The sequence below is a fragment of the Aquabacterium sp. genome (assembly GCF_044226965.1).
Taxonomy (GTDB): domain Bacteria; phylum Pseudomonadota; class Gammaproteobacteria; order Burkholderiales; family Burkholderiaceae_C; genus Pseudaquabacterium.
The window spans coordinates 1-55888 of the sequence record NZ_JBGAGA010000026.1 but is presented as its reverse complement, the minus strand read 5'-3'; the positions used below and the strand labels follow the sequence as shown (position 1 = coordinate 55888).

The following is a 55888-nucleotide window of genomic DNA, read 5'->3' as shown; positions in this document are numbered from 1 at the left end:
TGCGCGTGGCGTGAAGACCGGACGCCGAAGGGAGGGAGGGACAGGAGGAGTGGGGCGCCCGATGTCCTGCAGTGTGCCGGCCGCAGGTGTCGGGCTGTTGTCCGGTCGCTGTCAGGCTCGACACATCGTGAGGCGCTCAGGCCGCCAGCCGGTGCTCGTAGTACGGCCGCTCGCGGTCGTCGAGGATGGCCTGCAGGCGCTGCGGCGTGCTGGCCTGCGGGTTCAGCCACTCGTCCAGGTGCTCGGGCTTGATCGGGATGATGCAGCGGTCATGGCCCGCGGCGGCCACCTCGGGCGGCGGCTCGTCGGTGATGGCCGCGAACGACAGCAGCTCGCGCTCGCCCGGCGCGGACCAGCGCGACCACAGGCAGGCCACCAGCATCTCCTGCGTCGGGCGCGGGCGGAACTCCAGCACCTGGTTTTCCGGCGCCTCGCCCGGTGCCAGCTCGCGCCCCTCGACCTTGTGGCGCGGCACGTTCTCGTAGAACGCGTTGGCCACCATCACCGCATGGGTGTGGCCGAACTGCTTGCGCCAGAAACCCTGCAGGTTGTCGCGCCGGGCGTTGTAGGTGCCGGGAAACCTGGTGTCGTAGAACGCCGGCACGCCGGCGGGCCGGCAGCCATAGCGCATCGGCTTGATCACCCGCTGGCCGTCTTCCCACACCATCACCGGCGCGTAGTGCAGCGGGAAGATGCGGGCATCGCGTTCCAGCGCCTCGGTGCGGCCCAGGTCGGCCAGCCAGCCCAGGATGCGGCGCACCTTGTCGCCGGCGATGCGCTGGTCCTCGGCGGCCTTCTTCGTCGGCCTGCCCTGCAGCGCGCGCTCGGCGTCGGCCAGGCGCTTGCGCTGCTTGAACAGCTCGGCCTGCAGCGCCAGCGCCTCGCGCGCATTGGCTTCGTCGATGTAGCGCTTGATCAACCGCTCGTCGTCGGTCTGCGGGTCGACGAACGCCAGCTCCATCGCCTTCGGGATCTTCGGCTTGGCGCCGCGGCCCTGCGTGCCGCCGTCTTCCCATTTCCACCAGAACAGCTCGACGAACTCGCGCAGGCTGATGCGGGCCTGCCACTCGCGCACGTAGCGGCGGTAGTCGGCACGGATCTGGGCGGAATAGCACATCGCGGCCGATTGTCGACGGGCGCGACGCGGCCGCGCAATCACACCTCGCCCGCGGCCTCGATGTCCTTCAGGTGCTGCCGGAAGCCGTAACCGGAATCGGCCGCGCGCCGGGCCAGGTAGTCGGCGAAGCGGACCTGCTCGCGGTACGAGCGGCCCGCGCGCATCGCCGCCAGCTGCCGCGCCTCGGTGGCCTTGTAGTGCGCGGCCGCGGCGACGATCTCGGCAAGCCGCGCCCGCGGCAGGAACAGCACGCCATTGGCATCGGCGACGACCACGTCGTCCTGCGTCAGCCCGTGCGGCCCGACCTGTGCGCGCTCGAAGGTGTCCGGCGGCCGCGGGTGCAGCCGCTGCGGGCCGGTAGGCAGCGCGCCCAGGCTGAACACCGGAAAGCCGATGTCGCGCAGTTCCTGGCTGTCGCGGTGCAGGCCCCAGATGACGATGCCGGCCAGGCCCGCGGCCTGTGCCTCCAGCAGGACGATGTCGCCGATGCAGGCCTCGTCGTGCCGCCCGGCGTTGTCGATCACCAGCACTTCGCCGGGATGTGCGCGTTCCAGCGCCTCGAGGAACACGTCGATGCTGCCCGCGTGCCGGACCGGTCGTACCGGGCCGCGGCAGGCCATGCCCGGCGCCAGCGCCTGCAGCGCGGTGGGCGCCACGCGGACGGGCACGCCAACGCGCAGGCAGCCATCGCAAAGGTGCGGTGTGGTCAGGCCCTCGAGTCGGGCGGTGTCGTCGGCTGGATGCGTCATGGCGGTCTCGTCGGGTGGATGCAGGCCATTGTTCGATTCCCCCGCGTGCCGATTCGGACATCTGGGCGCGCTGCGCGCGACGAAAAATCATTCGTGAGAATCGATGCACGACCCACCGAAAGCGCCCCATGTCCGTCCCGCTCGTCCGCATGCCTTCGCTCGACCTGATCAAGGGCTTCGTGGCCGTCGGTCGGCGCATGAGCGTCAGCCAGGCCGGCGACGACCTGTGCGTCACGCAGTCGGCCGTCAGCAAGCAGCTGCGAGCGCTGGAGGAGGCGCTGGACGTGCGGCTGCTGCAGCGCGGGCACCGCAAGGTCTCGTTCACCGTCGAGGGCGAGCGGCTGTTCCGCGCGGCGGACGCGGCGATCCGGCAGCTGCAGGAGGTCGTGGCCAGCCTGCGGGACCCGGGCCGCCGCCCCGTCACCCTGACCGCGAGCCTGGGCGTGAGCGGCGTGTGGCTGCTGCCCAGGCTGGCGCAGCTGCGGCAGGTGCATCCCGGCATCGACCTGCGCGTGGTCGCCAGCAATGCGGTGATGGACCTGGCCGGCAGCAACGTGGACCTGGCCATCCGCTATTGCGCCGACAGCCAGGCCCCGCGCGGGGCCATCCGCCTGTTCGGCGAGACCATCGCGCCGGTGGCCAGCCCCGCCCTCGCATTGCACCCGACGGGTTGGAGCCAGCAGCTTCAGCAGCACGTGCTGCTCGAATTCGAGGACCGCCGGCCGTGGCTGCAATGGGCCGACTGGCTGGCCCCGCAAGGGCAGCAGCCGATGCAGGCACGCGGCCTGCTGCGCTTCAACCACTACGACCAGGTGATCCAGGCCGCCGTCAGCGCACAGGGCATCGCGATCGGCCGGCTCGAGCTGGTGCGCGATCTGGTCGAGGCAGGTCAGCTGGTGGTGCTGGCCGGGGACGGACCGGCGCGCCAGACCTCGCACGGCTTCTGGCTGATCCAGGCCGACGAGCATGCGCGCAGCGACGTGGCCTGCGTGGTCGACTGGCTGCTCGCGCAGTCAGGGCCGGGCGCCGCCGCGGCCTAAAGCAGGCGGTAGTAGACGGCGAACGCGGGGTCCTCGCGCCAGCCATTCGCCTCGTACACCTTGCGGGCCTGGGTGTTGGTGGCTTGCGCCGTCAGCACCATGCGGAGCGCACCGATGCGCCGCGCGTGGGCGGTGGCCTGCTCGAGCAGTGCCCGGCCCACACCCTGCCCCCGCACCTGCTCGTCCACGTACATATCGTTCAAGATGAGCGTGCGCTTCAAGGCCAGCGACGAGAAGGCGGGGAACAGCTGTGTGAACCCCACCGCCTGCCGGTCCCGCCGCGCCACGAAGATCACCGATTCCAGATGATCGAAGCGCGCCAGCAGGAACGCGTGGGCGGCCGCCGGATCGCTGTGCTGCCCGTGGAAGACGCGATACGCGTCGAACAGCGGGACCAGGTCGTCCAGGTCCTCGAGGACCGCCTGCCTGACGACAACGGACATGAACTCCCCCTTCGCGCCGCCCGGCCGGCCTGTTCCCGATGAACGACAGCTTAGCGTCGACGGGGCGTGGCACCAGGGCATCGCCGGACAGGGGCGATGCGCAATCCGACAGTCATCGGCCAGTCAGGAACATGGCGTGACCAGCACGGACGGGATAAGGGTTTCACTGAGTCTGTGTTGATTTGAACAACTCGATTCCCCACTCCTAGGATCAGTCGGCCATCGCGATTCCGCCTGCGGTCTGCGGGCGCTGCGTCGACCCAGACAAGCGCGGGCGCGGGACGGTGAAACCATCCATATCTCTGAAGGAGCACTCCGTGAAGCTCAGGTTCTTGTCAAGGTGCGCCTTGGCCGTACAGGCCGCTGCGGCCGTCGCCGTTGGGATGTCTGGATGCGGGGGGAACGACGACCCGCCATTCGAACCGGGAAAGCCCGCCGCCTTCACGCCGCTGGCGACGCTGGTGCCGGCGAATGCCAGCGAGCTTGACAAGCACATGCAGATCGCACGAACGGCATGGGCCAACAACAGCGACATCACGGCTCCTTACTGGTGTTCGAACGCTGGCCAGGGCAGCAATCCCCTTCTGGCGGACCGTTCCGTCATTCCCATCACGGAGCTCTTCGATGGCTTCTACTTCGTGGGAACCGTGTCCGTCGGTCAGTACGTGATGAAGACACCGGATGGCGGATACGTTTTGTTCGACACGATGAACAATGCTGCCGATGTCCAGAACATCACGATTCCGCAACTGCAAAGCGCAGGAATCGACCCGGCCAAGCTGCGTGCCCTGATCGTCACGCACGGCCATGGTGACCACGACGGTGGCGTGCTGGAACTCCAGTCCCGGTACAGCCCCGCGACCACTGTCGTGGGATCGGCGGACTACGGCGCGAACAAGCCGTATCAGGCGACCGTCCAGGTCAACAGCAGCGATCTGAATCCGCACACGCTCAACGTCGCGGGACTCACGATGACGGCCTTGGCGACACCAGGCCACACCCCCGGTACCACGAGCTTCATCCTGCCGGTCACCTACAAGGGTGAGCAGCACAAGATCGCCTACCTGGGCGGTTCTGCATTCCCCGGCACGGCCGCAGCAGCCTTGCAGTACATGCGCGCCGCGGAAACGATGTATCAACAGGCCAAGGCGCAGAAGGCGGACTCGAGCATCAACTCGCACTCCTTCGAAGACAAGACCGCGGACCGGATCAAGGCGATTCGTGCGCAAGGTGGCATTGCAAGCAGCAACCCGATGATCATGGGAACCGAGAAAGTTCAGCTCGCCTTCGCTACCCTGCGTGCCTGCTCCGCCGCCCAGCTGTCGGTGCGGGACGGCACCGCCAAGAATCCGGTGTGGCGTCCGACCAAGGTCGAGTTCTATTCCGGGGGCTTCGGCGGAACCGGCCTGGTGGTGGCCGCCCGGGTCTCGAACTTCTTCAATGTCATTTCCGGCGGAGAGGTGAAGTTCACGGCTACCGATGGCCCGACGTGCACCGCGAAGACGGATGCGGACGGGGTGGCCATCTGCACCATGCAGGCGGCTCCTGGGCCGGTCACCGCCGAGTTCGCGGGGCTCACCGGGCCGGACGCCATCGAGCTGTCGAGTGCGGCCACTCGAACGGTGCGCTGACGCTACCGCGTCACGGCCAGACACTCGCCCCGCGCCCGCCTCAAGAGGGGCGGGCTTCAGGGGGCATTTCTGGCGCTCGCCCTTGTGAGCATGGGCTCATCGGCGGTGGACATGCCGTCACGATGGGACAGTCCAAGGCTCACCGATTCCGGCCGCTAGCGCGTCCAGGCGCTCCCACAAGCTTGGTCGTCGGCAGCAGGATCTGCTCCTCGCCCAGGTGCCCCGAATAGGTGGCGATCGTCGGCCCGTCGTGGTCGTCATGCGCATCGCCATCGTGACTTCCATGCGTGTCGAAGAGCTTGCACGTCGCCAGGCCACTGGCCTCGATGCGAGCCGTGCACGCCAGGTGTGCACCGCGCGCAATGGTCACTGAACCGTGGCGAATCAGTCGGCCGTGCTCATCCGTTGTCCGAACAGCCACCCTGGTCGCCGGGGGCTTCGCGCCGGCATCGAATGTCATCTGGACCGATGCCCAGCGGCGCAGGTTCGAACCGCGCACTTCACGTTCAAAGGCGGCGACCGCACAGCCACGCAGACCGGCGAGGGTCCGCAGGGCGCCGCCCTGCGTATCAGCGCGGGTGCGCGTTCGCAGCGACGCCTCGTCGTGACGACGAAGCCAGAAGCGTTGATCCGGCCGTTCCTGGAACGCGAGTTGGTACAAACGCTCCAAGGCCTGCAGCTGCGCCTTGGGTCCCGCGGTGGAGGGCGATGCAAACCAGACGAGATCGCTGTTCCGCTCACCGTCGCTGGCCACCGCAGCGAGCGGGAGCACCTGCGTGCCGAGGACGCTGGCGACGATCTGCACCTGCACGCCGTTGAGCTGAACTGCAGCGTACCGAACGTCCTCCGAGGGAAAGGAGAAAAGTGCGGAGCTGCCCGGCACCTTCGTGACCACGACATCCAGCACACCAGCGGAAATCCCCGATGACAAGGACGCCGCACCGGCCGGCGCACCAGGTTCCGCGAGCAGGCGGATTGCGCCGGTCGCACCGAAGTGCCTGATCGCGTCGCGAAGCCGATCGTTCGGAACCGAAGCGTCGGCGAGAAGAATCCTGTCCTTGCCAATCGTCAGCTGGTTGGCGGCTCGGGGCGCCGAGCCGACGCGCGCGCACCCCTCATGCGCGGGCGCCGCGGCAAACACGGGGCCGGCCGCGAATGACGCGGTCAATGCCATGCCGGCAATCCACTTCTCGTGCCCCTTTGCGCAGGCGGGTGCAGTGCGCCTTTTCACTACGGCGATCGTGGCGAGCAGCTTCATGGAGCAAGGAGCCTACACGCTGAATCCATTGGCAGCCGCGCTGAACCACCGGCGTGCACCGCGTCACGGACAGCGTCACGTCCGCTGCGATCGCCTTCAACAACGGCAGACCGGACCGCGTGCATGGTGTGACTGTCAGAAGACTGCCGGAAACGACCCTGCACAAACAAGAACGGCGACCTCATCGGAGGTCGCCGTCTTGGCGAAGTCGTTGATGCTCAACGACTTTGTCTTGGTGGCCTGGGGCGGAATCGAACCACCGACACGCGGATTTTCAATCCGCTGCTCTACCAACTGAGCTACCAGGCCGTGAATCTGGTCGAGCCCAGCAGTATAGCGGCATTTTCAGAGCACCCCGCCGCGCTTGTTGCGGTTCAGGTCCACGCCCAGCTGCTTGAGCTTGCGGTACAGGTGGGTGCGTTCCAGGCCGGTCTTCTCGGCCACGCGCGTCATCGAGCCGTTTTCCTTCGCCAGGTGGAACTCGAAGTAGCTCTTCTCGAACGCATCGCGCGCTTCGCGCAGCGGGCGGTCCAGGTCGAACATCTGCTCGGGCTGCGGGCCCAGCGGCACCGCGGGTGCGCTGGGCTGGCCGCCGGCGGGCAGCAGCAGGCCGGGGTCGCCGGTCAGCAGGCCGTCGGCGCGGTAGCCGTTGCCGGGCAGTGCGCCGGCGGGGCGCGGTGTCGGCTTGGCCAGCGCCTGTTCCACCGCGCGCAGCAGCTTCTGCAGCGTGATGGGCTTTTCGAGGAAGGCGCTCGCGCCGTACTTGGTGGCCTCGACCGCGGTGTCGATGGTGCCGTGGCCGCTCATCATGATGACCGGCATGCTCAGCATCGAGGCGGCACCCCATTCCTTGAGCAGGCTGATGCCGTCGACGTCGGGCATCCAGATGTCCAGCAGCACCAGGTCGGGCCGCAGGCGCTCGCGCACCGCACGGGCTTCGGCGGCGTTTTCGGCCAGCTCGACGGTGTGGCCCTCGTCCGACAGGATTTCCGAGAGCAGGCCACGGATGCCCAGCTCGTCGTCAACTACAAGAATCGTTGCCATGCGTGCTCACTGCCCCTGCGCGGCCTTGGCGCCAGCATCAGGTGACTTGTCGGAGGCCATGCCAGGAGACGGCATGGACGGAGAGTGGGGGGTCGGCGCGGGGGCAAAACCGGAAAATGATAGCGAAACTTGCGCACCGATGGCCGGACCCTCGCCGGCCGTGCCGGCGCCACCGGCCAGGGCCGCCGGATCCGCGTCGGCCTGCAGGTTGACGATGCGCACCCGCGCATGGTGCTCGTCGGCGATCTTCTTGACCACGGCCAGGCCGAGGCCGGTGCCCTTGACCTTGGTGGTGACATACGGCTCGAAGGCGCGCTTGAGCACCTTGTCGCTGAAGCCGCTGCCGTTGTCGCTGACCTTCAGGCGCACCGCGCGCAGCTCGCCGTTCTCGTTGCGAGCGATCTCGGTGGCCACGGTGACATGGCCATCGGGTTTGTCGGCCACCGCATCGAGCCCGTTCTGCACCAGGTTGTGGATCACCTGGCGCAGCTGCGTCGCATCGCCCAGGATGGCCGGCAGCGGCTCGGCCAGCCGCGCATCGAGCCGGCCACTTTCATGCGCCTCGGCGTACAGCGCCAGCACCTCGGTGACCAGCGCATTGAGGTCCAGCGGCAGCAGCTGCGCCGCCGGCAGGCGGGCATAGTCGCGGAACTCGTTGACCAGCTGCTTCATCGACTGCACCTGGGCCACGATGGTGGCCACCGAGCGCTGCAGCATCGATTGGTCGGCGCCTTCGAGCTTGGCCTCGAGCTTGTGCTGCATGCGCTCGGCCGAGAGCTGGATCGGCGTCAGCGGGTTCTTGATCTCGTGCGCCAGCCGGCGCGCCACTTCGCCCCAGGCCACCGAACGCTGCGCCGACACCACTTCGGTGATGTCGTCGAACACCAGCAGCCGCGCGCCATTGGGCAGCGGCGCACCGCGCAGCAGCAGGTTCACGGTCTCCTGCGGGCCGACCTTCAGCTCGTGTGCGTCCTGCCAGTGGTCGCGCTCGCCGGCCTCGGGGCTGGTGCGGTGCAGCTCGCTGCGCTGCCACACGGCCTGCGCGAACTCGGCCAGGCCTGGCACCTCGTCGAGGCGGCGGCCGCGGTAGGCCGACAAGGGCTGGCGCAGGATGCGCGTGGCCCCCGGGTTCACGGTGTCGATGTGCTGGTGGCGGTCGAACACGATCACGCCGGCGGTCAGGCTGTCCAGGATGGTCTGCAGCCGCGTGCGCGCGCCTTCGAGCTGCTTGACGCCACGCTGCACCTGCTCGCGCGCTTCGGCCAGCTGCTCGGTCATGCGCGCGAACGAGCGGGTCAGGCCGCCGAGCTCGTCGCGCGAGGCGAACACCGGCTTGGCGGTGAGGTCGCCGTCGGCCACCTGCTGCACGCCGTCGGCCAGCAGCAGCATCGGCCGCACGATCTGGTTGCCCAGCATCACCGCCAGCAGCAGCGCGCCGAACACCGAGAGCACCAGCGACAGCGTGAGCGTGCCGATGTACATGCGACGCAGCCCGTCGCGCGCGATGCCGCGCTGCTGGTACTCGCGGTACGCCGCCTGCACCGCCAGCGCATTGGCCAGCAGCTGCTGCGGCACGGGCTGCACCACCATCAGGTAGCGGTCTTCGGCGCTGACCAGGCTGAGCTCGCTGCTGGGCACCAGCGCCAGCGCGCGCACGCGCGCCGAGGGCCGCGCACCGGGCAGCGGTTCGTCATCCAGGCCTTCGAGCTGGCTGGCGCTGCGGGCCGACCTGGCCTGGCGCAGCAGCGCCGGCGGCGCCCGCTCGGGCATGATGGCCCCGGCAATCGCGCCGCCGGCGCTGGCCAGTGGCTGCCCGCCGGCACCGACCAGCACCGCCTCGCTGGCGCCCAACTGCTCGCGCACCCGCTCCAGTGCCAGCGGGCCGACGGCGGCACGGCTGTCGGCCAGGCGCTCGGCCGCATTACGGGTCTTGGTGGACAGGTCGGAGGCCAGCGCGTCCAGCGTGCCACGGCCCAGCGAGAGGCCCGCGTCCAGCGCGCCGGCCACCTGCACGTCGAACCAGCTGTCGATCGAGCGGGCGACGAACTGGTAGCTGACGGTGTAGATCAACAGCCCCGGCAGCACGCCGACCATCGCGAAGATGCCGGCCAGCTTGGCCAGCAGCCGGCTGCCGAACTTGCGCTGGCGCAGCCGCACCAGCAGGCGCGCGGCGGCCAGCAGGATGGTCAGCAGCAGCAGGCCGCCGACCGCGACGTTGACCCAGAACAGCCAGACGAAATGCCGCTCCAGCGCCCGCCCGGCGTTGCCGAGCGACAGCAGGTAGATCAGCAGCAGCGAGATGCCGAGCACCGCGATCAGCGAGACCAGCAGGGCCCAGCGCGTGGACTTTCTCATTCCAGCTTCAGCGTACGCTCGAAACCGAGCTTCCAGTCCTGCCCCAGGTCCAGCTGCATCGGGCGCGGCAGCTGGCTGTTGTCGAGCTGGAAGCTGAATTCGACGTAGTAGCGTTCGCCGGGCTCGAGCTTGTCAGCCTCCAGCAGGCGCCAGCCCGAGACGCGCGAGATCGGCGCCAGCGCCTCGGCCAGCGTGGGATAGCTCTGCGACAGGCCGCCCAGGCTGACGCGCCAGGACGCGGTGAGCGGCTGGTACGACAGGCGCCAGCTGCGCGTGATGCGGGCCACCCGCTCGTCGCGCCAGTACCAGCGGCTGCGCAGCACGATGGCCTGGGCGCTGAAGTACACCGGCACGCCGCGCTGCAGCGCGTCTTCCACGGCGCGCGACAGGCTGAGCCGGCCGCTGTAGTCCAGCGTGAGCCCACCGTCGGCGCGCGAGAGCTCGATGGTGGAGAACTCCACACCCTGCGCGCGGGCCCCCGCCGCCAGCAACAGGGCCGGCAGCAGGATCCGCAGGAAGATGCGCAGCAGGAGGTACGGCAGGTGGCGGCGCATCGGCAGCGCGGGCGCTAGGGTTGGTGGATCAACGCGTAGAAGAAGCCGTCACCGCTGGTTTCGGTCGCAGATCCGGGACGACTCGCATTGTCCGGCAGCCCCAGCAGATGGCCCGGCGAGGCAGGGTCGAGCCGGGGTTTGTCCGCCGCGTGCCGTTGCAAAAAAGCGTCGATCTGTTGCTGACCTTCCAGCCGGAAGATCGAGCAGGTGGCATACAGCAGCCGGCCGCCGGGCTTCAGCAGCGGCCACAGCGCGTCCAGCAGCTCGGCCTGGATGCGCGACAGCGCCAGCACGTCGTCGATGCGGCGCAGCCAGCGCACGTCCGGGTGGCGGCGCACGATGCCGGAGGCGGTGCACGGCGCGTCGAGCAGGATGGCGTCGAACGGCCGGCCATCCCACCAGCGCGCCACGTCGCGCGCGTCGGCGGCCTGCAGCCGGGCCTTCAGTTGCAGGCGGTTGAGCGTGTCCTGCACGCGGGCCAGCCGCAGCGGGTCGCTGTCCAGCGCCAGCAGGTCGAGCGCGGGGTCCAGCTCGAGCAGGTGCGCGGTCTTGCCGCCCGGCGCGGCGCAGGCGTCCAGCACATGCGCGCCGGGGGGCAGGCCGCTGCCCAGCAGCAGCGGCGCGGCGCGCTGCGCCGACAGGTCCTGCACCGAGACCTCGCCCTCGGCAAAGCCGGGCAGCTGCTGCACCGGCATCGGCTTGTGCAGCAGCACCGCCTGTGCGTCCAGCGCGGTGGCGGCAAAGCCCAGGCTCGCCAGGCGCTGCACATAGCCGGCCGCCGTGCCGCGCCGGGCATTCACGCGCAACACCATCGGCGGATGGCGGTTGGCCGCCAGCAGCAGCGCCTGCCAGTGCTGCGGCCAATCCTGCTTGACCCGCTCGATCCACCACAGCGGGTGGTTGAAGGCCGCCACCGGCTGGTGGCGCGCGGCCTCGACCAGCGCGGCCGATTCGCGCACGAAGCGCCGCAGCACCGCGTTGACGAAGTTGGCCGCGGCCGGGGCGCGCTGGCGGGCCGCGGTGACGGCCTGGTCGACCAGCGTGTGCTCGGCATACGGCGGATCGCTGCCGGGCCACAGCAGCGCCAGCGCGCTGACCAGCAGCGCATCCACGTTGGGCGGCGGCGACTTGGGCGCCAGCATCGCGCGCACCGCCTGCGCGCCGCCCAGCCAGCGCAGCACGTGGAAGCTCAGCGCCTGCGTGCCGGCGCGCAGCTCGGCCGGGCAGCGCGCCAGCACGTCGGTGAGCGAGCGGCCCTCGCGCACGGCGGCCACCGCGTCGGCGGTGGCGTCGAGCAGGCGGGCCAGCGGTGGCGCGGCGGCGACGTTCATCGCGGTCAGTCTAGCGGCTGGCTTGCCCCTGCCCGGCACGGGTTTGAACGCGCCAGCGCACAATCGGCGCCCCTCCCTTCAGCGCACCTGCAGCACACCATGGCGGCTTCCGACACCTTGCCGATTTTCCGCAGCGAAGCCGAGCTGGCCGCGCTGCCGGCCTCGCAGCGCATCCGCTACCGGCTGGTGGGCGCCGATTGCCGCTACCACGCCAACGACAACATCGCGGAGCACATCCGCGAGGGCGAGCTCGAAGAGCTGCGCGCCGAGGTGCAGGCCAAGATGCAGGGCGTGCTCGAGGCGCTGGTGATCGACACCGACAGCGACCACAACACCAACGAGACCGCCAAGCGCGTGGCCAAGATGTTCATCGAGGAGGTGTTCCGCGGCCGCTACGTGCCGCCGCCCGCGGTGACCGAGTTCCCGAACTTCTCGCGCCTGAACGAGCTGATGATCGTGGGGCCGATCACCGTGCGCAGCGCCTGCTCGCACCACCTGTGTCCCATCCTCGGCAAGGTGTGGATCGGCCTGCTGCCGAACGAGCATTCCAACCTGATCGGCCTGTCGAAATACGTGCGGCTGTGCGACTGGGTGATGTCGCGTCCGCAGATCCAGGAGGAGGCGGTGGTGATGCTGGCCGACGCGCTGCAGGACCGCGTCAAGCCCGACGGCCTGGCCATCGTGATGGAGGCCGACCACTTCTGCATGCACTGGCGCGGCGTGAAGGACGACGATGCGGCGATGACCAACAGCGTGATGCGCGGCTCGTTCCTGAAGAATCCGAACCTGCGGCGCGAATTCCTCTCGCTGATGTCGAAGAAGAACGGCGGCTGACCATGCTGGTGCGACTGACCTACGCGAGCCGGGCGATCCCGAGCATCGACCACGACGAACTGCAGGCCATCCTGCGGCAGAGCAAGCAGAACAACCCGCAGCACGGCATCACCGGGTTGCTGTGCTACTCGGGCGGCATCTTCATGCAGACGCTCGAAGGCGGGCGCCTGGCGGTGAACCACCTGTACAACCGCATAGCGGCCGATCCGCGGCACCACGAGGTGGTGCTGCTGAACTACGAGGAAATCACCGAACGCCGCTTCGCCGGCTGGGCGATGGGCCAGGTCAACATGGCGCGGCTCAACCCGGCCTTGCTGCTGAAGTACTCGGCCACCGCGACGCTGGACCCTTACGCCGTCTCGGGCAGGGCCTCGATGGCCTTGTTCGACGAACTGGTCGCCACCGCGTCGGTGATGTGCTGAGTGCCGGCCCCCGGCGGCGGAGTACCGCAGCCGGGGCCGACTCACAGCGTGCCGGCGCGGCCGAAGCGGAACACGCCGGCCAGCAGGCGCGTGGGGAACTGCAGCACGGCGTCGTTGTAGGCGGACGATGCCTCGTTGAACACCTGGCGCGCGAACTGCCAGCGCGCCGGCAGCTCGCGCAGCGCCTGCAGCGGCCCCGCCAGTGCAGGCTCCTCGCGCCAGTCGGGCTGCTGCTCGATCAGCGAGCACAGCCGCGCCAGCACCGGCGCCAGCGCGGTTTCGGCCTGGGCCAGCGCGGCCACCCGCTCGGCATCGGCCGGCTTGCCGCGCAGCGCATCGGCGGCACGACCCACCTGGGCCTGCGCCTGCACCACGGCGTCGAGCGCGGCGCGTTCACCGGCCAGCCGCGGCTCGGCCGCCACCAGCAGCTCGGCCAGCGCCTGGCGCCGCGCGGCCAGCACCGCCTCCAGCTGCGCCCAGGCGGCGTTGATCGGGCTGCGCAAGGCCACCACGCGGTTGTGCGCCCCCAGCATCCAGAAGAACAGCACGGCCAGCGCGGCCAGCAGCCAGACCAGCGGGGCGTCCATCAGCGCGCCGCTCCCGGCGGCAGCGGCAGGGCCTGGCCGCTGCGCCACGCCGCATGGCCGGCGGCGCGCAGCTGGCAGGCCGGGCAGTGGCCGCAGCCATGGCCCCAGTCATGCCGCTGGCCGCGTTCACCCAGGTAGCAGGTGTGCGTGTGCTCGACGATCAGCGCGTTGAGCGCCGTCCCGCCCAGCGCCTCGGTCAGCGCCCAGGTCTGCGCCTTGTCCAGCCACATCAGCGGCGTCTCGATCGTCATCGGCCCGTCGAGCCCGAGCGAGAGCGCCAGCTGCATGGCCTTGATGGTGTTGTCGCGGCAGTCGGGGTAGCCGGAGTAGTCGGTCTCGCACATGCCGCCCACCAGCACGCTGGCGCCGCGCCGGTAGGCCAGTGCGGCCGCAAAGCCCAGGAACAGCAGGTTGCGGCCGGGCACGAAGGTGTTCGGCAGCCCGTTGGCCTGCAGCGCGATGGCGCGGGCGTCGGTCAGCGCGGTATCGGAGATCTGCCCCAGCAGCCGCAGGTCCAGCAGGTGATCGTCACCCAGCTTCGCGGCCCAGTGCGGATAGGCCGCCGCGAGCTCGCGCCGCACCACCGCGCGGCAATCGAGCTCGATGCGATGCCGCTGGCCGTAGTCGAAGCCCACGGTCTCGACACGCGGGTAGCGCGCCAGCGCCCAGGCCAGGCAGGCGGTGGAGTCCTGGCCGCCGGAAAACAGCACCAGCGCGGTGCTGTTCAGCGGCATGGCCGCCTCCCGGCGATCACGGGCGCCCCCTCAGGCACGGGTGTTGCACGGCAACATGTGCGCAATGCGCTTGACCGCCTCGGTTCCATCGCAGATAACTCCGGCGTTTGTTGCAAACCCTTGCAAGGCTGACCCATGTCGCTCTCGAAATCCATTCTGGCGCGTGTCTGTGCATTGTCGCTGGCCGGCCTGTTGGCCAGCGGCGCAGCCCAGGCCGGCAGGCAGGCACCTTTCGCGATCAACGAGCAGCTGGTGTCGCTGCAGCCGGACCTGATCGATTTCGAGTTCAGTCCGTCGCGCTCGAAGATCGTCTGGGCCGATTCCACCGGCAAGCTCTGGACGGCCGATGTCGACCCCACCACCGGCGCCTTCAAGCCGACCAATGGCAAGGGCACGCTGGTCGACGGCGATGCGCTGACCACCAAGGACCTGAACTTCACCTACAACGGTCCCGAGTGGATCTCGGCGGCCAGCGGCGACCAGATCGTTTACACCAAGTTCGTGCCGGGCACCACGCACGCCGCGTTCACCGCCCGCCTGGCACTGGCCACGCAGAACACCGACGGCACCTGGACCGTGCGCACCATGGGCCCGAACTCGCCGCGCCTGGGCCCGTATGCCAGCCATGACGCCGGCGACCCGGTGCCGCGGATCACCTACATGGACAACTTCGGCAACCACTACTGGCGCAATGTCAGCACCACGGTGACCGAAGAGATGATCCCGGGCCTGCCGCCCTCGATCGTGTCGGTGCGCTTCGTCGAAGGCAAGCGCGCGCTGTTGTACGCGACGGAGGCCAACAACGGCGTGCGGCAGGTCTACATGTACGCGCTCGACACCAAGCAGCTCGCGCAGATCACCTACGACAGCGGCAACAAGGACCTGCAGACCGTGCCCTGGTCCTGGGTGGCGCCGGAATTCAATGGCGAGCTGGCGCTGATGACGGTGGTCGACAACAGCACCTTGCGCATCTACAAGCACGATGCCAGCGCGTCGCCGCAATGGCAGGTCTACAGCCAGGTGACCGTGCCCAACGGCATGCGCATCTCGTCGCCCGAGCCCTTCACGTACAACGGCAAGTCCTATGTGTCGATGACGCTGGCCAAGCCCGAGGACAACTACCCCTCGCAGATCTGGCTCGCCAACATCGACCCCGCCGCGCCGCTGCTGCGCGCGGTCAGCGACGACAGCCCGGTACGCGCGCGCATCGACCCGGAAGTGGTCACCACCTCGAAGGGCGTGTTCGTCTACTACAACCGCTTCAACCCGCTGAAGAACCCGCAGGAGCCGTTCTGCGGCACCTGCTCCGAAGGCGTCTTCCGCGCCTTCACCGGCCTGACGCCAGGCAACTGATCAGCGGCGCGTCTCGCCCTGCCCGAGCACGATCCACTTCATCGAGGTCAGGCCCTCGAGCCCCACCGGGCCGCGGGCGTGGAACTTGTCGGTGCTGATGCCGATCTCGGCGCCCAGCCCGTACTCGAAGCCGTCGGCGAAGCGCGTGCTGGCGTTGACCATCACGCTGGCCGAATCCACCTCGCGCAGGAAACGCATCGCGCTCGGGTGATGGGTGGTCAGGATCGCGTCGGTGTGGTGCGAGCCGTGGCGGTTGATGTGCGCGATGGCTTCGTCCAGGCTCGCCACCACCTTCACGCTGATGATCGGCGCCAGGTACTCCTCGGCCCAGTCGGCCTCGGTGGCGGGCACGAGCTTCGCGCCGGGCACTGACGCCAGGATCGCCAGGCTCGCCGGGCAGCCGCGCATCTCGACGCCCTTGGCCGCGAAGATCGCCCCGATGCGCGGCAGGAAGGCCGCGGCCTGACGCTCGTGCACCAGCAGCGATTCGGCCGCATTGCAGGGGCTGTACTTCTGCGTCTTGGCGTTGTCGGTGACGACCAGCGCCTGCTCGATGTCGACCTCGGCATCGACGTAGACGTGGCAGTTGCCGTCCAGGTGCTTGATCACCGGCACCCGCGCCTCGGCGCTGATGCGCTCGATCAGCCCCTTGCCGCCGCGCGGGATGATGACGTCCACGTACTCGGGCATCGCGATCAGCCGGCCCACCGCGGCGCGGTCGGTGGTCTCCACCAGCTGCACCGCGTCGGCCGGCAGGCCGGCCTCCACCAGCGCGGCCTGCACCAGCTTCCACAGCGCCAGGTTGCTGTGCAGTGCCTCGGAGCCGCCACGCAGGATGCAGGCATTGCCGCTCTTGATGGCCAGCGAGGCGGCCTCGATCGTCACGTTCGGGCGGCTCTCGTAGATCATGCCGAACACGCCCAGCGGCACGCGCATCTGGCCGACGCTGATGCCCGAGGGCTGGCGCTTGACGCCGGTGATCTCGCCGATCGGATCGGGCATCGCGGCGATCTGCTCGCAGCCTTCGGCCACCGTGTCCAGCACCTGGGGCGTGAGCTTGAGCCGGTCGACCATCGGCTCGGCGAGGCCCGCAGCACGGGCGGCCTGCAGGTCCAGCGCGTTGTCGGCCTGCAGCGCCGGCCCGGCCTCGCGCAGCCGGCGCGCCAGCACGCGCAGCGCGGCGTTCTTCGCGGCCGACGAGGCCGCCGCCATCGTGCTGGACGCAGCACGGGCAGCGACGCCCACATGGGCCATGTAGGCGGGGATGTCTGACGGGCTCATGCGCCCGATTTTCCCAGATCGCGCCGCTGCACAATGCGCCGTCCCCCCGATGCCCCGCGGAGCCCGACGATGAGCCTGAGATCGACGCTGTCCCTGCTGATCCCGCTGCTGCTGTGCACGCTGCTGGCGGCCTGCGACCAGCAGCGCATCGAGAAGCTGCAGCCCGGCGTTTCCGGCGAGGCCGAGGTGCGTCAGCAGTTCGGCGAGCCGGTGATGGTGGTCGAGAAGGCCGATGGCTCCAAGGTGTTGGAGTACCCGCGCCAGCCCGAGGGCAGCACCAACTACTTCATCACGCTGGGGCCGGACGGCAAGCTGCAGTCGATCCGCCAGGCGCTGACGCCGGAAAGCTTCGCGCAGGTGCAGCCCGGCATGCCGCAGGGCGAGGTGCGCAAGCTGCTCGGCAGGCCGGCCAAGGCACAGCGCTTCGCGATGAAGCCCGACGAGGAAGTGTGGGACTGGCGCTTCCTCGACGGCCAGCAGAAAAAGCAGTTCAGCGTGACCTTCGACCGCGAGCACAAGGTGCTGAGCACGGCCACCGCCGACGACCCGCGCGAGACGATGCAGGGCGGCCGCTAGCGAGCGGTGAAGCCTAGGCCAGCCGCGCCAGCACGGCCAGCCACAGCGGCACGGTCAGCACGAAGCCGAAGGTCGACAGCACGATCGTGGTCGTCGCCTCGGCCTCGAGCGCGCGGTAGCGCTGCGCGAAGATCAGCGCATTGCTGCCGGTGGGCATCGCGGCCAGGACCACCACCACCTGCAGCGGCAGCCCGCGCACGCCGAAGCCCCAGTGCGCCACCACCAGCACCAGCGCCGGCAGCGCGACCAGCTTCAGCAGGCTGGTGAGCACGGCGCCGCCGATCGACCCGGCCACGCCGTAGTAGGCCAGCGACAGGCCGATCAGCACCAGGCACAGCGGCGCCACCGCGGTGCCCAGCAGCTGCAGCGTTTCGTCCAGCGCGCCGGGCAGCGGCCAGCCGGTGGCGTGCCAGAGCATGCCGGCCAGCACCGGCAGCACCACCGGGTGGATCACGGTGTTGCGCACCGTCATGCCCAGCGTGCGCAGCAGGTTGCCGGTGGCCTCGTGCTGCGCGCGGGCGCGCGCCAGGTCCAGCTCGACCAGCACGGTCAGCACCGACAGCAGCATCAGCGCGTGCAGGCTGACCAGCGCGATGTGGATGCCCAGGCCGGCCTCGCCGAACATCGCCGCGGCGATCGGGATGCCCACCTGCACCGAATTGCCGAACACCACCGCGATGGCGCGTGCCGAGGGCGCTGCGGCCAGGCGCTCGGCGGCGGCCAGGTCGGCCGTCGGCTGGTGCCGCAGTCGCCAGCGCATCGCGGCATACACCGCCAGCAGCATCAGCAGCACCGGCGCAAAGAAGGCCACCACCGTGGCCCAGGGCATGGTGTTCAGGTCCAGCCGCGCAGTGGTGCGAAACAGCAGCGCGGGCACGAAGATGTAGAAGGCCGCATGGCCCAGCGTGCGCGCCGGGTCGCTGCCCGCCTTCGCGTCGCCGAGCCAGCGCATGCGCCCGGCCGCCCAGCCCAGCGCGACGGTGACGAAGATCGCCAGCAGCTTGTGGAGCACCAGGGGGGACATGACGACAGTTGCTAGCGTACGAAAGGAGCGGCCTCGGTGCAGCCGCCGGGCCGGCCGTGCATCATGCACGCATTCGGCGCCTGCGTGGCCGGGGCTGGCTTCGCCATCGGCGAGGCCAGCCTTCGCGGCACGGAGCTTGCGAAGCGCGACCTGGGGTCAACCCCAAGGGAGCCAAAGATGGTCGTCGCCACCTCGTCACGCCTCGCCCCAGTGCATGCCGCCCCGCAGGAGGGCGAATCGGTCCCTGCCGAGACCTGGTCTTCGCTGATCAACCTGGCCGGCCGCCAACGCATGCTGAGCCAGCGCATCGCGCTGATGGCGCTGCTGGCCGACCGGGGCGACCGCCCCGCACGCAGCGCTGCGCGCGAGGCCTTGCAGCAGTTCAGCCGCGCACACGAACGCCTGAGCCAGGGCGGCGACGGCCTGCCGGCCCCGCCCACCGCGGCCCTGCGGGAAGCCCTCGTCGGACCCGCAGGCGCCGATGCCGCGGTGCGCCGCTTCATCGCGCTGGCGCACCAGGTGCTGGACGGGCCCGACGCCGCACTGCACCGCGACGCGCTGGCGCAGCTGGTGGAGCAGGCCACGCCGCTGCTGGCCCAGCTGAACCAGCTGACCCTGGCCTACGAGGCCCAGGCCCGCTCCGCCGCGCAGCGCGCCCAGGCACACCGGGCCAGCCTGATCAGCCGCATCGAGCGCGTGGCCGGCGAGGCCCGCATCGTCGCGATGAACGCCCGCATCGCCGCGGCGCGGGCGGGCGATGGCGGCCGGGAGTTCGGCGTGGTCGCGGCACGACTCGTCGAGGTCAGTGCTCAGATCGAATCATTGAGCCACGCGGCGATGCGCTAGAGATGTCGGCCCCGGTCGCCTGGCGGCCGCCCCCGGGGGGCTGATTCAACCCGACCGGGAAACCCGGATCGGGTTGAACGGCTTCGATCAAGAGCCCGCGCCCCTGGCCGCGATGCGACCTGTCCCCTACCGGGGAACGGGCACCACGTTGGCGCCGAGCCAGGCGCTCACGGTCGTCACCGGCAGCGCGATCTGCAGCTGCTTGCGGCGCGACGACTGGCCGCGCAGCAGCGTGATTGCGCGCTTCGGGCAGCCCAGCTCATCGGCCAGCCAGTCGACCAGGCACTGGTTGGCCTTGCCATCGACCGGCGGCGCAGCCAGGCGCACGCGCAACGCGCCGTCGTGCAGGCCATCGGCGGCCGTGCGCTTGGCGTTCGGCGCCACGCTGACGTCGAGCACGCAGCCTTCGCCCTGCGCGCGCAGGCAGGGCCAGGCGGCTGCGTTGCTCATCGGCGAGCGGGCGTCACTCTTCGGCCGCGGCGGTCTTCTTCGCGGCCACCTTCTTCGCGGCGCCGGCGGTCTTCTTCGCCGCCGGGGCCTTGGCGCCGCGCGGCTCGAACTCGAAGCCGACCTTGCCTTCCTTCGCGTCCCACACCAGGAAGGCCTTGAACTTGCGCTTGGTGCGGTTGGAGACGAAGCCTTCGAGCAGGTCGGTCTTGCCGCCGCTCAGCAGCTTGTTCAGCTGCTCGTGCGAGACCGGCTGCGTCAGGATGATCTTGCCGGTCTTGAAGTCGCAGGTGACATGCGCACCCACCGCGTGCTCGCAGACGTAGTTGCTGCCATGCTCGTAGACATGGCCCTTGCACTTGGGGCAGGCCCCCAGCGAGGCCTGGCCCGAGAAGTCCACCGGCTCGCCATCGCCCTCGCCGCCCTTGGCGTCATCGCCGAAGTCGAACTCGAGCTTCCAGTTCGCGATCTCGTCGTCGTGCACCAGCTTCAGCTCGGCGGTGAAGGGCCAGCCGGCCTTGGAGCGGAAGCCCTCCAGCGGCCCGATCTTCTTGTCGCGCAGGAAAGCCTCGACCTCGTGCAGCTCGAAGCTGCGACCGCCCGGGATCTTGGTGATCGAGAAGCCGCACCCTTCGCTCGCACCATCGGCCCCGGTGCAGGTGAAGCGGCGGTAGTTCTCCTTGACGATGCCGCCGCATTGCGGGCAGCGCTGCTGCAAGGTGGCGTAGTCGCCGGGGATGGTGTCGCGGTCGTATTCCTTGGCCTTGCGCACGATGCGCTCGGCCATCTTCGCGATCTCCTTCATGAACGCGTCGCGCGAGAGCCGGCCATGCTCCATCTCGGCGAGCTGGTATTCCCAGTTGCCGGTGAGCTCGGGCTTGGTGAGGTCCTCGACGTCCAGGCCGCGCAGCAGGGTCATCAGCTGGAAGGCCTTGGCGGTCGGGATCAGGTCGCGGCCCTCGCGGATCATGTACTTTTCCATGATCAGGCCTTCGATGATGGCCGCACGCGTGGCCGGCGTGCCCAGGCCCTTCTCGTGCATCGCGGCACGCAGCTCGTCGTCGTCGATCAGCTTGCCGGCGCCTTCCATCGCGCTGAGCAGCGTGGCCTCGTTGTAGCGCGCCGGCGGCCGCGTCTTCAGCGCGTTGACCTCGACATGCTCGTTCGTCACCTGCTCGTTCGGCTGGACCGGCACCAGGTTGGCATCCTCGTCCTGCGCTTCCTTGCCGTACACGGCCAGCCAGCCGGGGTTCACCAGCACCTTGCCGTTGGTCTGGAAGTGGTGGCCCTCGATCTGCGTGATGCGGGTGGTGACCAGGTACTCGGCCGGCGGGTAGAACACCGCCAGGAAGCGCTTGACGACCATGTCGTAGAGCTTGGCCTCGACCTCGGTCAGGCTCTTGGGGGCCTGCAGCGTCGGGATGATCGCGAAGTGGTCCGACACCTTGCTGTTGTCGAACACCCGCTTGATCGGCTTGACGTAGCCTTCCTTCAGGCCCTTCTTCGCATGCGCGCTCAACTCGCGCAGCGGGCCGGGCAGGTCTTCCTTCGAGATCATCTCGAAGGTCTGCTTCACGGTGCCGAGGTAGTCCTCGGGCAGCGCGCGCGAATCGGTCCGCGGGTAGGTCAGCACCTTGTGCTTCTCGTACAGCGCCTGCGCGATGCTCAGCGTGGTCTTGGCCGAGAAGCCGAAGCGGCCGTTGGCCTCGCGCTGCAAGGTGGTCAGGTCGTACAGCAGCGGGCTGGACTGGTTGCTGGGCTTGGCTTCCTCGGTCACCGTGCCGGTCTTGCCCAGCACCGCATCGGCAATCGCATTGGCCTGCTTCTCGTCCCACAGGCGGTCGGCGCGGCGGTCGGCGTCCGTCTCGTCCTTCTTGAACTTCGGGTCGAACCACTTGCCTTCGTAGTCCCCGGCCGATGCCTGGAAGCCGGCCTTGATTTCCCAGTAGTCGCGCGCCACGTGCTTGCGGATCTTCTCCTCGCGCTCGACGACGATCGACAAGGTGGGCGTCTGCACGCGGCCCACGGTGGTGAGGAAGAAGCCACCGTCGCGCGAGTTGAAGGCCGTCATCGCGCGCGTGCCGTTGATGCCCACCAGCCAGTCGGCTTCCGAGCGGCTGCGCGCCGCATCGGCCAGGCCCAGCATCTGCTGGTCGGAGCGCAGGCGTTCGAAGCCTTCGCGGATGGCCTGGGGCGTCATGCTCTGCAGCCACAGGCGCTGGATCGGCTTGTTCAGCGGGGTCTTGCCCGTGTCGGCGTACTGCACGATGAGCCGGAAGATCAGCTCGCCTTCGCGGCCCGCGTCACAGGCGTTGATCAGCGCGGTCACGTCCTTGCGCTTGACCAGCTTGACCACCGCGTTGAGCCGGGTCTTGGCCTTGTCGATCGGCGCCAGGTCGAAGTGCGGCGGCACCACCGGCAGGTGCGCGAAGCTCCACTTGCCGCGCTTGACGTCGTATTCCTCCGGCGCCTTGATCTCGACCAGGTGGCCGACGGCCGACGTGACGACATAGGCGTCGTTCTCGAAGTGCTCGGCGTGCTTCTCGAACTTGCCCGCCACCGGTGTCAGCGCGCGCACGATGTCCTGCGCGACGCTGGGTTTCTCGGCAATGATGAGGGTCTTGCTCATGGAGTCCAATGAATTCCGGGCTAGGCGGCATGCCTACAATCGATGTTCTCGCGCGCGCACGCACACACACGGGTGTACACGCGCGCGCCCATGAATTCACTTTACCGAATGAAGCCGAGCACGCAAGCCAAGACCCCCAAGACCCCGAAGCCCCAGGCCAACGGGGCGCCGGCCGAAGCACCGGCCGCGGCAGAGAAAGGCCGGCGCATCCAGGTGCGCAAGAGCGGCGTGCATGGCAAGGGCGTGTTCGCGCTGCGGCCCATCAAGAAGGGCGAGACGATCATCGAGTACACCGGCGAGGTCATCAGCTGGCCCGAGGCGCTGCGCCGCCACCCGCATGACCCGAGCGACCCGAACCACACCTTCTACTTCCACATCGACGAAGAACGGGTCATCGACGCCAAGTTCGGCGGCAATGCCTCGCGCTGGATCAACCACGCCTGCGTGCCCAACTGCGAGGCCGACGAGGTCGGCGACCGCGTCTTCATCAAGGCCCTGCGCAACCTGAAGGCCGGCGAGGAACTGTTCTACGACTACGGCCTGGTGATCGACGAGCGCTACACGCCCGCGTTGAAGCGCCAGTTCGCCTGCCACTGCGGCGCCAAGGCCTGCCGCGGCACGATGCTGGCGCCCAAGCGCCAGAAGCTGGGCTGACCGGCCCTGCCATGCCCGCCATGGCCGCGCCCGCGCCCGCCGCGCCACAGCACCTGCCCTGGGGCGCCGAGGACCTGTGGCAGACGCTGCAGCCGCTGCTGCCCGGGCTGTCGATCGAGGTCGTGGCCCAGATCGGCTCGACCAACACCGAGCTGCTCGAACGCGCGCGCCACGGCCTGCGCCCGTCGCCGCAGGATCACGGGCAGGTGCCGGCCGGGCCCGCGCCCGGCCGCCGCCAGGGCGACACCCAGCCCTGCCTGCTGGTGGCCGAGCAGCAGACGCAAGGCCGCGGCCGCCAGGGGAAGGCCTGGCTGGCGAGCGCCGGCGCCTCGCTGACCTTCTCGCTCTCGCTGCCGCTGGCGCCGCGCGACTGGTCCGGCCTCTCGCTGGCCGTGGGCGTGGCACTGGCCGATGCGCTCGACCCGCTGGGCGCCGGCGAACTGCCGCGCATCGGGCTGAAATGGCCCAACGACCTGCTGCTGCTGGACCGCGAGGGCGAGGCCATCGGCCGCAAGCTCGGCGGCATCCTGATCGAGACCGTCTCGGTCGGCGCGCAGCGCATGGCGGTCATCGGCATCGGGCTCAACGTGCAGCCGCAACCGCTGGCCGGTCTGGCCTGGGGTTATGCCTGCCTGCAGGAGCTCGACGCGCGCTTCACCGCGCCGCTGGCACTGGCCACGCTGGCCGAGCCGCTGGTGCGCACCGTCCTCGCGTTCGAGCGTGACGGCTTCGCGCCGCTGCAGCCGCGCTATGCGCGGCGCGACGCGCTGCAGGGCCGCGCCGTGAGCACCACGCTGGCCGAACTGCCCGAAGGCATCGCCGATGGCGTGGCCGAGGACGGCGCGCTGTGGCTGCGCGTGGGGGATCGGCGCGAGCGGCTGGCCAGCGGCGAACTCAGCCTGCGCCTGAGCCCCGGCAGCGGCGGAGCCGGCGCATGCTGAGGGCGCTGGCCGTCCTGCTGCTGCTGGCCAATCTGCTGGTGCTGGGATGGACCCAGGGCCTGTTCGACCGGCTGCGCGGCAGCCGGCTGGAGCCCGAGCGCGAACCCGAACGCCTGCAGCGCCAGGTGAATCCCGACCAGGTGAAGGTGCTGCCCGCGCCAGCGGCCAGTGCGGCGCTGGCGGCCGCCGCCCGCGCCGCCGCCGCCAGCGAGGCCGCCGCGGCCAGCGCCGCACTGGCGGCCGCCGGCACCTGCCTGGAGGCCGGCCCGGTGCCCGCCAGCGCGCAGGCCGCGGCCGAGAAGCTGCTGCAGGAGCATGGCGTCGCGCCCGGCGGCTGGACCCTGCTGCACGGCGAGCGCAAGGGCACCTTCCTGATCTACATGGGCAAGTACACCGACGACGAGACGATGGAGCGCAAGGTCGAGGAGCTCAAGCGCCTGAAGATCGAGACCCAGCCGATCAAGAACGCGCCCGACCTGCAGCCCGGCCTGGTCATCGGCCGCTTCGACGACAAGACCGCCGCCGAGGCCGAGCTGGGCCGCCTGTCGCAGCGCGGCCTGCGCACGGCCCGCGTCGTCACCCTGGTGCCGCCGCTGCCGCTGATCACGCTGCGCGTGCCGGCGACCAGCGATGCGCTAACCGACAAACTGCGCGGCCTGAAGCTGCCGAACAACGGCCCGGCCTTCGCGGCCTGCGGCAGCGTGCCGCCGCTCGGCGCCGCGGCCTCGGGTGCAGTGGCAGCCAGCAAGCCCTGACGCCGCCCAGCGGCCACCGCGGAACCGGCTCCGCCGGGCCGCCGGTGGCGCCCCCTTGGGGGGAAGCGCCGCAGGCGCTCCGGGGGGGACCATCACCTGTAGCCGCCCTCGTTCGCGTTGTGGATGATCCAGATCAGGTTGCCGCCGGTGAAGTCGCCCAGCGAGCCGCCCGCGAAGATCAGCCGGCCCTGGCCCTTGAACACCATCTCGTAGCGGTGGCGGTCGCTGCCGAAGTAGAACGGGATCCAGGCCTTGCCGGTGACGTAGGCGCCCTGGTCGGTGGGCTGCCCCACCAGGTCGACCGACTGGCGCATCGACATGCCGATCTGCAGCTTGGTGAACTTGCTGCCCGGCGCCGGCTTGCCGGTGATCTCGCCCTCCCAGCCGCCCAGGCCCTTGACGGTGGTGCCGCTGCCGGCCTCGATCTTCGACGAGTCGACCACCTCGCCACGCTCGTTCATGCCGGGCTTGGCCTTCGGTGCCGCGGGCGCCGGCGCCGCGGCGGTGGTGGTGGATGACGACGACGAATCACTCTTGCCCGGCATCGTCACGCAGCCGGTGGCGAGCACGGCGGCGAACAGGGCGGCAATCGTCGGAGAGGTGGGCTTGACACTCATCGGGCAGGTTCCGTATTACGTGGTTGAGGGGTTGCCACGGGCATTTGCGCAATATTCCAATTGCCCGCCTTGGCTCGGACCGGCATGGTAGCCGGCCCAAGTTTCACCCGTTTCCCCTCGGCGCAGTCTGGCCGGAACCGCGCACGGAGTCTTTGCCCATGATGGCCTTTTCAGGCAACTACAAGATCGACGGCATTCTCGGCACACAGCCGGCGATCTACGAAGCCAGCAACAACCTCGTCTACGTCAACTTCGGCGCACCGAACCTGGACTCCAGCATCCGGCTGGTGGAAACGCCGACCCAGGGCCAGCAGAGCGCGGTGATGCAGATGCTGGACTACATCACGCTGATCACCGGCGTGCAGTTCACCACCAACAGCAATGCCGGGGCCGGCAGCACCATCACCTTCACCACGGCCGACCTGCCCGACGACATCCTCGGGGTCACGTTGCCCGGGCTGTACAGCGACTACACGATCGCGATAGACACCATCACGTACGAGACCACGAGCGACTTCTCGCCGGGCGGCGTTTCGTACCAGGTGCTGCTGCACGAGATGGGCCATGCGCTGGGTCTCGACCACCCCTTCGAAGGCCCGTACAAGCTGCCCGAAGCCGAGGACAACGCGGCCAACACCTTGATGTCCTACACCTGGAGCGCCGCGCCACGCGCGTACTTCAGCCCCTATGACCTGCTGGCGCTGCAGTGGATCTATGGCAGCGACGGCGTCGGCGGCACCTGGGGCATCGACGGCAGCAAGGGACCCCAGCAGGCCGAGTACTTCGCGCCGATCACGCACACCGTCCACGCCGATGCCGCGCAGGTCTCCGAAGGGGCCAGGACAGTCACCTTCACCGTCACGCGCAGCGGCAACATCGGCGTGCCCAGCACGGTGACCTGGTCGGCTGGCGGCTCGGTGGACAAGTGGGACTTCGCCGACAGCGTGATGCCCAGCGGCATCGTCAGCTTCGCTGCCGACCAGACCGAGCGCGCCATTACCTTGGCGCTGCGCGATGACACCGACGTCGAGGACCCCGAGACGGTCGTCGTCACCCTCGGAAACGTCACCGGCAACGGCGCGATGATCGGCAACGCCAACAGCGACGGCGTGCTGGTGACCGACAACGAGGTGCTGCCCACCGTGTCGATCATCGCGCCTGCGCCGCTGGTCGAAGGCAGCGACGGCGCGCCGCGCATGCTGAGCTTCCTGGTCGAACGCGAGGGCAACACGAGCGGCAGCACCGAAGTCTTCTGGAGCTTCGAAGCCTTCGACACCAGCGCCGATGACTTCAAGGACGGTGCGCTGCCGACGGGCGGCCTGCTCAGCTTCGCACCCGGCGAATACCAGAAGCGGATCGACATCGGCATCGCCGCCGACAGCCGTGTCGAGCCGGACGAGTCCTTCGGCATCCGCCTGGCGGTCACCCACCTCGGCAACCCGGGCACGGTGTTCGCCGCGGGCACTATCCTCAACGACGACAACAACAGCAGCTTCACCATCGCCGCCGGCGAGGCTGCGGTGGCCGAAGGCAACAGCGGCCAGCAGGCGATCGTCTTCACGATCACCCGCAGCGGCAGCGCCGCACAGGCGGTCAGCGTGAACTGGACGCGCAGCGGCAGCCTGGGCAGCGACGACATCGTCAACGGGCCGGCCAGCGGCACGCTCGGCTTCGCGGCCGGAGAATCCAGCAAGACGCTGAGCTTCGACCTGCTCGGCGACACCCGCATCGAGCGCGACGAGGCGCTGACGGTCACGCTCACCGGCACGCAAGGCACCGGGGTCGGCCTGGGCAGCGCACGGCAGGCCACCACCACTGTCACCAATGACGATGGGCGTTATCCGGTGGCCATCGTCGCGGCGCAGGGCAGCGTGGCTGAAGGCGCCGCCGGTGCCGTGAAGAGCCACCTCTTCACGCTGACCCGCAGCGGCGATCTGAGCGAAGCGGCCAGCATCCCGTGGTCGATCGGCGGCACCGTCGACGCGAAGGACTTTGCCGATGGCCAGTTGCTGGCCGGCAATGTCAACTTCGCGGCCGGCCAGGCCAGCGCCACGATCACGCTGACCACCGCCGGCGATGACCTGTACGAACCGGACGAGACGCTGCTGGTCCAACTGGGCCAGGGCGACCTGCTCGGCGCCGCCCCGCAGGCCGGCAGTGCCGGCGTGACGCTGCTGAACGACGACGACCCCGACGAGTTCCGCATCAGCCCCCTGACGCCCGTGGTCGCCGAGGGTTCGGTGATCGGCGCGAAGACGAGCTTCCGCTTCGAGGTCACGCGGCTCGGCCATGTCGACCAGCCACCCAGCGTGGACTACCGGGTGATCGGCAGCGGCGCCTATATGGCCGAGGCGTCCGACTTCGGCAGCACGATGCCAGCCGGCACACTGAAATGGGCCGCTGGCGAGACGCGCAAGACGCTGCTGATCAGCGTGCTGCAGGACACCACGGTCGAGCGCGATGAAGGCTTCAGCGTGCTGCTGTCGAACGGCCGGGGTTCGGCGGTCTCCGCAGACCACGGCACGGCCGCGGCCACCATCCGCTCCGATGAACTGCCCGGGCCGCGCAGCGTGGCGGGACAGGCCGACCGCTTCGAGCGCGTCCAGGTGCCGGGCCAGAAGGGCGAATTCGCACTCAGCTACGACCCGGCCAGCCATGGCACGAAGGTGGTCGACCAGGTGGCCGGGCGCGCCGGCACGACCACGCTCAAGGGCGTCGACGTGCTGCAGTTCGCCTCGGGCGACATGCTGCGCATCGAGCCCAGCCTTCAGCAAAAGCAGTTGCTGCAGCTCGGCCAGGCAATGTTCGGCAGCGAGGGGCTCGACAGCAAGCTGTACGGCATCGGCCTGGTGGCGATCCAGGACCAGGGCATGCCCGCGCTGGCGAGCTATGCAGCCGGCGCCTTCTTCGGCGACGCGGACGCGCACCAGATGGCCGGCACCGTGCTGGCCCACCTGGGCATCGATGCGGCCGCGCTGGGCGGCGAGCCGGCGTGGCGCGCCACACTGGACGTGCTGACCGGCATGTTCAACGGCAGTGCCGACGCCCGCGGCGCGGCGCTGCTCACCGTGCTGCAGGTGCTGGGCGGCCTGGAAGGCGATGCCACCTACGGCAAGGCGGCGACGGCGTTCAACACCAGCGTCGGCAACGAGTGGCTGGGCGAATTCGCGGGCGATCTCGCCACGCTGGTCGGGGTCAGCCAGTTGGACCTGGTCGACCTGCCCCGGCTGTGACCGCCGCAGCGGCAGGCGCGCCGAGCCGGGGACAATCGGCGCGTTACCCCGCCGCCTGCCCATGAGCACGCCCGAAGCCGCCGCCGCCACCTACCCGCCGATCTACCACACGATCACCGCCGACGTCTCGGCCAGCCGCGAGGGCCAGGGCAGCATCACCTTCACGGTGATGCGCAGCGGCAATACCGGCGTGCCGAGCACGGTGAACTGGTTCGTCGGCGGCACCGTCGATGCGGCTGACTTCGGCGGCAAGCTGCCGACCGGGCGCGTGAGCTTCGCGGCGGGCGAGTTCCTGAAGGCCATCGTGCTCAAGCCGCTGGACGACAACGTCGTCGAGGACGACGAGACCATCACCGTCACGCTGGGCGCGCTGACCGGCAACGGCGCGGTGCTGGGCGTGCCGCGCCAGGCGGCGATGACACTCACCGACAACGACCTGCCGCCCACCGTCTCGATCGCCTCGGCCGAGGTGGTCGAAGGCGGTCCCGGCGAAACCCGCAACCTCGTCTTCACGCTCACGCGCAGCGGCAACATCGGCGGCCCCACCGACGTGATCTGGAACGTCCAGCCCTGGGACACCTCGCCCGACGACTTCGCCGGCGGCGTCTTCCCTGCGGAGAGCAGCGTCAGCTTCGCGCCCGGCGCGGCGACGACGACGATCAGCATCGCCATCGCCGGCGACGACAGGATCGAGAGCGACGAGGACTTCATCGTCAACATCACCGCGGTGAGGTTCGGCGTCAATGGCGAGACGCGCGCGGTCGGCACGATCCGCTCGGACGACACCGACAACCGCTTCAGCGTTGCCGCCAAGACCGCCAGCCTGGCCGAGGGCGACAGCGGCACGCAGTGGGTGGAGTTCAATGTCAGCCGCAGCGGCAACACCGCCGCGCCGGCCAGCGTGAGCTGGGCGCTGGGCGGCAGCGTGAACACCGACGACCTCACCCCCGGCACCGCGTTCAGCGGCACGCTGGACTTCGCGCCCGGCGTTGGCAGCCAGCTGCTGCGCTTCGAGCTCGTGGGCGACACGCGCACCGAGATCGACGAGCTGCTAACGCTCGAACTCAGCGGCGCCAGTGGCCTGGGCACCGGGCTCGACGCGGTGCGCGAGGCCAGCACCACGGTCCTCAGCGACGATGCGAAGTACCCGGTCAGCGTCAGCGCCGCGCACGCGGCGGTGGCCGAGGGCGACAGCGGCGCGCAGCAGGTCCACGTCTTCACGCTGACGCGCGGCGGCGACCCGGGCGAAGCCGCGCGCATCGCCTGGACGCTGGGCGGCAGCGTCGACGCAGCCGACTTCGCGCCCGGCGCCCATGCGACCAGCGGCACGGCCAGCTTCGCGCCCGGCGCGGCCACCACGACGCTCAGCTTCACCACCAGCGGCGACACGCTGTACGAGCCGGACGAGACGCTGGTGCTGAACCTGGGCGACGGCGACCTGCTCACGGCCGACGCCCAGCATGGCAGCGCTGGCGTGCAGCTGCTCAACGACGACGAGCCCGACGAGTTCCGCCTGAGCGTGCTGACGCCGGTGCTGGCCGAAGGCTCGGTGCCCGGCGCGAGGACCTCGTTCCGCTTCGAGGTCACGCGCGCCGGCCATGTCGACAGCGCGGCCAGCGTGCAGTACGCGGTCAGCGGCAGCGGCATCAATCCGGTGAACACGGCCGACTTCGGCGGCCGCTTCCCGGCCGGTACGATGAACTGGGCGTCCGGCGAGACGCGCAAGACCCTCTACATCGAGCTGCTGCAGGACACCGCGCCGGAGTTCGACGAGAGCTTCACGCTCAGCCTGAGCGTGGGCGTGAACGCCGGCGTGTCGCCGACGCTGGGCAGCGCGCAGGCCACCGTGCGCTCGGACGAGCTGCCGGCGCCGCGCAGCGTGCGCGGCAGCAGCGCCGACAACGAACGCGTCAGCCTGCCCGGCCCGCGCAGCGGCTACACGCTGAGCCTGGATGCGGCCAGCGGCGCGGTGAAGGTGGTGGACCAGGACCCTGGACGCTCGGGCACGACCACGCTGACCGGCGTTGAGTGGCTGCGCTTTGCCGACCAGGCGCAGCTGAAGCTCGCGCCCGATGCGGGCCAGACCACCTTGCTGCAGCTGGGCCAGGCGCTGTTCGGCCCGCCTGGGCTGAACGACGACCTGTATACGCTGGGCAGCGAGGCGCTGCACACGCTGGGTGCGAAGGCGCTGGCCGGCGAGGCGGCGCAGGCCTTCTTCGGTGACCAGGACGCCGCACAGATGGCCTCGGCCGTGCTGGCCAACCTGGGCCTGGACGCCACGCGGCTGGATGCCGGCACCTTGCTGGCGACGCGCGAGTTGCTAACCTCCATGTTCAGCGGCATCGACCGCGGGGCCGCGCTGCTGACGGTGGTGCAGACCTTCACGGCGCTGGCGGCCGACCCGGTCTACGGCGCGGCGGCCACGGCCTTCAACGGCCGCGTGGCCGCCGAGTGGCTGGGCGAATTCGCCGGCCACCCGGCCACGCTGGCCGGGCTGCCGGACAGCTGGATCGACCTGACGCCGACGTGACGCCGACCTGAGCGGCGTCACGCCCGATCAGCCGTCGATCAGCCGCCGATCACCTGCGCCATCTCGAGCACCTTGTTCGAGTAGCCCCACTCGTTGTCGTACCAGGCCACGACCTTGACGAAGGTCTTGTCCAGCGCGATGCCGGCTTCGGCGTCGAACACGCTGGTGCAGGGCTCGCCGCGGAAGTCGGTGGCCACGACCTTGTCCTCGGTGTAGGCCAGCACGCCCTTCATCGGGCCGGCGGCGGCGGCCTTCATCGCGTTGCAGATGTCGTCCCAGCTGGCTTCCTTCACCAGCTCGGCCGTCAGGTCGATGACGCTCACATCGGACGTTGGCACGCGGAAGCTCATGCCGGTGAGCTTCTTGTTCAGCTCGGGAATCACCACGCCCACCGCCTTGGCCGCGCCGGTGCTGCTGGGAATGATGTTCTCCAGGATGCCGCGGCCGCCGCGCCAGTCCTTGTTGCTCGGGCCGTCCACCGTCTTCTGCGTGGCGGTGGCCGCGTGCACCGTGGTCATCAGGCCGCGCTTGATGCCGAAGCTGTCGTGCAGCACCTTGGCCACCGGGGCCAGGCAGTTGGTGGTGCAGCTGGCGTTGGAGATGATGGCCTGGCCGGCGTAGGTCTTGTCGTTGACGCCGAAGACGAACATCGGCGTGTCATCCTTCGACGGCGCCGACATGATGACCTTCTTCGCGCCCGCGTCGATGTGCTTCTGCGCGGTTTCCTTGGTGAGGAACAGGCCGGTGGACTCCACCACCACCTGCGCGCCGACATCGCCCCACTTCAGCGCCGCGGGATCGCGCTCGGCCGTCAGGCGGATCTTCCTGCCGTTGACGATCAGCGTCGTGCCCTCGACGGCGATCTCGCCCTTGAAGCGGCCGTGCACGCTGTCGTACTTCAGCATGTAGGCCAGGTAGTCGGGTTCCAGCAGGTCGTTGATCCCGACGATCTCGATGTTCGGGAAGTTCTGCACCGCCGCGCGGAACACCATGCGTCCGATGCGGCCGAAGCCATTGATGCCGAGCTTGAGGGTCATGGTGGGGATCTCCGTTGAACGATGGAAGGTAGCCGAGGAGCGAAACGCGCAGTGTGACGCGCGTCAGTTACTTCGCAAGAACTTTCTGCACGGTCGCCGCGACGTTCTCGGCGGTGAAGTGGAAGTGCTTGAACAGCACCGGGGCCGGTGCGCTTTCGCCGTAGGTATCGAGGCCGACCACCGCGGCGCAGCCGTACTTCCACCAGCCGTCGGTGACACCGGCTTCGACCGCCACGCGCGGCAGGCCGGCGGGCAGCACGCTCTGCTTGTAGGCGGTGCTCTGGCGGTCGAACACCGTGGTCGAGGGCATCGACACCACCCGCACAGCGATGCCAGCCTGCGCCAGCTGCGCCTGCGCGTGCAGCGCCAGCTGCACCTCGGAGCCGGTGGCGATGATGACGGCCTGCGCCTTCTTCTTCAGGCCCACCTCGCCCGGCTCGGCCAGCACGTAGGCGCCACGGGCGATGGCGTCCAGGCCACTGGCCTGGGGTGCGGCGCCCGAGGTCGCCTTGGGCGCATACGGCAGGTTCTGGCGCGACAGCAGCAGCGCGCTGGGGCGATGGCGCGACTGGATCGCGCAGGCCCAGGCGACCACGGTCTCGGCGGTGTCGGCCGGGCGCCAGACGTCCAGGTTCGGGATCAGGCGCAGCGCGGCGGCATGCTCCACGCTCTGGTGCGTGGGGCCGTCTTCGCCCAGGCCGATGGAGTCGTGCGTGAAGACGTGGATCACGCGCGTGCGCATCAGCGCGGCCATGCGGATGGCGTTGCGGCTGTAGTCGCTGAAGGTCAGGAAGGTGCCGCCATAGGGGATGTAGCCGCCGTGCAGCGCGACGCCGTTCATGATGGCGGCCATGCCGAACTCGCGCACGCCGTAGTTGATGTGGCGGCCGGGCTTGCCGTCTTCGCCGAGCTTGACCGCGCCGGTGTCGGTGAAGCGCAGCGGCGGCGTGCTGCTGGTGTTGGTGAGGTTCGAGCCGGTCAGGTCGGCCGAGCCGCCCAGCAGCTCGGGCAGCGCCTTCGTGAAGGCCTCCAGCGCCAGCTGGCTGGCCTTGCGGCTGGCCACGGTCTGCGCCTGGGTCTGCGCGGCCACCGCGGCGTCCACCGCCGTCTGCGCGAAGTTGGCCGGCAGCTCGCCGGCCATGCGGCGCTTGAATTCCGCCGCCAGCGCCGGGTGCTCGGCCTTGTAACGCGCAAAGCGCTCGGCCCATTCATGCTCGGCACGGTCGCCGGCGGCCTTGGCGTCCCAGGCTTCGTAGGCTTCCTCGGGAATCACGAAGGGCTCGTGGCGCCAGCCCAGCGCCTCGCGGGTGAGCTTGATCTCGTCGGCGCCCAGCGCCTCGCCATGCGCCTTGGCGGTGCCGGCGCGGTTGGGCGAGCCCTTGCCGATGGTGGTCTTGCAGATGATCAGCGTGGGCTTCAGCGCCGAGCTGCGGGCCTTGGCGATGGCCGCATCGACCGCGGCCACATCATGGCCATCGACCTCGGCGATGACGTTCCAGCCATAGGCCTCGAAGCGCTGGGCCACGTCGTCGATGTACCAGGGCGTGACCTGGCCGTCGATCGAGATGCCGTTGTCGTCGTACAGCGCGATCAGCTTGTTCAGCTTCCAGGCGCCGGCCAGCGCGCAGGCCTCGTGGCTGATGCCTTCCATCAGGCAGCCGTCGCCCAGGAAGGCATAGGTGTGGTGGTCGACCACGGTGTGGCCGGGGCGGTTGAACTCGGCCGCCAGCAGCTTCTCGGCCAGCGCCATGCCCACCGCATTGGTGATGCCCTGGCCCAGCGGGCCGGTGGTGGTCTCGACGCCGGGGGTGATGCCGACCTCGGGGTGGCCCGGGGTCTTGCTGTGCAGCTGGCGGAAGTTGCGCAGCTCGGACAGCGCCAGGTCGTAGCCGGTCAGGTGCAGCAGCGCGTAGATCAGCATCGAGCCGTGGCCGTTGCTGAGCACGAAGCGGTCGCGGTCGGCCCACAGCGGGTTGCGCGGGTTGTGCTTCAGATGGCGGCTCCACAGCGCGACGGCGATGTCGGCCATGCCCATCGGCGCGCCGGGGTGGCCGGAATTGGCCTGCTGCACGGCGTCCATCGCCAGCGCGCGGATCGCGTTGGCCATCAAAGTGGTGTCGGGGGTGTGGGTCGAAGCCATGCGCGCGCGCCGTCAGGTGGCGTGGGGTTGGAGGAAGTGGAACCGAGGGGGAACCCGCGATTTTAGCGACCTCGATAATTGAGCCCCATGCAAGGCCTGCACCTCACCGCCGATCTGCGCGGCTGCCCCGCTGAATCCGCGCCGATGACCGACCCCGCGGCCCTGCGCACGCTGTGCCTGGCCGCGGTGGCCGCTGCGGGGCTGACGCCGGTGGGCGAACTCTTTCATCGCTTTGCCGGCGGCCCCGGCATCACGGGCGTGGTGCTGCTCGCCGAATCGCACCTGGCCGTGCACACCTGGCCAGAACTGGCCGCGGTGACGCTGGATGTCTACGTCTGCAACTTCGGCGCCGACAACTCGGCACGCGCCGAGCAGTTGCTGGCGCGGCTGGAGTCGGCCTTCGGCCCCGCGAGCACCGAGCGGCATCGGCTGCAACGCGGCGGCGCGGCCGCCACGCCCACGCCGAACCTGAAGGCGCTGATCCTGGCCGCCGGCCGCGGCCAGCGCATGCGCCCGCTGACCGACCACATCCCGAAGCCGCTGCTGCCGGTGCGCGGCAAGCCGATGATCGAATGGCACCTCGAGGCGCTGGCGCGCGACGGCGTGCGCGAGGTGGTGATCAACACCGCCTGGCTCGAGGAGCAGATCCCGCTGGCGCTGGGCGATGGCCGGCGCTGGGGCCTGAGCATCCATTACTCGATGGAAGGGCGCGACCACGGCGGCGCGCTGGAGACGGCCGGCGGCATCGCCAAGGCCCTGCCCTGGCTGGGCGAGTGCTTCTGGGTCGTCTCGGGCGACATCCATGCGCCGGGCTTTCGCTTCGACACGGCGCAGGCGCAGCGCTTCGCCGCCAGCCCGGACGACGCGCGCATCTGGCTGGTGCCGAACCCGGACTTCCATCCGGACGGCGACTTCGGCCTGGCCGGCGACCGCGCGCGGCGCGACGGCGAGCGCGCGTTCACCTATGCCAATTACGCGCTGGTGCGGCGGCGCCTGGTACAGCATGTCGTGCCCGGCCTGCCTGCGGCGCTCGGGCCGCTGCTGTTCGACGCCGCGGCGCGCGGGTTGCTAGGCGCCGAAGTGCTCGGCCATGAATGGCACAACCTCGGCACCCCCGCGCAGCTGGTGGCGCTGAACAGCCAGGGGCCCGGCGCGGACCTCAGGCCGGGCTGAGCGCGTTCCAGTCGGCGTCGGTCGCGCCGTCGTACATCGCGTCCTGCAGCGGGCGGCCGCGACCGTCGGGCACCTGGTGGGCGCGCGCCTGGTAGTCCGGGCTGGTCAGCGCCAGCAGCAGCGCGGCGGTCTCGGCGTCAGGCTCGCCCTCGCAGCGGCGCGGCCGGTAGCGCATCTGCAGCATCTGCAGGCAGCGGCGCGTCAACGCATCGAGCCGGCCCTCACGCGGCAGGCGGAAGCCGTGCAGCGCCAGCCGCTCCTGGAACCAGGCGATGTCCGGCACGCCCTCGGGCGCGCGCTGCCGCAGCACGGCCCGCGCCAGCATCACCTCGTCGCGGCGCGGCCAGGCGATCAGGCCTTCCTCGGCCAGGCGGCGCCACGGAAACAGCGGGCCCGGATCTTCCTTGTGCGCCGGCGCGATCTCGTTGTGGCCGAGGATGCGTTCGGCGCGCACCTGGTGGCGCAGCACGATCTGGCGCACCAGCGGCAGCACCAGCGCCATCTGCGCCGGCGGGAACGGCGCCCAGGTCCGGCCCTGCGGCCCGTCCTGCGGCCCGGGGTTGACGATCTCGATGCCGACCGAGCTGGCGTTCAGCCCGCAGAAGGCCTTCCAGCAGCTCGGCCCGGCATGCCAGGCGCGGCGGTCCTCGTCGACCAGTCGATAGATGCGCGCGGGCTCGTCGCGCACCAGGTAGTGGCTGCTGACCTCGCCTTCGGTCAGCTGGCGCAACGAGGTCTCGAAGTTGCCCACCGTGTAGTGCAGCACGACGAACAGCACACGGCTGTCCTGGTTGCGCGACGGGTGGCTGCTGTCGATCGCGAGGCCGCTGCAACCTGCCGTCAGCACGGCAGCCGAAGCCGACCCCAGCAGCGCGCGGCGCCTCATGCCGCGCGCCGCCCAAAGGCCGGATCGAGCCGCGTGCGCGCGACAACGACGAACGACGGCAGCGCCGACAGGCACACCGCGGCGAAGAAGCCGAAGTAGCCCAACTGCGCCTGCAGCCAGCCGCTCCACATGCCGGGCAGCATCATGCCCAGCGCCATCCAGCCGGTGCACAGCGCGTAGTGCGCGGTGCGGTGCGGGTTGTCGCCCGTCGGGCCCGCCGCCACCCACAGCATGTAGACCAGGTAGGCCGAGAAGCCGAAGCCGTAGCCGAACTGCTCCAGCGCCACCGCCGCGGCCACCCAGGGCAAGGGGCTGGGCCCGGCCGCGGCCAGCGCGACGAACAGCAGGTTGGGCAGGTGCATGGCCAGCAGCATCGGCCACAGCCAGCGCTGCAGGCCGTGCTGCGCGATGACCCAGCCGCCGAGCAGGCCGCCCGCGGTGAGGCAGGCCACGCCGATGCCGCCGTAGACCAGCCCCACCTGCTGCGTGCTGAGCCCCAGGCCGCCCTGCGCGGCGCTGTCGAGCAGGAAGGGCGTGGCCAGCTTCAGCAGCTGCGCCTCGGCCAGCCGGTACAGCAGCAGGAAGCTCAGCACATGGGCCAGCCCGGGGCGGCGGAAGAACTCGCCGAACACCGCGGCGAAGGCGCGCGCCGAGCCCGCCAGCGCGGCACCGCGCGCCGGCACCGGATCGGCCCGGTCCGCGGCCGGCCGCGGCAGCAGGCGCGCATGCAGCAGCGCCAGCAGCACGAACAAGCCGCCGCTGACGCCGAACACCAGCGCCCAGGCCGTCTGCACCTGGCCCAGGCGCTGCTCCAGCGCGCCGGCCAGCATCACCAGCCCGCCCTGCGCGGCGATGACGGCCAGGCGCCAGCAGGCGCTGCGCACGCCGACCCACGCCGCCTGCGCCGAAGCGGGCAGCGCCAGCATGTAGAAGCCATCGGCCGCGATGTCGTGCGTGGCCGAGGCAAAGGCCATCAGCCAGAACACCGCCAGCGTCCACTGGAAGAAGCCGGGCAGCGGCACCGCCAGCGCCACCAGCGCCAGGCTCGAGCCCACCGCCACCTGCATCGCGACGATCCACTGCCGCTTGCACGCCAGCAGCTCGACCAGCGGCGACCACAGCGGCTTGATGACCCAGGGCAGGTAGAGCCAGCTGGTGTACAGCGCGAGCTCGGTGTTCGACACGTCCATGCGCTTGTAGAACACCACCGAGAGCATCATCACCATCGCGTACGGGAGGCCCTGCGCGAAGTACAGCGAAGGCACCCAGGCCCAGGCCGGGCGCCCGGCGGCGGCGGCCGGGACGGGCCGCGGCGCATCGGCGATGACGCTCACTTCCGGCACTAGCCATGCCCTTCGCGCAGGCCGCCGGCGGTAAGCGCCAGCCGCACCGAGCCCTCGCAGGCCTGCAGCAGCGCCTGGGCCCGCGCGGCGTCGCAGCCCAGGCGCAGCATCACGATGGCGGGCTTGACCTGCAACTCGCAGGCCTGCAGCGCGGCCCGGGCCTTGTCTTCCTCGGCGCCCGAGGCGCGCATCGCCAGCATCAGCGCGCGGCGCTGCAGCTTCTGGTTGCTGGCCTTCAGGTCGACCATCAGGTTGCGGTAGACCTTGTGCAGCCGCACCATCAGCGAACTCGACAGCGCGTTGAGCGCGATCTTCTGCGCGGTGCCGGCCTTCAGCCGCGTGCTGCCCGAGATCACCTCCGGGCCGGTGTCCAGCAGCACCGGCAGCTGCACCGCGCCGAGCAGCGGTGCGCCGGGGTTGTTGGCCAGGCCGATGGTCAAGGCGCCGGCCGCGCGGGCGGCCTGCGCGGCCCCCAGCACATAGGGCGTGCTGCCGGAGGCGGCGATCAGCACCACCACGTCCTGGGCATTCACCTCGGCGGTGTGGACATCGGCCGCGCCCTGCTCGGCCGAGTCTTCCGCACCCTCGACCGAGACGAACATCGCCCGCGGCCCACCGGCCAGCAAGCCGATGGCGCGATAGGTGGGCCAGGAGAAGGTGGGCGGCAGTTCGACGCCGTCGAGCATGCCCAGCCGCCCCGAGCTGCCGGCGCCGACGTAGACCAGCCGGCCGCCGGCGCGCAGCCGCGGCAGCGCGGCCTCGACCGCCTGGGCCAGCGCCGGTGCCGCGGCCTGCACCGCGGCCAGCGCCTGCTGCTGGTCGTCGACGAAGGCCCGCACCAGCGCGTCGCTGGCGTAGCCGTCCAGGCCACCGTGATCCGGGTGCGGCGATTCGGTGCGCGAACTCACGCCCGCGAGGGTAGCCGAGGCGGCACGATCGCGCGAGCCTTCCAGAACACCGCCACGTTGCCGGCGGCCACCAGGGCCAGGCCCAGCAGCGCCGGCAGTGTCCAGCGGTAGCCCTCGACCCAGGCCGAGACATTCAGCGCCACCACCGGGAACAGCACGGTGCAGTAGGCCGCGCGGTCGGCGCCGAGCCGGCCCACCAGCGTGAGGTAGGCGGTGAAGCCGATCACCGAACCCGGAATGGCCAGGTACAGCCAGGCACCGAGGTAGGTGGGCGACAGGTCGAAGGCCGGTGCCTGCCCGCTGGCCAGCGCGTACAGCGCGACCGCGGCGGTGCCGCACAGCATCGCCCAGGCATTGGTCTGCAGCGGCACCAGGCCGCGCCGCTGCAGCGCGCCCGACAGCAGGTTGCCGAGCGAGAAGCAGTAGGTGCCGGCCAGCGCCAGCGCCAGGCCGCGCAGGGTGCCGGGCTGGTCGAGGTGGCTGAAGACCTCGCCGCCGAACAGCAGCGACAGGCCCGCCAGCCCCAGCGCCGCGCCCAGCAGCACGCGGCGCTGCAGCGCCTGGCCGAGGAACAGCCGCGCGTTCAGCGCGTTCCACAGCGGCGCGGTGGAGAAGCACACCGCCACCAGCCCGCTGGCGATGTGGCGGCTGGCCTCCAGGAAGCACAGGAAGTTCAGGCAGAACAGGCACAGCCCTTGCGCCAGCAGCAGCGGCCAGGCGTCACGCGGCGGCCGCTTCGCCTGCCCCCGCCAGGCCAGCACGCCCAGCGTGACGGCCGCCGCGAGCGCGAAGCGCCAGGCGATCGACCAGGCGATCGGCACCACGCCGAGCTGCAGCTTCAGCGCGATCCAGGTGGTGCCCCAGATCAGCACGGTGAGGACGTAGAGCATCGATGTGGTGGTCATGCCCTGCAGTCTGCGGGGGACCAGCGTGCCGCCATGGCAGGATCTTGCGCATTTGTGGCCCGGTGGCGTGCGCGCAGGCGCGCGCCTGCGTAAGCTTCGCACCCATGCCCCGCCCCGAGCACTTCGACGTCTTCCGCGAACTCGCCCGCTCGCGCGCGACACCGCTGCGCACGGCCGCGCTGGGCACCGACGGCGCCTGGCTGGTGCACTGGCGCAATGCCGACACCGACACCGCCTACGAGCAGCCGGCGCACCACACCTTGTCGCTGTACCTCGAAGGCGGCGAGGCGGTGCGCTGCCTGGACCAGCCCGGCGCGCGCGGCGGCGCCGGCAGCCTGTGCAGCCTGCCGGCCGGGCACCGCTCGCGCTGGGCGGTGCGCGGGTCGCTGCAGCTGCTGCACCTGTACCTGCCGCAGCTCCCGCTGGCGCTGGCCGCCGAGCAGTGGTTCGACCGCGACCCGCGGCTGGCGCAGCTGGACGACCGCATCTACTTCGACGATGCCCCGCTGGCCGAGCTCGGCCGCGCCATCGTCGCACTGGACTGGCAGCACACCGATGCCGGGCTGCGCCTGCAGGAGCTGGGGCTGCAGCTGCAGGCACGGCTGCTGCAGGCCCACGCCGGCGGGCAGCGGGTGGCCACGCGGCTGCGCGGCGGGCTGTCGCCGCAGGCGCGTCGGCGCGTGCTGGACCGCATCGAATCGGCGCTGGCCGACGGCGCGGCGATCGACCTGGATGGCCTGGCCGAGGCCGCGTGCCTGTCGCGTTATCACTTCCTGCGCATGTTCAAGGCCAGCTTCGGCCTGAGCCCGCATGCCTGGGTGATGCAGCGCCGGCTGGCGCATGCCCGCACGCTGCTGGCCGACGAGCGCCTGAGCCTGGCGCAGGTGGCGGCCGATGCGGGCTATGCGCACCTGAGCCACCTGAACGCCGCGCTGCGCCGCGCCGGGCTGGGCAGCGCGGCGCGCTGGCGCGGCCTTCCGGGGCGGTAGCAGGCGTCAGCGCTGCGCCAGCGGCGCGGTGATCGCGTCGATGCGCTGCATCAGCTCCGGCGTCAGCCGGTCGGCCACCGCCAGCGCGCCCAGGTTGTCCTGCAGCTGCGGCAGCTTCGAGGCGCCGGTGATCACCGTCGACACGCGCGGGTTCTTCGTGCACCAGGCGATCGCCAGCTGCGCCAGCGTGCCGCCCGCTTCGGCGGCGATCGGCGCCAGCTGCGCCACCGCGGCGTTCTTGGCCGCGTCGGTGAGCCCGTCGCGGAGGAAAGCCATGGTCTCCATCGCGCCGCGCGAGCCGGCCGGCACGCCGTCGCGGTACTTGCCGGTCAGCAGGCCCGAGGCCAGCGGGCTCCAGGTGGTCAGGCCCAGGCCGATGTCCTCGTACAGCGGGGCGAACTCGGTCTCCACCTTGTGGCGGTGGAACAGGTGGTACTGCGGCTGCTCCATCAGCGGCTTGTGCAGGTGGTGCTTCTCGGCGATGTCCCAGGCCGCACGGATGGCCTCGGCCGACCATTCGCTGGTGCCCCAGTACAGCGCCTTGCCCTGGCGGATCATGTCGCTCATCGCCCACACGGTTTCCTCGATCGGCGTGTGCGGGTCGGGCCGGTGGCAGTAGACCAGGTCGATGTGCTCGAGGCCGAAGCGCTGCAGCGAGCCGTCGATCGCCTGCATCAGGTACTTGCGGTTCAGCGTGTCGCGCCGGTTCACCGCATCGCCCTGGCGATCGAGGCCCCAGAAGAATTTCGTCGACACCACGTAGTTCAGCCGTGGCGTCTTCAGCGCCTTCAGCGCCTGGCCCATCACCTCCTCGCTGCGGCCGGCGGCATAGGCCTCGGCGTTGTCGAGGAAGTTGATGCCGGCGTCGAAGGCCGCCGCGATCATCTCGGTGGCGGCCTTCACGTCGACCTGGTTGTGGTAGGTGATCCAGGAGCCGAGCGAGAGCTCGCTGACTTGCAGGCCGGAACGGCCGAGGCGGCGGTAGCGCATGGTGGTGTCGAAGGGAGTGGTCGGGCAGCCCGACGATGCTAGCGCTTCAGCCACGCCGCCACGGCAGCGCCAGCACGGTCGCCATGGGTGAAGGCTTCCTCGAACACCGAGTAGGCCGACAGGTCGGCATGCGCGAACTGCAGCGGACCGGCCATGGCCGCCAGCGCCGCCAGCGCCGGTGAGCCGCGCAGGCCCGGCACCGGGATGCTCATCGCATGGCCGTAGCGCATCAGCTCGACGCGTTCGAGCTTGGGCGCGAGGTCCGGATGCAGCGGCTGCAGCTCAGCCAGCACGCGGGCGGTCCACTGCGCGGCACTGCCGGCCAGCAGTGCCGCGCGCTCGGCCTGCGGCAGCGCCCAGTACGCGGTGAGCACGGTCGGTGCGGGCATCGGGCTCAGGCGCTGGTGGCCGGCATCGACATAGCCCAGCGACGCGCTGCCATAGGCCACGTTGTCCCAGGCCGGCGGCGCGCCGATGCCGCGGTCCAGCAGCGGCTCGCGCAGCGCGAGGTTGGCCACCAGCCACGGCGCATGCGGCGCGCGGGCGACCGCGGCCAGCGCCGGCGGCGCCGCGTCGCGCAGGAGCCGGGCGGCGATGAACAGCGGCGTGGCCAGCACCAGCGCACGCGCCGTCCAGGCTTCGGCCACGCCGGCGCCGGCCTTGCCGGCGTCGCCGCCGGCATCGAGCGCCAGCACCTGCCAGCCCTGGCGCTGCGGCTCGGCGCGCAGCACCACGCGCGCCGGCTGCAGGCGTTCGCCCAGGCCCGCGGCCAGGCGCTCGGCCAGCCAGGCGTTGCCCTCGGGCCAGGTGAACACCGCATCGCGCTCGCCGGCCTCGTCGCCCGGTGCATGGAAGCCATGGCGGCTGGCGAAGTAGTGCAGCCCGGCCCAGGCCGATACGGTGGCCAGGCCGGCGCCATAGTCGTCGCGGCAGGCGTAGTCGAGGTACCAGCGCAGCTTCGCATCGTCCAGGCCGTGCCGGTCCAGCCAGGCCGCGAAGGTCTCGGCATCCAGCGCGCGGTGGCCGTCGCGCCAGGGCGCGCGCTGGGTCGGCAAGGCGAAGCCCAGCGTGTCGTGCGCCTCGTCCACCAGCGCACCGAAGCGGCGGTACTGCGCCAGCGTGGCCGAGCCCGGCGCGGCCGGCGGCAGCAGGCCGTCGAACCACGCCCCGTCGAAGAACAGGCGCTCCTGCGGGCTGTGGCACAGATACCGTTCATCCGGTACGGCCACGCCGGCCTGCATCTGCAGCAGGCCGATCTCGTGCAGCCACGCGCGCACCTCGGCGGCGGGCTCGCCCGGCACCGGCAGGTAGTGCGCGCCCAGCGGGCAGCGCAGGCCGCCCAGGCTGCGCGCGCGGCTGTTGCCGCCGGCCTGGTCTTCCAGCTCCAGCAGCGCGAAGTCCTCGATGCCGGCGCGGCGCAGCGCGCGTGCGGCGGCCAGGCCGGCGATGCCGCCGCCGACGATCAGCACGTCGGCGCGGCGCTGGCGCGATGCGGCGGGCAGCGCCGCGCCGGCGTCGCGCAGCCGGTGGCCACGCTCGTGCGCGGCCCCGACCCAGGCCATCGGCACCGGCTCGCCGCGCCGCTCGCCACAGCCGGCCACGCTGGCCGCGGCCGACAGCAAGGCGGCGCGGCGTGTCAGCGCCGGCCCGGGCGGCGCCGCGCTCACTCGTGCACCTTGCCCCATTCGCTCTCGAAGGTGTGCACCAGCACCTGGTTCGACAGCCGGTTCGGCTCGGCCGGCACGCGCGCCATGTCGGGCGGAAAGTCCATCAGCGCCGGCCAGGCCGCGGGGGTCAGGAAGCGCAGGCCGGGCGGCAGCGCGCTGGGTGCCCGCCAGGGCCGGTGGCTGGCGAGGATGAAGCCCCATTCGCCGAAGCTCGGCACATGCACGTGGTATGGCGTGGTGGCCAGGCCCACCGCCTCCAGCGTGGCGGCCACGGTCCAGAAGCTCTTGCGCGCGATCAGCGGCGAAGTGGTCTGCACCACCGCATAGCCGCCGGCCGACAGGTGCTGGTCGACCTGCTGGTAGAAGCTGGTGGTGTAGAGCTTGCCCAGCGCGAAGTTGGTGGGGTCGGGGAAGTCGACGACGATGACGTCGAACACCTCGTCATGCGTCTGCAGCCAGCCGAAGGCGTCGGTGTTGACGATGCGCAGCTTCGGCGAGTGCAGCGAATCCTGGTTCAGCGCGCGCAGCATGGGCACCTGCGAGAACAGCTGCGTCATGTGCGGGTCGAGCTCGACCAGCGTGACCTGCTCGACACCCGGGTACTTCAGCACCTCGCGCACCGCCATGCCGTCGCCGCCGCCCAGCACCAGCACGTGCTTGGCGGCGCCATGGCCGGCCATCGCCGGGTGCACCAGGGCCTCGTGGTAGCGGTACTCGTCGCGCGAATGGAACTGCAGGTTGCCGTTGAGGAACAGCCGCACGCCGGCCGGCCCGGCGGTGACGACGATGCGCTGGTACGCACTGGTCTCGCGCAGCACCACGCGGTCGCCGTAGAAGCGGTCTTCGGCCCAGGTGGTGAGGTGCTCGGCACCGGCCATCGCGGCGCCGAGCGCGCCGATCACCAGCGCGCAGGCCAGCGCATGCGAACGCCGGGTGCGCAGTTCGGCGCGGAACAGCCACAGCGCCCACACCGCCACGGCCGCGTTCAGCAGCCCGAAGAACAGCCCCGTGCGCACCAGCCCGAGCTGCGGCACCAGCAGCAGCGGAAAGGCCACCGAGACGGCCAGCGCGCCGAGGTAGTCGAAGGTCAGCACCTGCGACACCAGCTCGCGCAGCGCATAGCGCTCGTGGAAGTGGCGCTTGAGGATGCGCATCACCAGCGGGATCTCCAGCCCCACCAGCACGCCCACCGCCAGCACCAGGCCGTAGAGCGCGAACTTGAACGGCAGCGTGTGCCCCACCGGCAGCAGGCTGTGCGCGGCGAACAGCGCCGCCGGCATCAGCCCGCCGACCAGGCCCACCAGCAGCTCGATGCGCAGGAACTGCGCCACCAGCTGCCGGTCGATGTGGCGCGAGAGCCAGGAGCCCAGGCCCATCGCGAACAGATAACTGCCGATGACGGTGGAGAACTGGAGGATCGAGTCCCCCAGCAGGTAGCTCGCCAGGGCCCCGGCCGCCAGCTCGTAGACCAGCCCGCAGGCGGCGATCACGAACACCGAAGCCAGCAGCGCGACTTCGGCGGCAGACACCCGGGGAGCGGCTGCGTCAGTGGCCTCGGAAGGCAATGAATTCATGCGTCAGCAAGATGCGCCAAACCCTGGGGGACAGGCTGCCAACGGCAGCCAGGGGGCGCGGTGGTGAACGAAGGCGCCAAACCGGATCCGGGTTTCCCGGTCCGGTTTGGAACCCCTAGGGGGTGGCCGCCAGGCGGCCGGGGCTAACCATGTATCGCGGCGGCGACGATCTGGCCGATGGCGATGAACATCGCACCGACGACGATCGCCAGCGCCAGGTTCTTCTTGCCGACGATCTCGTCCCACAGGTCGTAGGGCGTCAGCTTGTCGATGATGATGAAGCTGAGCCAGAGCACGACGACGCCGATCACCGCGTAGAGGATGGACCCCAGCACGATGGCCGGCTTGAGCCATTCGAATCCCGACATTTGCGTTGCTCCTGGTTATGGCGCGCAGGCCGCTACTTGTGCCCGCCGCCGCCTGAACTGAACCCGCCGTACGACCCGCCGCTGGTGCGCACGCCGCTGCCCGCGCGGTTGTTGCGCAGGCACTGCTGGTATTCCGCGCTGGCCTCGCCGAAGGTGTCGCGCAGCGGCTGGCAGTCGGTGTTGCTGTCGCTGCAGCTGCCGATGATGGCCAGCATCACCAGCACCACCACCAGCACGATCAGCCAGGTCTTCACGCTGCTGCCCGAGCCGCCAAGCGCCTTGGCATCGCGGCGCATCGCCATGGCTTCCGTCGTGCCCAGGCCGAAGGCCTTGGCCACCGCTTCCGAATCCAGCGCGCCGCCGGCGGACCAGGTCACTTCCTGGCCGGCCTGCTCGCGGTTCAGCCGCTTCGGGCCCGCGGCATAGTCGGTGTTGCGGGTCTTCTCGCCCTTGTTCAGGCGCCAGTAGAACTCGCCGAGCACATAGGTCACGGCGCCCGAGTAGGTGTAAAGCTGGTCGTAGGTGGTGCCCTTGTACTCGGCCTTGTCGCCGCGCACCTTGGGCACGCCGGTGATCGGGTTGGCATAGCTCCAGCCGTCCTCGGCATCGACCAGGAAGGCGAAGCCCTCGCGCTGGTTGTACAGCAGGTACTCGCGCCAGGTGGCCTGCTCCTCGCCGGCCTCGACATCGACCTCGATGCGCTCGACATAGCCCACCACCTGCCAGGGCAGCGGCGGCGCCTTCTCGCCCAGCGCGAGGGTGCCGCTGCGGCCCAGCGGAATCAGCGGCGGCGTGCCGGTGTTGTCCTGCGCGTAGTGCTGCAGCTCGGCGCCGGCGCCCTGCGAAATGTCGACCACCGCCTTGCACTGGCCGCAGACGATGCTCTGCGTGGTCTTCAAGCTGGGCTCGAGCGCAGCGCCGCAGCTCGGGCATTCGAGCGCGCGGCCGCGCAGCGTCTTCTCGCTGGCCTGGTCGTCGCGCAGGCCGCTCATCGCCAAGTCGGCCAGCCGCACCGAGCGGCCCACCGACCACTGCGGCTGCTGCGGGTCGCGCCAGTCGAGCGTGCCGACCTCGTCCTGCTGGTTGCGCAGGTCGGCGACGATGAACTCGCCGCCGTCCAGCCGCGGCGGCTGCGGCAGCTCGCCCTGCGCGGCCAGCAGCCTGGCGCGCTGCACCGAGGCCACGTCCCAGATCGCGCCGGCGACGACGCGGCGCTCGCCCGGATTCAGGTCGGCCGGCTCGGGGACCGGGCCCGACAGCGGCGCATCGAAGGCGATGACATAGGCGCCGTTGTCCTCGGACAGCCAGCCGCTCTTGAAGCCCGACTCGCTGCCGGCCGCATCGAAGAGGACGTGCCATTCGTTCCAGCTGCCGCCCTCGTAGCCCAGCTGCTGGCGGCCGACCACCGTGAAGGCCGCGCCGGAATACTTGCCGGCCGCGCCCAGCTGCAGCGGCGAGTGGTCGTCGAACAGCTCGGCGCTGGTGCCGATGCGGCGCAGCGCCTCGCCCTCGCGCAGCAGCGTCGAGCGGCAGAAGCCGCACACCGCGCTGGCCGAGGCCGCGGAGGCGAACTCGACCGGTGCCCCGCAGTGGGGGCACGCGGCACGCCAGGCGCGTTGGGGGCCGGTGGCCAAGGCTCAGTGAAGGGCGAGGAGGGCTAGACCAGCTTCTTCAACAGCTCGGCCTTCTTGCTGCTGAATTCCTCTTCGGTCAGGATGCCCTTGGCCTTCAGGTCCGCCAGCTTCTCCAGCGTGGCCATCACGTCCTCGGGCTTGATCGACGGCGCGGGCGCCGCGGCCGCCGCGGGCGCGGCCTGGGCCGACTGCAGCCCGGCCGCGAGGTTCTGCGCCATCACCTGGCCGAGCGCGACGCCGGCGCCCAGGCCCATCGCGCCGCCCGCAATGCCGCCGCCGCCTTCGGCCGCGCCCTTGGCCAGCTCGGGCACCGCCTGCGCGGTCTGGTACTGCATGAACTTGCCCATGTCGTTGCCGACCATGCCCATGCCGATCTTCTGGTCGAGGATCTTCTGCAGCTCCTCGGGCAGCGAGACGTTCTGCACCGTCACCGTCTCGAGCTTCAGGCCGATGGCCTCGAAGGACGGCGCGGTGGCGGCCTGGATCTGCTTGGCGAACTCGATCTGGTTGGCGGCCAGGTCGAGGAAGGCGATGCCCGAGCGGGCCACCGCGTCGCTGATGTGCTGCAGCATCAGCCCGCGCAGCTGGCCGTCGAGGTCGGCCACCGTGTAGGTGTCGCGCGTGCCGGAGATCTCGGTGTAGAACTTCTTCGGGTCGACCACGCGGTAGGCGTAGTTGCCGAAGGCGCGCAGCCGCACGGCGCCGAAGTCCTTGTCGCGGATCGTCACCGGCTGCTGGGTGCCCCAGCGCTGATCGATCTGCTGGCGCGTGCTGAAGAAGTAGACGTCGCTCTTGAACGGGCTCTCGAACAGCTTGTCCCAGTTCTTCAGGTAGGTCAGCACCGGCAGGGTCTGCGTCGTCAGCTTGTACATGCCGGGACCGAACACGTCGGCCACCTTGCCTTCGTTGACGAACAGCGCCATCTGGCTCTCGCGCACCGTCAGCGAGCCGCCGTACTGGATTTCGTTCTGCGCCATCGGGAAGCGCCAGGCGATGGTGCCATCCTGGCTCTCGGTCCACTCGAGGATGTCGATGAACTGTTTCTTGATGAAGTCCATCAGGCCCATGGCATGCGCTCCTTGCGTTGACGACGAGGCACCCCCTGGTGCCAGGTGCGGCGAATAATACGGCGGCCATGTTTCAAGTGCCTCTCAAAATTGCGGTGATCGGTGCCGGCCCGGTGGGCCTGGCGCTCGCGCTGCAGGCCGCCCGCAGCCTGCCCGATGCCCGGATCACGGTGTTCGACGCCCGGCCGGTGGACAAGGACGTGTCGGGCGACGCCCGCACGCTGGCGCTGTCGCTCGGCAGCGTGCAGCTGCTGCAGCGCCTGGGCTGCTGGCCGCGCGATGCGGCGCAGCCGATCCGCGAGGTGCATGTGTCGCAGGCACCGCCGACCTTGATGCTCGGCGGCCTGGCCGCCGAGGTGCGCCTGCGCGCAGCCGAGCAGGCGGTGCCGATGCTTGGCGCCGTGCTGCGCTACGGCCAGCTGGTGGCGCCGCTGCAGGCGGCTTGGCTCGCCGCTGAAACCGCCGAGCCGCAGCGCCTGTGCAGCCGCTTCGGCGCCCCGGTGGCCGCGCTGAAACCGCTGGCCGAGGGCATCGAGGTCGATGCCGGCACGGCCGAGCACTTCGATCTGGCGGTCGTCGCCGAAGGCGGCGTGTTCAGCGAGCAGGCTCGCAAGGCCGTCGTGCACGACTACCAGCAGACTGCCTGGGTCGGCACGTTGACGCTGGAAGGCGGCACGCCCGGCCTGGCGGTCGAGCGCTTCACGCGCCAGGGCCCGCTGGCGCTGCTGCCGCTGCCGCCCGAGAACGGCCGCCAACGTGCGGCGCTGGTGTGGTGCGTCGATAGCCAGGACGACCCGGTGCGCGAACTGAACGACGCCCAGCGCCTGGCGGTCATCGGCAGCCTGCTGCCGAACGATCCCGCGGTGGGTGTCGGCACGCCGGTGGCCATCAGCCCGCTGAAGGCCTTTCCGCTCGGTCTGAATGCCGAGCGCACGCTGGTCGAAGGTCGCAGCGTGCGCATCGGCAATGCCGCGCAGACGCTGCATCCGGTGGCCGGCCAGGGCCTGAACCTGGGCCTGCGCGATGCCTTCGAGCTGGTGCTGGCGCTGAAGGAAGCGCGCGACGTGCCCGCCGCGCTGCGCCGCGTGGAATGGTCGCGCGCGCCGGATCGCTGGGCGATGATCGCCGCCACCGATTTCCTGGCCCGCAGCTTCACTTGGCGCTGGCCCGGCCTGCCGGCGGCGCGCGGCCTGGGCCTGGCGGCGCTGCAGGCAATGCCCTGGGCCAAGACACTGCTGGCGCGGCAGATGATGTTCGGGCGGCGCTGATTCGGGCCTTAGGGGCCGATGCCGCCGGCATCAACCCAGCAAGGACGACAGCGGCACCGCCTCCATGCGATCGGCCAGCGCATAGCGGTGCTGGCCGGGGTAGACGACATACAGCGCATCGAGCTTCAGGTCCTGCATCGCGATGTGCATGGACGCGCTGGGCCGCGGCGCATCGGCCCGCTTGAACTCGACGCCGACCCGCCGGCCGCCGCGCAACAGCAGCAGGTCAAGTTCGGCACCGGCGTGCGTGGCCCAGAAATAGGCCTCGTCCGGCTCGGCCAGGCGCAGCACCTGCTCCAGCGCGAAACCTTCCCAGCTGGCGCCGCTGCGGGGATGCAGCAGCAGGTCTTCCGCGCTGCGCACGCCCAGCAGGCTGTGCAGCAGGCCGCTGTCGCGGAAGTAGACCTTGGGCGACTTGACCTGGCGCTTGCCCAGGTTCTCGAACCAGGGCTGCAGTTGCCGCACCATGAAGGTCTGGGTCAGGTGGTCGAGGTAGCGGCGCACCGTGGGTTCGGACACGCCGAGCGAGCGCGCGGGGTCGGCCGCGTTCCAGATCTGGCCATGCAGGTGGGCCAGCATGCGCCAGAAGCGCAGCATCGCCGGCGCGGGCACCTGGATGCCGTACCGCGGCAGGTCGGTCTCGACGAGTTGCCGGATCGCGTTGCTGCGCCAGGCGTCGGCCGCCGCATCGTCGCCGGCCAGGAAGGCCAGCGGATAGCCGCCGCGCATCCAGAGCCGGTCTTGCGCGGCGGCGCCGACCTCGCCCAGGTCGAAGCCGCCGACCTCCACCACTTCCAGCCGGCCCAGCAGCGATTCGCCAGCCCGGCTGAGCAAGGCCGGCGAGGCGCTGCCCAGCAGCAGGAACTGGCCGTTGCGCGGGCTGCGGTCGATCAGCACACGCAGCACCGGGAACAGCGCGGGCGCGCGCTGCACCTCGTCGATCACGATCAGGCCGCCCTGGTCCTGCAGCGGCGGCAGCACGGTCATCGGCTGCGCGAGCCGGGCTTCGTCGAGCGGGTTCTCCAGGTCGAAGTAGCGCGCCTCACCGGGCGCGAGCAGCTGCCGCGCCAGCGTGGTCTTGCCGCTCTGGCGCGGACCGACCAGCGCCACCGCGCGCGAGCGCGCCAGGGCGGCATGCAGGCGATCTTCGAGGCGGCGGCGCTGAAGCATGCCGCGATTGTGATGACTCTTGCTTGAAATTCCAACACGCCATGTTCGAATTTCCAGGTCATCTCCGGCCCGCTACTCCACCGCGATCTTCAGGAACAGGTCGCGGTCGGGCGCGAAGTTCGCGTACAGCGGCAGCAGCGCACCGCCGATCGCGCGGGCATCCGAGCCGATGCTGCCGGGCACCAGCGGCGGGCGCTGCGTGCCTTCCCAGCTGTAGCCGGCGAAGGCGCGCTCGACCGCCGCGATCAGCGCGGCCTGCAGCGCGCGGCTGAACGAGCCGTCGAGGATCACGCTGTCGAGGTCGAGCACGCAGCTGGTGGCATTGACCGCGAAGGCGATCGCGCTGCCGGCCTCCGCCAGCCAGGCCTCGGTGTGGGCACGCCAGGGGGCCTGCAGGGCGCGTTCGTCGGCGACCGCGCCGATGTCGAGCCCGGCGGCCGTGTAGCGCCGCTCCAGCTTGACCAGCGAGGCCAGGTTCAGCAGCTGCGGCGGCGGGCTGCCGTCGTCCGCGCTGCGGGCCAGTGGCAGCGAGCCGATGGCGCCGGCGTTGCCATGCAGGCCGGCACGCAGGTGGCTGTCCAGCACGAGACCGCCGCCGATGAAGGTGTCGACGAACACGTACAGAAAGCTCGGCGTGCTGCGGCCGCGGCCGGCCACCAGCTCGGCCACGCAGGCGGCGGCGGTGTCCTTCATCAGCTGCACCGGCCAGTCGGTGAGGGCGGCCACCTCGGCGCGCAGGTCGGTCTGCGGCCAGCGTGCGGCCACCTCGGCCGGCATGTCCAGCAGCGTCTGCCAACCGCCCAGCGAGAATGGCAGCGCGATGCCGACGCCCTGCACCCGCGCAGCGCTGTCGGCGTCCAGGCTGGCGCGGATCTCGGCCAGCCGGCGCCCGATCTCGGCCAGCAGTTGATCCGGATCGGGATACCGGTAGTCGAGCGACCAGCGCTCCCGCACGGCACCGACGAAATCGACCAGCAGCACATCGACGCTGCGGCGCCCGATCTTGATGCCCACCGCGAACGCGCCGGCCGGGTTCAGCGCCAGCGGCACCGAGGGCTGGCCGACCTTGCCGCGCACCGGCTCGCCCTTGAGCAGCAGGCCGTCGTCGAGCAGGCGCTTGGTGATCAGCGAGATGGTCTGCGCGGTCAGGTGCGTCAGCCGCGCGAGCTCGGCGCCGGGCAGCGGGCCATGCAGGCGGATGGCCTGCAGCACGACGCGTTCGTTGTACTGCCGCAGGCCGCCCTGGCTCGATCCGCGTGGACGGAGATTGGGCCCACCCCCGAAGCGGGCATCGCCCGCTTCCCCCTCGAGGGGGCGCCGCGCGCGGTCCGGCGAAGCCGGCCCCGCCGCGGCCGCTGGGTCCAGCCCCGACTTCGATCGCCGGTGCGTCATGCCGCCAGACATTCCGCCGGGATGTCCTCGGGCCGCATCGCGCCGGTCATCACCGCCACCGTGTCACTCATGCTGATCTTCTTCGGGTTCAGCACCGCGGCGCGGCGGCCGAGGCGTGCGACGTGGATGCGGTCGGCGATCTCGAAGACATGCGGCATGTTGTGCGAGATCAGCACCACCGGCAGGCCCTTGTCGCGCACGCGGCGGATCAGCTCGAGCACCATGTTGCCCTCCTTGACGCCCAGCGCCGCGGTGGGCTCGTCCATGATGACCACATGCTGCGCGAAGGCCGCGGCGCGCGCCACCGCCACGCACTGGCGCTGGCCGCCCGAGAGCGTCTCGACCGCCTGCGTCATCGAACGGATGCCGACCTTCAGGTCCTGCATGCGGGCGATGCTCTCCTCGAGCATGCGCTTCTTGTCCAGCATGCGCAGCAGGCTGCCGGCCAGGCCCGGGCGGCGCAGCTCGCGGCCGAGGAACAGGTTCTCGGCGATCGTCATCGCCGGCGCGACCGCGAGGTCCTGGTACACCGTCTCGATGCCGGCGCGGCGCGCCTCGATCGGGCTGCGGAAGCGGATGGCCTGGCCGTCGAGCCGGATCTCGCCTTCATCCGGCACCATCGCGCCGGACAGGGCCTTGATCAGCGAGGACTTGCCGGCGCCGTTGTCGCCGATGACCGCGAGGATCTCGCCGGCGCGCAGCTCGAAGTCGGCGCCGTCCAGCGCGGTGACCTGGCCGTAGCGCTTCACCAGGCCCTTGGCCTGCATCACGATCTGGGGAGTGCTCATGGTGTTTCCTTCAAGGGGCCGGCCACTGCGCCATTCAGCGCGCCGACTTGCGCGACATCTGGTCGGTGGCCACCGCCAGGATCACCAGCACGCCGGTGACCAGCACCTGGTAGATGGACGACACGCCCATCAGCGTGAGGCCGTTGCGGAACACGCCGACGATCAGCGCACCCACCAGCGAACCCAGCACCACGCCGCGGCCGCCGAACAGGCTGGTGCCGCCCAGCACCACGGCCGTGATGGCGTCGAGGTTCTCGGTCTGTCCGGCATTCGGGTCGCCCACGCCGGTGCGTGCCACGCTCAGCAGCGCGGCCAGGCCGTAGAACGCGCCGGCGATGACGTACACCGCCAGCAGCACCTTCTGCGTCGGGATGCCGACCAGCCGCGTCGCTTCGGCGTTATTGCCCACGGCATAGACATGCCGGCCGGCCGCGGTTTCGCGCAGCACGAACCACGCCAGCCCGAACAGCGCCAGCATCAGCACAGTGCCCCAGGCCACCTCGGTGCCGCCGAGGACGAAGGTGTTGCCCAGCGCGGTCAGCAGCGGCGGCAGGTCGGTCACCGTCTGCGAGTTCGAGTACAGCTGCGTGATCGCGAACGCGATGTTCAGCGTGCCCAGCGTGACGATGAAGGGCGGCAGCTTGATGCGCGTGACCAGCAGGCCGTTGACCAGCCCGAACAGCGTGGTGACGCCGATGCCGCACAGGATGGCGAGCACCGGCGGCAGGCCGAGCTCGGTGGCGAACTTGCTCATCACGATGCCGCCCAGCGCCATCACCATGCCGCAGCTCAGGTCGATGCCGGCGGTCAGGATGATCAGCGTCTGGCCGATCGCGATGACACCCACCACCATCACCTGCTGCAGGATCAGCGACAGATTGCCGCCGGTCAGGAAGCGGTCGTTCTGCGTCGCGAAGAAGGCGCAGGCGGCCAGCAGCGCGATCAAGGGGCCGAGCGTGCCGATGTTCAGCCCGGGCGGCAGCTTGTCCTGGAGAGTGCTCATGACCGCTCCTGTGGGTTTGGGCAGACTATGCGTGGCCATGGCCGCTCACTTCTTGCCCCAGCACAGCGAGGCGCCCGTGGCCACGTCCTTGCTGTCGACACCGGCCACTGGCTTGCCGGCGATCAGCGTGACGCCGGTGTCGGTGTAGCCCGAGACCTTCTTGCCGCTCTTGGCGTACGCGACGCCGGCGTCGACGCCCATGGCCGCCATCTTCAGCGGGTACTGCTGCGAGGTGGCGGCGATGACGCCGGCGCCCACGTCCTTGATGCCCTGGCAGCCGCCGTCGACCGAGACGATGATCACGCCCTTCTCCTTGCCGGCCTTCTTCAGCGCGTTGTAGGCACCGGCCGCAGCGGGCTCGTTGATCGTGTAGACCACGGTCACCTCGGGCGCCTTCTGCAGGCAGTTCTCCATCGCGGTCTGGCCCTTGGCCTGGTCGCCGAAGCTGTCGGCCATGCACACCACCTCGGCGGCCTTGCCCAGTTCGTTGCTCTTGGCGTCCGGCGCCGCGAGGCCGAAGCCCTTCAGGAAACCGTTGTGGCGCTGCGCGCCCACCGGGTGGCCCGGGAACAGGTCGAGCGTGACGATCTTGGCCGGTTTGCCCGCCAGCGCGGCCTTGGCGTACTGGCCGATCAGCACGCCGGCCTTGTAGTTGTCGGTGGCGAACAGCGCGTCGGTCGCCTCGGCCGGGTCGGTCGGGCTGTCCAGCGCGATCACCATCACGCCCTTGCCCTGGGCCTTCTTGATCGCCGGCACGATGGCCTTGGAGTCGCTGGGTGTGATCAGGATGGTCTTGGCGCCGGCGGCGATCATGTTCTCCATCGCGGTCACCTGGCCGGCGTTGTCGCCGTCGGCCTTGCCGGCACCGGAGAGCAGCTTGGCACCGGCGGTCTTGGCCGCCTCGGCCGCGCCTTCCTTCATCTTCACGAAGAAGGGGTTGGTCTCGGTCTTGGTGATCAGGCCGATCACCGGGGCGTCGGCAGCGTGGCTCGCCGCGGCAGCGGCCAGGGTCAGCAGGGTGGCAACGAAGGGCATGCGCATGGTGGGTGTCTCCTGGTGGACCGGTGCGTCCGGTGGCGGGTGAAGGTGCGTCGGGGATTCAACGGATGGCGCAATTCTGGTCGCTGTGCTTTAATAAATCAAGTTGATTGATTAATGGTAAACCCTCAAGGAGTCACCGCGCCATGTTCATCGTCTGCGGAGAAGCGCTGTTCGACGTGTTCGCCACCGGCGACACGCCCACCGGCATCGTCTTCGACGGCCGCATCGGCGGCTCGCCGTTCAACGTCGCCCTCGGGCTGGCCCGGCTGGCGCAGCCGGTGGCCTTTCTGGGCGGCATCGGGTGGGGCTTTGCCGGCGAACGGCTGATGCGCGCGCTGGCCGATGAACGCATCGGCACCGCCTGCGTCGCCCGCCTCGACGCGCCGACCACGCTGAGCCTGGTCGGCGTCGACGCCGCCGGCGTGCCCTCCTACGCCTTCTACGGCCATGGCGCGGCCGACCGGTTGCTGCGCCCCGAGCACCTGGACGCGGTGCCCGCCAGCGCCCGCGCCTTCCACTTCGGCTCGTATGCGATGGTGGTGCAGCCGGTGGGCAGCACGCAGCGCCAGCTGGTCGAGCGCGAGCACCGGCGCAGCGTGATCAGCTACGACCCGAACATCCGCACCAACGTCGAGCCCGACCTCGAGGTGTGGCGCGCCACGCTGCAGTGGATGCTGCCGCGGACGCACCTTTTGAAAGTCAGCGACGAAGACCTCGGCCTGCTCTACCCGGGCCGCAGCATCGAGGCCTTCGCCGCCGACGCGCTGGCCACCGGCACGCCCCTGGTGGTGGTGACACGCGGCGGCGAAGGCGCTATCGGCTTCACCGCGCGCGACCAGGTGGCGGCCAGGCCGACACCGGTGGCGGTGGTGGACACCGTCGGCGCCGGGGACACCGTGCAGGCCGCGCTGCTGACCTGGCTGGCCGAGCACGACCGGCTCACGCCCGAGGCCATTCGCACGCTGGACCGCAGCGCGCTGGAAGCCGCGTTGCAGTTCGCGGTGCAGGCCGCGGCGATCACCTGCTCGCGCCGCGGCGCGGACCTGCCGCGGCGGCATGAGCTGGGCTGATCCGTGGACGCCCTTTTTGCGCGCTAGAGCCTGCGATGCCCCAGCGCCGGCAGCTGCTGCCGCACCTCGGCGATGCGGGCCAGGTCCAGCTCGGCGATCACCACGCCCTCGCCTTCGTCGCGGCAGGCCAGCAGCTCGCCCCAGGGGTCGGCCACCAGGCTGTGGCCCCAGGTGCGACGGCCGTTCTCGTGCGTGCCGCCCTGTGCCGGCGCCAGCACGTAGCACTGGTTTTCCACCGCCCGGGCGCGCAGCAATAACTCCCAATGCGCGCGGCCGGTGGTGTAGGTGAAGGCCGAGGGCACCACGATCAGGTCGCAGGGCGCGGGCTGCATCAGCGCGCGGTACAGCTCGGGAAAGCGCAGGTCGTAGCAGACGCTCAGCCCCACGCGCAGGCCATCGGCATCGAAGGCCACCGGCGTGCTGCCGGCTTCGAGCACGCGGCCCTCGTCGTAGCGCTCGCGGCCGTTGTCGTAGGCGAACAGGTGGATCT

General features: G+C 70.4%; 49 protein-coding genes and 1 tRNA gene. 16 read left to right on the top strand and 34 right to left on the bottom strand.

What is annotated here, in order from left to right; all coding sequences use genetic code 11:
• Window positions 1-136: 136 nt before the first annotated feature.
• Complete coding sequence (locus ACILR4_RS13755) at window positions 137-1117, bottom strand: SOS response-associated peptidase family protein (RefSeq protein WP_395701429.1); 981 nt, start codon at window positions 1115-1117, stop codon at window positions 137-139.
• 38 nt (window positions 1118-1155) lie between these two features.
• Window positions 1156-1866, bottom strand: coding sequence for an RraA family protein (locus ACILR4_RS13750; RefSeq protein ID WP_395701428.1), 711 nt, complete (start codon window positions 1864-1866; stop codon window positions 1156-1158).
• A gap of 128 nt (window positions 1867-1994) precedes the next feature.
• Here ACILR4_RS13750 and ACILR4_RS13745 point away from each other — a divergent pair, with 128 nt between their 5' ends.
• Window positions 1995-2906 carry a LysR substrate-binding domain-containing protein gene (locus ACILR4_RS13745; protein ID WP_395701427.1) on the top strand — a complete coding sequence of 304 codons (912 nt, stop codon included), beginning with the start codon at window positions 1995-1997 and terminating at the stop codon, window positions 2904-2906.
• On the opposite strand, the gene ACILR4_RS13740 is transcribed toward ACILR4_RS13745, so the two are convergent.
• Window positions 2903-3349, bottom strand: a complete 447-nt coding sequence (locus ACILR4_RS13740; RefSeq protein WP_395701426.1) for a GNAT family N-acetyltransferase — start codon at window positions 3347-3349, stop codon at window positions 2903-2905. The genes ACILR4_RS13745 and ACILR4_RS13740 overlap by 4 nt on opposite strands.
• 317 nt (window positions 3350-3666) lie before the next feature.
• Between ACILR4_RS13740 and ACILR4_RS13735 the strand changes: the two genes are divergently transcribed.
• On the top strand, window positions 3667-4980 hold the full coding sequence (locus ACILR4_RS13735) for an MBL fold metallo-hydrolase (protein WP_395701425.1): 1314 nt from the start codon (window positions 3667-3669) through the stop codon (window positions 4978-4980).
• Between the two features lie 139 nt (window positions 4981-5119).
• On the opposite strand, the gene ACILR4_RS13730 is transcribed toward ACILR4_RS13735, so the two are convergent.
• From ACILR4_RS13730 to rsmB, 6 genes are all read right to left on the bottom strand, one after another.
• Window positions 5120-6238, bottom strand: coding sequence for a hypothetical protein (locus ACILR4_RS13730; protein ID WP_395701424.1), 1119 nt, complete (start codon window positions 6236-6238; stop codon window positions 5120-5122).
• 233 nt (window positions 6239-6471) lie between these two features.
• Window positions 6472-6547: transfer RNA gene (locus ACILR4_RS13725), tRNA-Phe, on the bottom strand.
• 36 nt (window positions 6548-6583) lie between these two features.
• Complete coding sequence (locus ACILR4_RS13720) at window positions 6584-7282, bottom strand: response regulator (RefSeq protein WP_395701423.1); 699 nt, start codon at window positions 7280-7282, stop codon at window positions 6584-6586.
• Window positions 7283-7288: 6 nt separating this feature from the next.
• The gene (locus ACILR4_RS13715) at window positions 7289-9637 is read right to left on the bottom strand and encodes an ATP-binding protein (RefSeq protein WP_395701422.1); all 2349 of its coding nucleotides are present in this window, start codon (window positions 9635-9637) and stop codon (window positions 7289-7291) included.
• Window positions 9634-10191, bottom strand: coding sequence for a DUF4390 domain-containing protein (locus tag ACILR4_RS13710; protein ID WP_395701421.1), 558 nt, complete (start codon window positions 10189-10191; stop codon window positions 9634-9636). The genes ACILR4_RS13715 and ACILR4_RS13710 overlap by 4 nt, the downstream gene beginning before the upstream one ends.
• 14 nt (window positions 10192-10205) lie before the next feature.
• On the bottom strand, window positions 10206-11522 hold the full coding sequence (rsmB, locus tag ACILR4_RS13705) for a 16S rRNA (cytosine(967)-C(5))-methyltransferase RsmB (RefSeq protein ID WP_395701420.1): 1317 nt from the start codon (window positions 11520-11522) through the stop codon (window positions 10206-10208).
• Window positions 11523-11621: 99 nt separating this feature from the next.
• Here rsmB and folE point away from each other — a divergent pair, with 99 nt between their 5' ends.
• The gene (folE, locus tag ACILR4_RS13700; protein ID WP_395701419.1) at window positions 11622-12356 is read left to right on the top strand and encodes a GTP cyclohydrolase I; all 735 of its coding nucleotides are present in this window, start codon (window positions 11622-11624) and stop codon (window positions 12354-12356) included.
• Between the two features lie 2 nt (window positions 12357-12358).
• Window positions 12359-12778: a BLUF domain-containing protein gene (locus ACILR4_RS13695; RefSeq protein ID WP_395701418.1), complete on the top strand. Its 420-nt coding sequence runs from the start codon at window positions 12359-12361 to the stop codon at window positions 12776-12778.
• Window positions 12779-12819: 41 nt separating this feature from the next.
• Here the strand turns inward: ACILR4_RS13695 and ACILR4_RS13690 are convergent, their stop codons facing one another.
• Both ACILR4_RS13690 and queC read right to left on the bottom strand, forming a co-directional pair.
• Entirely contained in the window at window positions 12820-13365 is a 546-nt protein-coding gene (locus tag ACILR4_RS13690; RefSeq protein WP_395701417.1) for a LemA family protein, read from the bottom strand.
• Entirely contained in the window at window positions 13365-14099 is a 735-nt protein-coding gene (queC, locus tag ACILR4_RS13685) for a 7-cyano-7-deazaguanine synthase QueC (protein WP_395701416.1), read from the bottom strand. Before queC ends, ACILR4_RS13690 begins: the two co-directional genes overlap by 1 nt.
• A gap of 135 nt (window positions 14100-14234) precedes the next feature.
• Between queC and ACILR4_RS13680 the strand changes: the two genes are divergently transcribed.
• Entirely contained in the window at window positions 14235-15452 is a 1218-nt protein-coding gene (locus tag ACILR4_RS13680) for a hypothetical protein (RefSeq protein WP_395701415.1), read from the top strand.
• Here the strand turns inward: ACILR4_RS13680 and ACILR4_RS13675 are convergent, their stop codons facing one another.
• Window positions 15453-16733, bottom strand: coding sequence for a glutamate-5-semialdehyde dehydrogenase (locus ACILR4_RS13675; RefSeq protein ID WP_395701414.1), 1281 nt, complete (start codon window positions 16731-16733; stop codon window positions 15453-15455).
• 69 nt (window positions 16734-16802) lie between these two features.
• Here ACILR4_RS13675 and bamE point away from each other — a divergent pair, with 69 nt between their 5' ends.
• Window positions 16803-17309, top strand: a complete 507-nt coding sequence (gene bamE, locus ACILR4_RS13670) for an outer membrane protein assembly factor BamE (protein WP_395701413.1) — start codon at window positions 16803-16805, stop codon at window positions 17307-17309.
• Window positions 17310-17322: 13 nt separating this feature from the next.
• Here the strand turns inward: bamE and ACILR4_RS13665 are convergent, their stop codons facing one another.
• Window positions 17323-18333 carry an AEC family transporter gene (locus ACILR4_RS13665; RefSeq protein WP_395701412.1) on the bottom strand — a complete coding sequence of 337 codons (1011 nt, stop codon included), beginning with the start codon at window positions 18331-18333 and terminating at the stop codon, window positions 17323-17325.
• Window positions 18334-18510: 177 nt separating this feature from the next.
• Between ACILR4_RS13665 and ACILR4_RS13660 the strand changes: the two genes are divergently transcribed.
• On the top strand, window positions 18511-19179 hold the full coding sequence (locus ACILR4_RS13660; protein WP_395701411.1) for a type IV pili methyl-accepting chemotaxis transducer N-terminal domain-containing protein: 669 nt from the start codon (window positions 18511-18513) through the stop codon (window positions 19177-19179).
• A 126-nt stretch (window positions 19180-19305) separates the two neighbouring features.
• Here ACILR4_RS13660 and ACILR4_RS13655 read toward each other — a convergent pair whose 3' ends face one another.
• Both ACILR4_RS13655 and ACILR4_RS13650 read right to left on the bottom strand, forming a co-directional pair.
• Window positions 19306-19629 (bottom strand): DUF167 domain-containing protein, encoded by a 324-nt coding sequence (locus ACILR4_RS13655; RefSeq protein ID WP_395701410.1) that lies wholly within the window; start codon window positions 19627-19629, stop codon window positions 19306-19308.
• Between the two features lie 13 nt (window positions 19630-19642).
• Window positions 19643-22255 carry a DNA topoisomerase III gene (locus tag ACILR4_RS13650; protein ID WP_395701409.1) on the bottom strand — a complete coding sequence of 871 codons (2613 nt, stop codon included), beginning with the start codon at window positions 22253-22255 and terminating at the stop codon, window positions 19643-19645.
• A 108-nt stretch (window positions 22256-22363) separates the two neighbouring features.
• On the opposite strand from ACILR4_RS13650, the gene ACILR4_RS13645 reads away from it, so the two are divergent.
• The 3 genes from ACILR4_RS13645 to ACILR4_RS13635 are packed head-to-tail and all read left to right on the top strand — an operon-like array spanning window position 22364 to window position 24605.
• Entirely contained in the window at window positions 22364-22909 is a 546-nt protein-coding gene (locus ACILR4_RS13645) for an SET domain-containing protein (protein WP_395701408.1), read from the top strand.
• A 20-nt stretch (window positions 22910-22929) separates the two neighbouring features.
• A complete protein-coding gene (locus ACILR4_RS13640; RefSeq protein WP_395701442.1) occupies window positions 22930-23850 on the top strand; it encodes a biotin--[acetyl-CoA-carboxylase] ligase in 921 nt (306 codons plus the stop codon).
• The gene (locus ACILR4_RS13635; protein ID WP_395701407.1) at window positions 23844-24605 is read left to right on the top strand and encodes a hypothetical protein; all 762 of its coding nucleotides are present in this window, start codon (window positions 23844-23846) and stop codon (window positions 24603-24605) included. Before ACILR4_RS13640 ends, ACILR4_RS13635 begins: the two co-directional genes overlap by 7 nt.
• Window positions 24606-24697: 92 nt before the next feature.
• Here ACILR4_RS13635 and ACILR4_RS13630 read toward each other — a convergent pair whose 3' ends face one another.
• Window positions 24698-25222, bottom strand: a complete 525-nt coding sequence (locus ACILR4_RS13630; RefSeq protein ID WP_395701406.1) for a hypothetical protein — start codon at window positions 25220-25222, stop codon at window positions 24698-24700.
• Window positions 25223-25380: 158 nt separating this feature from the next.
• Between ACILR4_RS13630 and ACILR4_RS13625 the strand changes: the two genes are divergently transcribed.
• Window positions 25381-28455 carry a Calx-beta domain-containing protein gene (locus tag ACILR4_RS13625; RefSeq protein WP_395701405.1) on the top strand — a complete coding sequence of 1025 codons (3075 nt, stop codon included), beginning with the start codon at window positions 25381-25383 and terminating at the stop codon, window positions 28453-28455.
• Between the two features lie 61 nt (window positions 28456-28516).
• Window positions 28517-30985, top strand: a complete 2469-nt coding sequence (locus ACILR4_RS13620) for a Calx-beta domain-containing protein (protein ID WP_395701404.1) — start codon at window positions 28517-28519, stop codon at window positions 30983-30985.
• A 38-nt stretch (window positions 30986-31023) separates the two neighbouring features.
• On the opposite strand, the gene gap is transcribed toward ACILR4_RS13620, so the two are convergent.
• Both gap and tkt read right to left on the bottom strand, forming a co-directional pair.
• Window positions 31024-32022, bottom strand: coding sequence for a type I glyceraldehyde-3-phosphate dehydrogenase (gene gap / locus ACILR4_RS13615; protein WP_395701403.1), 999 nt, complete (start codon window positions 32020-32022; stop codon window positions 31024-31026).
• 67 nt (window positions 32023-32089) lie between these two features.
• On the bottom strand, window positions 32090-34162 hold the full coding sequence (gene tkt / locus ACILR4_RS13610; RefSeq protein WP_395701402.1) for a transketolase: 2073 nt from the start codon (window positions 34160-34162) through the stop codon (window positions 32090-32092).
• A gap of 87 nt (window positions 34163-34249) precedes the next feature.
• Between tkt and speD the strand changes: the two genes are divergently transcribed.
• On the top strand, window positions 34250-35335 hold the full coding sequence (gene speD / locus ACILR4_RS13605; protein ID WP_395701401.1) for an adenosylmethionine decarboxylase: 1086 nt from the start codon (window positions 34250-34252) through the stop codon (window positions 35333-35335).
• Here speD and ACILR4_RS13600 read toward each other — a convergent pair.
• The 4 genes from ACILR4_RS13600 to ACILR4_RS13585 are packed head-to-tail and all read right to left on the bottom strand — an operon-like array spanning window position 35322 to window position 39377.
• Window positions 35322-36221: an N-acetylmuramoyl-L-alanine amidase gene (locus ACILR4_RS13600; protein WP_395701400.1), complete on the bottom strand. Its 900-nt coding sequence runs from the start codon at window positions 36219-36221 to the stop codon at window positions 35322-35324. The genes speD and ACILR4_RS13600 overlap by 14 nt on opposite strands.
• A complete protein-coding gene (locus tag ACILR4_RS13595) occupies window positions 36218-37555 on the bottom strand; it encodes an MFS transporter (protein ID WP_395701399.1) in 1338 nt (445 codons plus the stop codon). The genes ACILR4_RS13600 and ACILR4_RS13595 overlap by 4 nt, the downstream gene beginning before the upstream one ends.
• An 8-nt stretch (window positions 37556-37563) precedes the next feature.
• Window positions 37564-38472, bottom strand: coding sequence for an N-acetylmuramic acid 6-phosphate etherase (locus tag ACILR4_RS13590; protein ID WP_395701398.1), 909 nt, complete (start codon window positions 38470-38472; stop codon window positions 37564-37566).
• On the bottom strand, window positions 38469-39377 hold the full coding sequence (locus ACILR4_RS13585; RefSeq protein ID WP_395701397.1) for a DMT family transporter: 909 nt from the start codon (window positions 39375-39377) through the stop codon (window positions 38469-38471). Before ACILR4_RS13585 ends, ACILR4_RS13590 begins: the two co-directional genes overlap by 4 nt.
• Window positions 39378-39481: 104 nt before the next feature.
• Between ACILR4_RS13585 and ACILR4_RS13580 the strand changes: the two genes are divergently transcribed.
• On the top strand, window positions 39482-40366 hold the full coding sequence (locus ACILR4_RS13580) for a helix-turn-helix transcriptional regulator (protein WP_395701396.1): 885 nt from the start codon (window positions 39482-39484) through the stop codon (window positions 40364-40366).
• Between the two features lie 6 nt (window positions 40367-40372).
• On the opposite strand, the gene ACILR4_RS13575 is transcribed toward ACILR4_RS13580, so the two are convergent.
• From ACILR4_RS13575 to ACILR4_RS13550, 6 genes are all read right to left on the bottom strand, one after another.
• Window positions 40373-41356 (bottom strand): potassium channel beta subunit family protein, encoded by a 984-nt coding sequence (locus tag ACILR4_RS13575; RefSeq protein ID WP_395701395.1) that lies wholly within the window; start codon window positions 41354-41356, stop codon window positions 40373-40375.
• Window positions 41357-41394: 38 nt separating this feature from the next.
• Window positions 41395-43023, bottom strand: a complete 1629-nt coding sequence (locus tag ACILR4_RS13570) for an NAD(P)-binding protein (protein ID WP_395701394.1) — start codon at window positions 43021-43023, stop codon at window positions 41395-41397.
• Entirely contained in the window at window positions 43020-44597 is a 1578-nt protein-coding gene (locus ACILR4_RS13565; RefSeq protein WP_395701393.1) for a polyamine aminopropyltransferase, read from the bottom strand. The genes ACILR4_RS13570 and ACILR4_RS13565 overlap by 4 nt, the downstream gene beginning before the upstream one ends.
• Before the next feature lie 143 nt (window positions 44598-44740).
• Window positions 44741-44965, bottom strand: coding sequence for a DUF350 domain-containing protein (locus tag ACILR4_RS13560; RefSeq protein ID WP_395701392.1), 225 nt, complete (start codon window positions 44963-44965; stop codon window positions 44741-44743).
• A gap of 32 nt (window positions 44966-44997) precedes the next feature.
• Window positions 44998-46599 carry a DUF4178 domain-containing protein gene (locus ACILR4_RS13555; RefSeq protein WP_395701391.1) on the bottom strand — a complete coding sequence of 534 codons (1602 nt, stop codon included), beginning with the start codon at window positions 46597-46599 and terminating at the stop codon, window positions 44998-45000.
• 23 nt (window positions 46600-46622) lie between these two features.
• A complete protein-coding gene (locus tag ACILR4_RS13550; protein WP_395701390.1) occupies window positions 46623-47666 on the bottom strand; it encodes an SPFH domain-containing protein in 1044 nt (347 codons plus the stop codon).
• Between the two features lie 68 nt (window positions 47667-47734).
• On the opposite strand from ACILR4_RS13550, the gene ACILR4_RS13545 reads away from it, so the two are divergent.
• Window positions 47735-48934: an FAD-dependent monooxygenase gene (locus ACILR4_RS13545; RefSeq protein WP_395701389.1), complete on the top strand. Its 1200-nt coding sequence runs from the start codon at window positions 47735-47737 to the stop codon at window positions 48932-48934.
• 30 nt (window positions 48935-48964) lie between these two features.
• Here the strand turns inward: ACILR4_RS13545 and ACILR4_RS13540 are convergent, their stop codons facing one another.
• The 5 genes from ACILR4_RS13540 to ACILR4_RS13520 form a co-directional block, all read right to left on the bottom strand.
• Window positions 48965-50104 carry an ATP-binding protein gene (locus ACILR4_RS13540; protein ID WP_395701388.1) on the bottom strand — a complete coding sequence of 380 codons (1140 nt, stop codon included), beginning with the start codon at window positions 50102-50104 and terminating at the stop codon, window positions 48965-48967.
• Window positions 50105-50176: 72 nt separating this feature from the next.
• A complete protein-coding gene (locus ACILR4_RS13535; protein ID WP_395701387.1) occupies window positions 50177-51316 on the bottom strand; it encodes an ROK family protein in 1140 nt (379 codons plus the stop codon).
• A gap of 176 nt (window positions 51317-51492) precedes the next feature.
• Complete coding sequence (locus tag ACILR4_RS13530) at window positions 51493-52284, bottom strand: ATP-binding cassette domain-containing protein (protein ID WP_395701386.1); 792 nt, start codon at window positions 52282-52284, stop codon at window positions 51493-51495.
• Window positions 52285-52318: 34 nt separating this feature from the next.
• Window positions 52319-53287: an ABC transporter permease gene (locus tag ACILR4_RS13525; RefSeq protein WP_395701385.1), complete on the bottom strand. Its 969-nt coding sequence runs from the start codon at window positions 53285-53287 to the stop codon at window positions 52319-52321.
• Between the two features lie 45 nt (window positions 53288-53332).
• Window positions 53333-54322, bottom strand: a complete 990-nt coding sequence (locus tag ACILR4_RS13520; protein ID WP_395701441.1) for a sugar ABC transporter substrate-binding protein — start codon at window positions 54320-54322, stop codon at window positions 53333-53335.
• A 149-nt stretch (window positions 54323-54471) separates the two neighbouring features.
• Between ACILR4_RS13520 and ACILR4_RS13515 the strand changes: the two genes are divergently transcribed.
• On the top strand, window positions 54472-55398 hold the full coding sequence (locus tag ACILR4_RS13515; RefSeq protein WP_395701384.1) for a carbohydrate kinase: 927 nt from the start codon (window positions 54472-54474) through the stop codon (window positions 55396-55398).
• 23 nt (window positions 55399-55421) lie between these two features.
• Here the strand turns inward: ACILR4_RS13515 and ACILR4_RS13510 are convergent.
• A partial coding sequence (locus ACILR4_RS13510; RefSeq protein ID WP_395701383.1) for a nitrilase-related carbon-nitrogen hydrolase occupies window positions 55422-55888 on the bottom strand: 467 nt, incomplete at its 5' end.

Excerpts from the sequence above, each read along its gene's own strand:
- ACILR4_RS13755 (WP_395701429.1), bottom strand. The coding sequence starts at position 1,117 with ATGTGCTATTCCGCCCAGATCCGTGCCGACTACCGCCGCTACGTGCGC.
- ACILR4_RS13750 (WP_395701428.1), bottom strand. The coding sequence starts at position 1,866 with ATGACGCATCCAGCCGACGACACCGCCCGACTCGAGGGCCTGACCACA.
- ACILR4_RS13745 (WP_395701427.1), top strand. The coding sequence starts at position 1,995 with ATGTCCGTCCCGCTCGTCCGCATGCCTTCGCTCGACCTGATCAAGGGC.
- ACILR4_RS13740 (WP_395701426.1), bottom strand. The coding sequence starts at position 3,349 with ATGTCCGTTGTCGTCAGGCAGGCGGTCCTCGAGGACCTGGACGACCTG.
- ACILR4_RS13730 (WP_395701424.1), bottom strand. The coding sequence starts at position 6,238 with ATGAAGCTGCTCGCCACGATCGCCGTAGTGAAAAGGCGCACTGCACCC.
- ACILR4_RS13720 (WP_395701423.1), bottom strand. The coding sequence starts at position 7,282 with ATGGCAACGATTCTTGTAGTTGACGACGAGCTGGGCATCCGTGGCCTG.
- ACILR4_RS13715 (WP_395701422.1), bottom strand. The coding sequence starts at position 9,637 with ATGAGAAAGTCCACGCGCTGGGCCCTGCTGGTCTCGCTGATCGCGGTG.
- ACILR4_RS13710 (WP_395701421.1), bottom strand. The coding sequence starts at position 10,191 with ATGCGCCGCCACCTGCCGTACCTCCTGCTGCGCATCTTCCTGCGGATC.
- rsmB (WP_395701420.1), bottom strand. The coding sequence starts at position 11,522 with ATGAACGTCGCCGCCGCGCCACCGCTGGCCCGCCTGCTCGACGCCACC.
- folE (WP_395701419.1), top strand. The coding sequence starts at position 11,622 with ATGGCGGCTTCCGACACCTTGCCGATTTTCCGCAGCGAAGCCGAGCTG.
- ACILR4_RS13695 (WP_395701418.1), top strand. The coding sequence starts at position 12,359 with ATGCTGGTGCGACTGACCTACGCGAGCCGGGCGATCCCGAGCATCGAC.
- ACILR4_RS13690 (WP_395701417.1), bottom strand. The coding sequence starts at position 13,365 with ATGGACGCCCCGCTGGTCTGGCTGCTGGCCGCGCTGGCCGTGCTGTTC.
- queC (WP_395701416.1), bottom strand. The coding sequence starts at position 14,099 with ATGCCGCTGAACAGCACCGCGCTGGTGCTGTTTTCCGGCGGCCAGGAC.
- ACILR4_RS13680 (WP_395701415.1), top strand. The coding sequence starts at position 14,235 with ATGTCGCTCTCGAAATCCATTCTGGCGCGTGTCTGTGCATTGTCGCTG.
- ACILR4_RS13675 (WP_395701414.1), bottom strand. The coding sequence starts at position 16,733 with ATGAGCCCGTCAGACATCCCCGCCTACATGGCCCATGTGGGCGTCGCT.
- bamE (WP_395701413.1), top strand. The coding sequence starts at position 16,803 with ATGAGCCTGAGATCGACGCTGTCCCTGCTGATCCCGCTGCTGCTGTGC.
- ACILR4_RS13665 (WP_395701412.1), bottom strand. The coding sequence starts at position 18,333 with ATGTCCCCCCTGGTGCTCCACAAGCTGCTGGCGATCTTCGTCACCGTC.
- ACILR4_RS13660 (WP_395701411.1), top strand. The coding sequence starts at position 18,511 with ATGGTCGTCGCCACCTCGTCACGCCTCGCCCCAGTGCATGCCGCCCCG.
- ACILR4_RS13655 (WP_395701410.1), bottom strand. The coding sequence starts at position 19,629 with ATGAGCAACGCAGCCGCCTGGCCCTGCCTGCGCGCGCAGGGCGAAGGC.
- ACILR4_RS13650 (WP_395701409.1), bottom strand. The coding sequence starts at position 22,255 with ATGAGCAAGACCCTCATCATTGCCGAGAAACCCAGCGTCGCGCAGGAC.
- ACILR4_RS13645 (WP_395701408.1), top strand. The coding sequence starts at position 22,364 with ATGAAGCCGAGCACGCAAGCCAAGACCCCCAAGACCCCGAAGCCCCAG.
- ACILR4_RS13640 (WP_395701442.1), top strand. The coding sequence starts at position 22,930 with ATGGCCGCGCCCGCGCCCGCCGCGCCACAGCACCTGCCCTGGGGCGCC.
- ACILR4_RS13635 (WP_395701407.1), top strand. The coding sequence starts at position 23,844 with ATGCTGAGGGCGCTGGCCGTCCTGCTGCTGCTGGCCAATCTGCTGGTG.
- ACILR4_RS13630 (WP_395701406.1), bottom strand. The coding sequence starts at position 25,222 with ATGAGTGTCAAGCCCACCTCTCCGACGATTGCCGCCCTGTTCGCCGCC.
- ACILR4_RS13625 (WP_395701405.1), top strand. The coding sequence starts at position 25,381 with ATGATGGCCTTTTCAGGCAACTACAAGATCGACGGCATTCTCGGCACA.
- ACILR4_RS13620 (WP_395701404.1), top strand. The coding sequence starts at position 28,517 with ATGAGCACGCCCGAAGCCGCCGCCGCCACCTACCCGCCGATCTACCAC.
- gap (WP_395701403.1), bottom strand. The coding sequence starts at position 32,022 with ATGACCCTCAAGCTCGGCATCAATGGCTTCGGCCGCATCGGACGCATG.
- tkt (WP_395701402.1), bottom strand. The coding sequence starts at position 34,162 with ATGGCTTCGACCCACACCCCCGACACCACTTTGATGGCCAACGCGATC.
- speD (WP_395701401.1), top strand. The coding sequence starts at position 34,250 with ATGCAAGGCCTGCACCTCACCGCCGATCTGCGCGGCTGCCCCGCTGAA.
- ACILR4_RS13600 (WP_395701400.1), bottom strand. The coding sequence starts at position 36,221 with ATGAGGCGCCGCGCGCTGCTGGGGTCGGCTTCGGCTGCCGTGCTGACG.
- ACILR4_RS13585 (WP_395701397.1), bottom strand. The coding sequence starts at position 39,377 with ATGACCACCACATCGATGCTCTACGTCCTCACCGTGCTGATCTGGGGC.
- ACILR4_RS13580 (WP_395701396.1), top strand. The coding sequence starts at position 39,482 with ATGCCCCGCCCCGAGCACTTCGACGTCTTCCGCGAACTCGCCCGCTCG.
- ACILR4_RS13575 (WP_395701395.1), bottom strand. The coding sequence starts at position 41,356 with ATGCGCTACCGCCGCCTCGGCCGTTCCGGCCTGCAAGTCAGCGAGCTC.
- ACILR4_RS13565 (WP_395701393.1), bottom strand. The coding sequence starts at position 44,597 with ATGAATTCATTGCCTTCCGAGGCCACTGACGCAGCCGCTCCCCGGGTG.
- ACILR4_RS13560 (WP_395701392.1), bottom strand. The coding sequence starts at position 44,965 with ATGTCGGGATTCGAATGGCTCAAGCCGGCCATCGTGCTGGGGTCCATC.
- ACILR4_RS13550 (WP_395701390.1), bottom strand. The coding sequence starts at position 47,666 with ATGGGCCTGATGGACTTCATCAAGAAACAGTTCATCGACATCCTCGAG.
- ACILR4_RS13545 (WP_395701389.1), top strand. The coding sequence starts at position 47,735 with ATGTTTCAAGTGCCTCTCAAAATTGCGGTGATCGGTGCCGGCCCGGTG.
- ACILR4_RS13540 (WP_395701388.1), bottom strand. The coding sequence starts at position 50,104 with ATGCTTCAGCGCCGCCGCCTCGAAGATCGCCTGCATGCCGCCCTGGCG.
- ACILR4_RS13530 (WP_395701386.1), bottom strand. The coding sequence starts at position 52,284 with ATGAGCACTCCCCAGATCGTGATGCAGGCCAAGGGCCTGGTGAAGCGC.
- ACILR4_RS13525 (WP_395701385.1), bottom strand. The coding sequence starts at position 53,287 with ATGAGCACTCTCCAGGACAAGCTGCCGCCCGGGCTGAACATCGGCACG.
- ACILR4_RS13520 (WP_395701441.1), bottom strand. The coding sequence starts at position 54,322 with ATGCCCTTCGTTGCCACCCTGCTGACCCTGGCCGCTGCCGCGGCGAGC.
- ACILR4_RS13515 (WP_395701384.1), top strand. The coding sequence starts at position 54,472 with ATGTTCATCGTCTGCGGAGAAGCGCTGTTCGACGTGTTCGCCACCGGC.